The organism is Bradyrhizobium sp. CCBAU 51627 (assembly GCF_028128765.1).
Classification (GTDB): Bacteria; Pseudomonadota; Alphaproteobacteria; order Rhizobiales; family Xanthobacteraceae; genus Bradyrhizobium.
The window spans coordinates 1,313,476-1,370,604 of record NZ_LBJG01000024.1 but is presented as its reverse complement, the minus strand read 5'-3'; the positions used below and the strand labels follow the sequence as shown (position 1 = coordinate 1,370,604).

Here is a 57,129-nt window from a genome sequence, read left to right as displayed (position 1 = left end):
TGCAGACGATCCGCTGTCGCTGCCGGCGCCTGCGACCTCATTCCTGTCGGCGGCGCAATCGGGCAAGAAGCCGAAGAGCATCGCTTATTCGCCCGATCTCGGCATCACGCCTGTTGACCCCGAGGTGAAGGCGATCACGCGCAGGACCGCCGACCGTTTTGCGGAGGCCGGAGTGATCGTCGAGGAGGCGCATCCGGACTGGCGCCAGGCCCATGAATGCTTCCATGTGCTGCGCGCCTTCGACTTCGCGATCACCAAGGCCAATCTGCTGCGCACCAAGCGCGATCTGCTCAAGCCGGAAGTGATCTGGAACATCGAGGAAGGCCTCAAGCTCACCGTCGAGCAGCTCGCGCGCGCCGAGGCGCAGCGGGTCGGCATGACCGCACGCGCGATCGAGTTCTTCAAGACCTACGATCTGCTGCTGACGCCGACCACGATCGTGCCGCCCTTCCCGATCGAGCACCGCTATGTCGCCGAATGCGCGGGCAAGCGCTTCGACAATTACATCGAGTGGCTCGGCATCGTCTACGCCATCACGCTCGCCTGCTGCCCGTCGCTGTCGCTGCCCTGTGGCTTCACGGCCTCGGGCCTGCCGGTTGGCGTGCAGTTGGTCGGCGCGCCGCGCGCCGATGCACAGGTGATCGCAGGCGCGAAAGTGCTGGAGGACATTCTGGGCCTGCGCGGCCAGACGCCGATCGATCCCAGGGTGAAGGGGTAACTTCTCTCGTGCCCCGGACGCGGCGCAGCGCTATTGCGCTGCCCCTTGTCCGGGACACGAGAGTCACCTCCTGCTCCTCGCCTCCAGGCTGCGGCTATAGCGCGACATCGCAAAGCAGAAGACGAAATAGATCGCGGCGACGAAGATGTAGACCTCGACCGAGAATTGCTGCCAGGCCGGATCGATGATCGCGGTCTTCGCCGTCGTGAGCAGGTCGAAGATGCCGATGATCAACACCAGGCTGGTGTCCTTGAAGAATGCGATGAAGGTATTGACCAGCGGCGGAATGACGTGACGGATCGCCTGCGGCAGAACCACCAGCCGCTGCTTACGCCAGTAGGACAGTCCGAGCGCGTCGGCCGCCTCATATTGCCCACGCGGCACCGCCTGAAGGCCGCCGCGGATCACCTCGGCAAGATAAGCGCCCGCGAACAGGATGATCGCGATCTGTGCGCGCAGCAGCTTGTCGATGTTGAATCCGCTGGGCATGAACAGCGGAAACATCACGCTCGCCATGAACAGGAGACTGACCAGCGGCACGCCGCGGATCAGCTCGACATAGAGCACCGAGAGTGAACGGATCGCCGGCAGCTTTGAGCGCCGGCCGAGCGCGACCAGAATGCCGAGCGGGAAGCCGAACGCCAATCCGAACGTCGCCAGGATCAGGGTCACCGGCAATCCGCCCCAGCGGTCCTGCGAGACGAAGGAAAGCCCGAACAAACCGCCCCACATCAGCACGCTGATCAGCGCGAGCACGCCGATCCAGATGAGGCCAAGCTCGCGCCGCCACAGCGCGCGGCGGGTGGAGAGATAGAATAGCGCGATGAACAGCACGACGGACAGCGCGGGCCGCCATTGCTCATCAAACGGGTAAGTACCGAACAGGATGAAGCGGTACTTTTCAGGGATGATCGCCCAGCAGGCGCCAAGGCCACGCGCCGCCTTGCAGGCGCTGGAATCATTGGCCGGCGTGAGCCACACCGCGTTGGCGACGCCCCATTGCACGAAGCCGATCACGCCTTTCGCCAGCACAGCCAGCAAGACAAGCGTGAGGATGCCGTTGGGAATCGACGAGAACAGATTGGCGCGCAGCCAGCGCAGCACCGGGTTGCCGATCTGACGACGGCGAGCGCGCGGCACGTCCGGCATGTCGGTGATCGCCGTCATGCTCAACGCTCCGCCAGCGCGATGCGCGCATTGTACCAGTTCATGAAGAAGCTGATGGAGAGGCTGATGGTGAGGAAGACCGCCATGATCAGCGAGATCGCCTCGATCGCCTGTCCGGTCTGGTTCAGCGTGGTGTTGGCGATCGAGACCACGTCCTGGTAGCCGATCGCGACCGCGAGCGAGGAGTTCTTGGTCAGATTCAGATACTGGCTCGTCATCGGCGGCACGATCACGCGCAGTGCCTGCGGCAGGATGATCTGTCGCAGCATGAAGCTGCGGCGCAGGCCGAGCGCGCTGGCGGCATCCCACTGCCCGCGAGGCACCGACTGGATGCCACTGCGCACGATCTCGGCGATGAAGGCCGAGGTGTAGGTGACGAGCGCGATCAGAAGCGCGAAATATTCCGGCGCCAGCGTCAGCCCGCCGACGAAGTTGAACCCGCGCAACTGCGGCCATTCGATCTTCCAGGACACTCCGAGCAACAGCGACACCGCCGCCGGCAGCACGACGATGAGGCCGAGCGCAAAGGGCCAGGCAGGCCGCGGCTTGCCGTCGCGCATCTGCTGGGCGACCAGCCATCGCCGAATGGCAAAGAATGCAATGCAGCCCAGCACGGCCGTGCCGAGCACCCAGAGTTGCGGCGAGCCAATCGGGATCGCCGGCAGGATCAGGCCGCGATTGGAGAGGAACACGCCCTCGACCGGCCGCCACGCCGCGCGCGCGGCGGGCAGCGCCTGCATCAGCACGTACCAGAACAGCAATTGCAGCAGCAGCGGGATGTCGCGCAGGACTTCGACATAAACTGCGGCCAGCTGCGACAGCAGCCAATTGGCCGACAGTCGCGAGATCCCGATCAGCGTCCCCAGAATGGTCGCAAGCACGATGCCGATCACTGCGACCCGCAGCGTATTGGCGACGCCGACGACGAACGCCCAGAGGTAGCTGTCTCTCGGATTATACGTCAGCAGGCTGTCGGCGATCGGCATCCCGGCCTCTCGGCCGAGGAAAGCAAAGCCCGTGGTGATGCGGCGGGCCGAGAGGTTGGTGACGGTGTTGGACCAGAGGAAGAGAACGACGGCGATGGCGATGCCCACCACCAGGACCTGCCAGAACAGGCCCTTCAACTGGTTTGGGCCGAGCGCTCCGAAAAAGCTGAGGCGCGGCGGCGGCCTGCGAACATCTGAGGTCACAGCACAAAAATCCTTCCTAAAGACAGCGATTTCCGGCGGCGCGCATCAAGTGTTGCACCAAATTTCCATTCATGCAACAAATGTTTCATGGCCGAGCCCGCGAAATCCTCTCCTTTGAGCGAACTCCGCATCGCACTGCCCTCGCTGCCCCTGCGCTTGCAGGAGGTCGGACGTTTCGTCGCGGCCAACGATTACGACGCCACCACCCGTTCGATGCGCGATCTCGCTGCGGAAGCGGGTGCCGATCCCGCCGCGTTCACGCGCCTCGCGAAGGCGATCGGCTATTCCGGCTGGGACGAGTTGCGCGCCGCGCTGACCGAGGCTCGGCGACCGTCGCAGGCCGCGCCCTTTTCGGCGCGCGCGAAGGGCCGCCGCCACGGCCCGAACGCGGACGTCACCCTCATCACCGACAAGCTCGAAGCCGAGGCCGCCGGCTTGCCGCGCATCTCGGCTCACGCGATCGCGAACGCGGCTCGCAGCCTCCACGATGCACAACGGATCTGGATCGCCGGCTATCGCAGCTGTCGCAGCGTCGCGGAATTGCTCAACTACGAGCTCCGGCTGTTCCGCCCCGAACAGGTGCAGATCGTCGGCGCCTCCGGCCCCGACGATCTCGATCTCGGCGCGTTCCGACCTGGCGAGGCCGTGATCGTCATCGGCTTCATGCCCTATACAAATGCCAGCGTCCGCGTCGCACAGGCTGCCTATCGCGCCGGCGCGACGCTGATCGCGATCGCAGATAGCCTCGCCGCGCCGATGGCCGAAGGCGCCGATCACGTGTTGCTGTTCGAAGCAGCCTCCTCGCCGGGCTTCTTCCCGAGCCTTACCGGCGCGCTCGCGATTGCGCAGTCGCTGGCCGCGGTGACGTTCTCGCTCGGCGGCGCCGCCGCCAGGAAGCGCCTTCAGGACACTGAGGCCCGGCTCGCTGCGGCTTCCACCTACGTTTCAGAGAAAGGTTGACCCATGAGCACCCGCACCAGCCGCGTGCTTCATCGCTCATTGCGTGAGACGCCGCCGAAGGCGATCGGCGGCGAGGGCGTTTATCTCTTCGCCGAGGACGGGCGCCGCATCATCGATGCGTCCGGCGGCGCGGCGGTCTCCTGCCTCGGCCATCAGCACCCGCGCGTGATCGCGGCAATGGCGAAGCAGGCTTCGACCCTCGCCTATGCCCACACCGCCTTCTTCTCGTCCGAGCCGGCCGAGGCACTCGCGGAGGCTCTGGTCGGCCACGAGCCGGGCGGTCTTGCCTACGCGTATTTCGTCAGCGGCGGATCGGAAGCGATCGAAGCCAGCATCAAGCTGGCTCGGCAATATTTCCTCGAGCGCGGCGAGCCACAGCGGGAGCATTTCATTGCGCGGCGACAGAGCTATCATGGCAACACGCTCGGCGCGCTCGCCGCCGGCGGCAATGCCTGGCGCCGCGCGCCCTATGCACCGCTGCTCTCGACCGCTTTCAGCCATGTGACGCCGGCCTTTGCCTACCACGAGAAGCACGAAGGCGAATCCGATGCGCAGTTCGTGGCACGCCTCGCCGCGGAGCTCGAAGCCGAATTTCAGCGACTTGGCCCGAACACCGTGGCCGCTTTTCTCGCCGAACCCGTGGTCGGCGCCACCGCCGGCGCGGTGACCGCGCCGGACGGTTACTTCAAGGCGGTCCGCGAGATCTGCGACCGGCATGGCGCACTGCTCATCCTCGATGAGGTCATGTGCGGCATGGGCCGCACCGGCACCACGCATGCCTGGCAGCAGGAGGGTATCGCGCCGGACATTCAGGCCATCGCAAAGGGTCTCGGCGGCGGCTACCAGCCGATCGGGGCGATGCTTGCGAGCGGCAAGATCATCGATACCATCCGCTCAGGCTCGGGCGCGTTCCAGCACGGCCATACCTATCTCGCGCATCCGCTCGCCTGCGCGGCGGCGCTCGCGGTGCAGACCGTGATCCGCGAGGATCGCCTCCTCGACCGCGTCAGGGAACGTGGCAAGCAGCTCGAACAGCGGCTCACCGAACGCTTCGGCAATCACCGCCATGTCGGCGACATCAGGGGCCGCGGCCTGTTCTGGGCGATCGAACTCGTCGCCGATCGCGCCAGCCGCGCCTCGTTCGATCCGGCGCTCAAGCTTCATCAGAAGATCAAAGCGGAAGCCTTCGCCAACGGTCTCGGCTGCTATCCCGGCGGCGGCACCGTGGACGGCGTCCGCGGCGATCACGTGCTGCTGGCGCCGCCCTATATCGCGTCCGCTGACGAGATCGATCAGATCGTCGACAAGCTCGGCACGGCCGTCGACAACGTGTTGCGTAGTGTCAATCACTGAGGGGAGAGTAGCATGATGAGGAAAGTGGTTATCGCCGCGGGCGTACTCGCGGCATCGACGGTAATCGCGTCGGCGGCGACGCTCGACACGGTCAAGAGCCGCGGCACGCTGGTGTGCGGTGTCAGCGCCGGCTTTGCCGGCTTTTCGGCGCCGGACTCGCAAGGCAACTACAAGGGCCTCGACGTCGATTATTGCCGCGCACTGGCGGCCGGCGTGTTGGGAGATCCCAACAAGGTGCGCTACGTGGCGCTGACCGCGCAGAACCGTTTCACTGCGCTGCAATCCGGCGAGATCGACGTGCTCTACCGCAACTCGACGCAGACCTATTTGCGCGGCGTCACGCTTGGCCTGCGCCAAGGTCCGATCAACTTCTACGACGGCCAGGGCTTCGTCGTGAAGAAGGATCTCGGCGTGAAGGAGCTGAAGGACCTCAAAGGTGCCACTGTCTGCGTTGCGCAGGGCACCACGCACGAAGTTACACTGGGCGATTACGGCCGCGCCAATGGCATCGACTGGAAGCCGCTGGTGTTCGACCGCGTCGACACCATGTACCAGACTTTCTTCGGCGGCCGCTGCGATGCCATGACCCAGGACGCTTCCGCGCTCGCCGGCGCCGTTACCACGGCGGCGCCGAACCCGGCCGACTACGTCGTGCTGCCGCAGACCATCAGCAAGGAGCCGCTCGGGCCCTTCACCCGCAACGGTGACGAAGTCTGGAGCGACATCATCACCTGGCTGCACTACGGCCTGATCGAAGCCGAGGAGCTCGGCGTGACGCAAGCCAATGTCGACGAGATGACGAAGTCGCAGACCCCGGCGATCCAGCGGCTGCTGGGCAGCTCCGGCGATCTCGGCTCGCGGCTCGGGCTCGACAACAAATGGCTGGCCGCGGCGATCAAGGCCGCCGGCAATTACGGCGAGATCTACGAGCGCAACGTCGGCAAGGCGAGCCCGCTCAAGCTCGAGCGCGGCCTCAACGGCCTCTGGAGCAAGGGCGGCTTGATGTACGCCCTGCCGTTCAAGTAAACAGGGCTCGTGTCCCGGACGCGGTGCGGCGTGCAACGCTGCTCCGCAGAGCCGGGGCTCAGGAAGCCACGGCTTCTGACGCTCTGAGAGAATGGCCCCCGGCTCAGCGGCGCACCACTTCGTGCTGCGCTGCGTCGGGGGCACAAGACCCGGGTAACCACGTTCAATGACGCACCCATGCGCATCGCGCTGATCCACGCTCTCAAACACTCCATCGCGCCGATCGAGGCGGCATTTGCCCAAGCGTGGCCGGAGGCGCGGCTGATGAACCTGCTCGACGACAGCCTGTCGGCGGACCTCGCGCGCGAAGGCAGGCTCAACGAAGCGATGACCGACCGCTTTCTCGCGCTCGGCGACTATGCGGCAGCGACCGGAGCCAGTGCGATCCTGTTCACCTGCTCGGCCTTCGGTCCCTGCATCGAGGCGGTCGCTCGGGCGCACGCGCCGATGCCGGTGCTGAAGCCGAACGAGGCGATGATCGAACGGGCGGTGACAATGGGCAAGCGCATTGGCCTGCTTTCGACCTTCCCGCCGACACTGGTGTCGATGCCGCCGGAGTTTCCGGCTTCCGTCCAGATCATGCCGAAACTTGCCGACGGAGCGCTTGCCGCACTCGATCGCGGCGACCGCGCCACACACGATCGGTTGATTGTCGAGGCCGCACGCGATTTGTGCGACTGCGACGTCATCGCGCTCGCGCAGTTCAGTATCGCGGCAACGGCACCGCTGGTCGCGGAGGCCACAGGCCGGCCCGTCGTGACGACGCCGGACAGCGCGGTCGGGAAGCTGAAGCGCCTCCTGACAGCGACGACTTAGGCGCCGGCCTTCTTTTGGCGCTGCGCATCCTTGATCGCAACGGCGAGCGCGGCCTTCGTCTCGGTCACGAAATCCTCGACCAATTCCTCGCGCGTGGCGTGCGCCGCCTCACCGGTGAACAGACCCTGCTCGGCCAGCATCACCACGCCGTGCAGCGCCGCCCAGATCTTCAGGGCTTGCCGCTCGCGCAAGAAGCCGACCGCAGGCGCATCCAACGCTTCGATCACGAGCGCAAAGGTCTCGCGCGTGGCCTCGTGCAACTCGCTGCCCTTGGCCGCGCATGACACGGTCCGCGAGGCGAACATCAAACGATAGATGCCGTTGCGGCGCAGGCCAAAATCCAGCGTTGTCTGCGCCAGGCGCGAGAGCTTTGATTGCCTGGATGGCTTCGCCATCGCTTCGCGCAACATCGCGCTGAACTGCCGGAACGCTTCCGCCGTCACCGCGGCAAGCAGCGCCTCGCGGTCGGCGAAATGACGATAGGGCGCCGGCTGCGAAACACCGAGCTGCTTTGCCAGCGCCTTGATGCTGATCGCTTCGGCCCCGCCCTGCTCCGCCTCGCGCAGCGCAGCCTTGATCAGGGCGTCGCGGAGATCGCCATGGTGGTAGGTGTTCCCGGGCTTACGAGCAACTTGTGAACGCATGTCGCCGCGGAGCCTATAAGTTTGCGCTTGACAGGGGAAGCCTGACCCGAATGTAATAGCATATAACTTCGCGGCAGATGCCGCGGATAAAATCATATGGGGAACGCGCCGCCTTTCAGGCCGCGCGCATACGACCGAGGGAGCCGCCATGACAGAGCGACTGAGGGTTCACGTCGATCCCGACAAGTGCCAGGGCCACGCGCGCTGTAAGGCGCTCGCCCCGGAGCTGTTCGAGCTTGACGAATACGGCAACGCTCATGAAGCGGGCGACGGCACGGTTCCGCCCGGCCTTGAAGACAAGGCCTGGCTTGCGAAGTCCAATTGCCCGGAAATCGCGATCGATGTGATCGAGGAGTAGCGGCCCCCGTGCGCCCTCCGCGCGCCTTCAGCGAACACGAGCCAAGGGATTTTGTTGAGATGTCCGACGTCAGCCCGCCTGCCGCTCATCCGCCTGTGACCGACTGGGTCAACGACTTCGACCACACCGATCCACAATGGACAGAAGATCCGTTTCCGATCTGGGAAGAGCTGCGCGCCGCGAGCCCGGTCGTGCACACCGAGCGCTTCCTCGGCTGCTACATGCCGACGACTTATGAAGCGGTGCGTGAGATCGCCAACGACACCGAGCATTTCTCCTCGCGTCGCATTATCGTGCGCGACGTCCGGCCGGAGATCACCAGCAGGAATGCCGCCCCGCCCATCACATCCGATCCGCCTGCGCACAAGCCGGCCAAGCAATTGCTGCTGCCGCCGTTCACGCCGGATGCGATGAAGAAGCTCGAACCGCGGATGCGCGCGATCTGCAACGAACTGATCGACGGGTTCATCGCGGACGGCAAGGTCGACGCCGCCGCGCGCTATAGCAAATACATCCCGGTTCGTGCGATCGCGCACATGCTCGGTATTCCCGAGAGCGACAGCGATCTCTTCATCAAATGGATCCACATGATCCTCGAGCTCGGCATCAAGGACGAGAGCAAGCTGCTCCAGGCCGTGCAGGAGATGAGCGCCTATTTCGGCGCTCATATCGAGGCCCGCAAGGACAAGCCGACGGACGATCTGATCTCCTACCTGATGAACGCCAGGGACAAGGCGGGCAAGCCTCTGGAGGAGTCGCACGTGCTGGGTTCTCTGCGGTTGCTTCTGATCGCCGGCATCGACACCACGTGGAGCGCGATCGGTTCCTCGCTCTGGCATCTCGCCAGGACGCCTGTAGACCGCGAGCGGCTGATCGCCGAACCCGAGATGATGCCGACCGCCGTGGAGGAGCTGCTTCGCGCCTTTTCGCCTGTGACCATGGCGCGCGAGGTGGTCAAGGAGACCACGATTTCGGGCTGCCCGGTCAAGGCGGGCAACATGGTGCTGCTGTCCTTCCCGGCCGCGAATCGCGACCCAAAGATGTTCCCGGATGCTGACAAGGTCGTGATCGACCGCAGGGAGAATCGCCATGCCGCTTTTGGCCTCGGCATCCACCGCTGCGTCGGTTCCAACCTGGCGCGCATGGAGATGCAGGTCGCCCTCGAGGAGTGGCTGAAGCGGATCCCGGACTTCCGGCTTGATCCGGCGGGCACGGTGACCTGGTCACAGGGCACCGTGAGAGGTCCCCGCCAGTTGCCATTTCTGCTCGGAAAGGCGATGTAGGCCTTCCCAACATCAACAAGGGGCCGGACGTGTCAGAGCAAGCAACGCAACCGGCCTCCGACCAGATCGATCTCGCTGACGCCAAGCGGCGGATCAAGGCGATCTTCATCGGCTCGATCGGCAATCTCGTCGAGTGGTACGACTTCTACGCCTATACGGCGTTCGCGCTCTATTTCGCGCCGGCCTTCTTCCCCGGCAACGACCCCGTCGTCCAGCAATTGAACGCTGCCGTGGTGTTCGCGGCGACCTTCCTGATGCGCCCGCTGGGCGGCTGGTTCTTCGGCTATCTCGCCGACCATTTCGGCCGCCGCATCTCGCTGACCCTGTCGGTCGTGTTCATGTGCTTCGGCTCGCTGATCATCGCGCTGACGCCGGCCTATGCCACGATCGGCTTTGCCGCGCCAGTGATCCTGGCGCTCGCCCGGGTGATCGAAGGCTTGAGCCTTGGCGGCGAATACGGTGCAAGCGCCACCTATCTCAGCGAAGTCGCCGATCCCCGGCATCGTGGCTTTTATTCCAGCTTTCAATACGTCACGCTGATCGGCGGCCAGCTCACCGCGATCATTGTGCTTTTGCTGCTGCAAAAAGTCTTCCTGACGCCCGACGAACTCAAGGCCTGGGGCTGGCGGATCCCGTTCGCGATCGGCGCTGCCCTTGCGATCTTTGCCGCCGTGATGCGACGGGACCTGCATGAAACGGAGGCGTTCGAGCAAGCCAAGAAGGTGGTGAAGCCGACCGGCTCGATAACCAATCTGCTGCGTTATCCGCGCGAACTGCTGCTGGTGGTCGGCCTCACCGCCGGCGGCACCGCGGCATTCTACACCTTCACCACTTATATGCAGACCTTCGTCAAGCTCTCTGTAGGCCTGACGGCGGACCAGTCCACATTGGTGATCTTTGGCACGCTGATATTCGCGACCATCCTCCAGCCGATCTATGGCGCGATCTCCGACAAGATTGGGCGCAAGCCACTGCTTATTTTCTTCGGCGTCGCAGGCACGCTCGCGACCGTACCGCTGCTGATGACGCTGAAGGAGACCAAGTCGCCTTTCATGGCCTTTCTGCTGATCTGCGCCGCCTGGCTGTTCGTCGCGGGTTACACCTCGATCAACGCGGTGGTGAAGGCCGAGCTGTTTCCGACCAATGTCCGCGCCCTCGGCGTCGGCCTGCCCTATGCGATCACGGTCTCGATCTTCGGCGGCACGGCACCGGCCATTGCGCTTTATTTCAAGACCATCGGGCACGAGGAATGGTTCTATTACTATCTTGCCGGAATCATCTGCCTGTCGCTGATCATCTATTCCAGCATGCGCGACACCAAGCATGCCTCGGCGATGCATCGCCACGAGTAGCCCATTTACGAGTAGACCATGGCCGACGAAACGCCATCCGACAGCAAGCTGACGCGCACCAAGGAGAAGTGGGCACGCGAAGGCCGGTTCCTCACCGGCAAGCTCACGCGCCCGGAGGATCAGCGCCTGCCACCGGGCCAGCATCTCACCAAGGACTGGCCGGTGCTCGATCTCGGCGTCATGCCGCCCGTCTCGCGCGAGCGCTGGCGGCTCGACGTCTACGGCGCGATCGAGAAGCCGGTGTTCTGGACCTTTGCCGAATTCGCCGCACAGAAGCAGGACCAGTTCACCTCCGATATCCATTGCGTCACGACCTGGTCGCGTTACGACAATGAATGGGAAGGGCTTGCGACGCGCGAGCTGCTCGCGGTCTGCCAGCCCCGGGAAGCTGCGCGCTTCGTCGTGCTGCATTCCTACGATGGCTACACCACCAACCTTGCGCTGGAAGACTTTGCCGCCGAAGACGCGCTGCTCGCCCATAGCTGGTCGGGCCAGCCCTTGTCGGATGAGCATGGCGGCCCGGTGCGGCTCGTCGTGCCACATCTGTATTTCTGGAAGAGCGCCAAATGGCTGCAGGCCATCGAGTTCCTGACCGAAGATGCGCCTGGCTTCTGGGAAGTCCGCGGCTATCATAACCGCGGTGATCCCTGGGCCGAGCAACGCTATTCAGGCGATTAGATCCAGCTAACAAAGGGGGACGCCCATGCCGACCGAACGCTTTCAATTCACCGGCGAGGGCGGCCATCAGCTCGCGGCTGCGTTGGAGCTGCCGGACGGTGAGCCCGCAGCTTACGCGCTGTTCGCGCACTGTTTCACCTGCGGCAAGGATACCCTGGCCGCGAAACGGATCGCGGTTGCGCTTGCTGCCAGGGGCATTGCTGTGCTGCGCTTCGACTTCACCGGACTGGGCTCGAGTGAAGGCGATTTCGCCAATTCGACGTTCTCCTCCAATGTCGCCGATCTCGTGCGCGCTGCCGACCATCTGCGCGCAACGCGCAAGGCACCGTCGGTCCTGATCGGCCATAGCCTCGGCGGCGCCGCGATTCTGGCGGCGGCCGGACAAGTTCCGGAGGCCAAGGCTGTTGCGACCATTGCGGCGCCTTCCGATCCCGCGCACGTCACCGGCCTCTTCAAGGAACATCTCGATGACATCCGCGCCCAGGGAGAGGTCGAGGTCTCGCTCGCGGGGCGGCCATTCCGGATCAGGCGCGAATTCCTCGAGGACGTCGCCGAGCACGAGCTGATGAAGGACATCGCAGGCCTGCATAAGGCGCTGCTGATCATGCACTCGCCGGTCGACGACACCGTCGGCATCGACAATGCAACGAAGATCTTCGTTGCGGCCAGACACCCCAAGAGCTTCGTCTCGCTCGACCACGCCGATCATCTGTTGACCAAACCAACCGACGCACTCTACGCGGCCGATCTGATCGCCGCCTGGGCAAGCCGTTACATCGATACGGCAAGTCCTGCGAGGGCGGTGGACCTTCCAGAGGAAGCGCGCAAAGTGGTGGTGCAGGAGACCCGCAAGAGCAAGTTCAATCAGACCATCACCGTCGGGCCGCATCATCTCGTGGCGGACGAGCCGAAGGCGGCCGGCGGCGATGATGCCGGTCCTGGTCCCTATGACTTCCTGCTGGCAGGTCTCGGCGCCTGCACTTCCATGACCATGCGCCTCTATGCCGACCGCAAGTCGCTGCCGCTCGATCGCGTCACGGTTACGCTGAAGCATTCGAAGATCTACGCCAAGGACTGCGCGGAGTGCGAGACGCGCGATGGTATGCTCGACCAGATCGAGCGCGATATCGCGATGGAAGGTAGCCTGGATGCCGAGCAGCGCAGGAAGCTGATGGAGATCGCGGACAAGTGCCCCGTGCACCGGACGCTGACTTCGGAGATCCGTATCGTGACCAAGGCCGCGGACTAGCGCGCTAGAAGCACGACGCCATCGTCCGTAGCGCCGCGCTGATCTCGTTCTCGCGCCAGGCTGCAAAGCCGAGCAACAGGCCGTGGTCGCGCGGCTTGCCGAGCGCCAGGCTGGACAGGGCTCGCGTTTCAACCCCTGCGTTAACCAACCGCTTCACGGCGGTCTGATCTGCGCGACCGCGCTTGAGGCGGGCGACGAGCTGGATGCCGCCCGAGGGCACCTCGACCGCGAGTACATCACTGAGATGGCGTTGCAGTCCCTCGACGAGATGATCACGCCTCGCGTGATAGAGCCGGCGGACCCGGCGCAGATGCGCGAGGAAATGCCCGTCGGCGATGAACTCGGCGAGCGCTTCCTGGATGTGGCTCGACGCGATCAGACCGATATGCCGCTGCGCGATCTCAAGCCTGCTGACCAGCGCCGGCGGCGCGACCAGATAGCCGAGCCGGATATCCGACGTCATCGCCTTCGAGAACGTGCCGACATAGAACACGCGGCCATGGGCATCCAGCCCCTGCAGGGCCGGCACCGGCCGGCTGTCGTAATGGAATTCACCGTCGTAATCGTCCTCCACGATCCAGGTCTTGCCGGGGCTGCTTGACCTCAAGAATTCACTCCGGCGCGCCAGAGACATCAGCCGCCCCGTCGGATGCTGGTGCGATGGCGTCATGAAGATGAGCTTGGGCGCAGCCAATCCCGGCATCCTCACCATACCCTGCTCGTCGAGCCGCATGCCTGTCACCTGCGCACCGGATGCACGGAAGGCCGCTGCGGCGCCGGGATAACCGGGATCCTCGACCCAGACCTCATCACCCGGCGTGATGAGAACAGCTGCGATCAGGGTCAGCGCGGCCTGCGCACTCGGCAGGATCATGATCTGGTCCGCCGTGGCGCGAACGCCCCTGCTGGTCGCCAGATAATGCGCCAGGGTTTCGCACAAGCGAATGCGGTTGATCGGACCAAGCTCACGCCTGGCGGCGCGCACGGCACTGCGGCGCAGGCAGCGCGCCCAGATCTCGTCCGGAAACTCCCTGAAATCTCCATGCCCCGGACGCAGCGGCTTCAGCGACGCCTGATAAGACATCGGCCAGTCCTTCTGCTTGAGCCTCGCAGCCCAAGGCGAGAGCCGCGGCTTGGCAGAACGGACATTCGAAGCGGCGGCGCCACCCCCTTCGACACGCTCACCGCCGTCGACCGTCACGACCGGACGACGTCCGTGCGACGCCTCGATATATCCCTCGGCAATGAGCTGCTCGAACGCGTAGGTGACGGTGTTGCGCGAGACGCCGAGATCGCGCGCAAGCCGTCGGCTCGACGGCAGCGCGCGGCCTCTTGCGAGGCGGCCGGCTGCGATCAGGCTCCGGAGCTGGCTCGTCAGTTGCGCGACCAGCCCCTCGTCGCCGGCCCGTTTCAAATTGATCAGCGCGGAGATCATCTCTTCCGAAACTGGCACCTTTTTCCTTTCACATCTGGCACTTTTTCAGGTGCCAAGTCGGATGCTATCCACCGGACCGGATTGCTTCAAGGACCTTGCGATGAACTCTTCCCTGTCTCCCCGCACCGCCGTCGGCCTGTTTCTCATCGTCGTATTGGCCTGGGGCGTGAACTGGTCGGTGACCAAGCAGCTCGTCCAGTTCCTCCCGCCGCTGTGGACCTCGGCGATCCGGAGCTGGATCGCGCTGGCCGGATTGCTCGTGATTCTCGGACTGAGCAACAATCTGGTGATCCCGGAGCGGCGCGACATTCCTGTGGTCTTGAGCGTGGCGCTGCTGCACATGACGGTGTTCTCGGTGCTGGTTGCGGCCGGTGTGCGTTTCCTGCCTGCGGGCAAGGCCATCGTGCTCGGCTACACCACACCGCTCTGGGTCGCGATATCAGCGCCTCTGCTCGGAAAGGATACGCTGACGGCGCCGAAGCTCGCCGGCGCCCTGCTCGGGCTGGTCGGCCTTGCCGTGATCCTGAACCCGGCGTCCATCGACTGGACCAATGCGAACGTCCTGCTCGGCGCCGGAATGGTCATCCTGGCCGCGATCTCCTGGGCCGCGAACATCATCTATATCCGCGCCCACCGGTGGATCGCATCTCCGCTCCAGCTCCTGATCTGGCAGGTGCTGGTCGCGACCATCGTGCTGACGGGATCGGCGCTGGTCGCGGATGGGCTCCCGCGCGCGGAATGGTCGTGGCGGCTCGTGCTGCTGTTCCTGTACTCGGGCTTGATCGGGACTGCGCTGGCCTATTGGGCGATGTCGATGGTCAACAAGAGCATCTCGGCGCTCACGACCTCGCTCGGCACCACCGGAACGCCGCTCGTCGGCATTGCCAGTGCGGCGATCCTGCTGGGTGAACCAATCGACATCAGCCTTGCGATCGCGGCCGCGCTGATCGTCACCGGCATTGGCCTTGCGACATTGGGTGACCGGCTGTTGCGCCGTCAGGCGATCGCGAGCGGCTGAACCCGCAATGCGCCGCGCAGGCCTGCCGTCGTGCCAAGCAGAATGCCGGCGACCGCAATGAACGAACCCACCGCAAGCGTCGACATCCCGGTGAGCCCCTGCCCGATCGAGCAGCCGAACGCCATCACGCCGCCGATCCCCATCAGGGCGGCGCCGCCAGCCGAGCGCAGCATGTGGCGCGGCGAGGAATAGCCTTCGAGTTGGAAGCGGCCCGTGGCAACCGCGGTCGCCAGACTGCCGGCAAAGACGCCACCGACGGTCGCGATGCCGAAATTCAACGTCAGGCCAGTCGAGAGCATGGCGTATTGCAGGCTATCGGCGATCGGCGCGATGAAGGTGAGCGAGGTCACCGGCACCGGATTGAAGTCGTCAGCACCAAGATAACCGGTGACGTACCAACCGCCGGCGACGAGCAGACCGACAACGACGCCCGCCGCGATCTGGCCCGGCGAGCGGCGGAACCCCGGTTGCGCGAAAGCGAACAGGATCAATGCGAGGACGATCACGGCCGCGGCCAGCACGCGCGAAAGCGCTTCCGTGAGACCGAGCGTCGCCAGCAAGGACGGTAGCGTGTTCGTACCGACGGTGGTTTGCGAGGCCTGCACCAGCGCAATGCGTGCCGGCGCGATCAGGCCCTTGAGTGTCATCTGCGCGGCAATCGCAAGGACGATCACGACGACGAACGAGCGGAGATTGCCCCGGCCAAGCAGCACCAGCGCGCGCGAGCCGCAACCGTTCGACAGCACCATCCCGTAACCGAACAGGAGTCCGCCGAGGAACAGCACCGGCACCGAGAAGGTCGGCTGCAAGTAGACCGACTTGCCGAGATCGACCACGCCGTTGCCGGCCAGGAACTGGCTGGCCGCGATCGCAACAGCAATCGCCAGCGCGTAGGTTCGCACCAGCCGTCCATCTCCCTCCGCCAGCCATCCGCGCATGCTGCTCATCAGGCAGAAGCCGCTGAGCAAGCCGACGGAACCATAGACTAGGCCAATGACGAGGCCGGCGAGGATGACGGGTTGGGTCGAGTCCATGATTATGGCTTCAGGATCACGCGGTCCCGCGAGGAGCCCGCGACCGCAACGTAGGCCTCCTTCGCTCGCTCGAGCGGATAGACCGCGTTCGTCTTGATTGGGAATGGCCTCAGGTGCCCGCTCGCAAAGCCTGGCCCGAGATCGCACAGCACCGCGCCGGTCGCGGCCGACGACAGACCGAGCGTGTCGATGCCGACATAGGTGTGCTGCCCCCGATAGAATTCGAGGATGTTGAACTGCACGATACGGTCAATCGCGGCGATCAGGATCTGGCGGCCGCGCAACGCAAGCGACTTGTGCGCGGCCTGGAAATAGGGATCACCGACCGTATTGAAGACGATGTCGGCGCCCTTGCCGCCGGTCAGTTCACGCACGCGCGTGGCGACATCGGTGGCAGAGGCGTCGATCACCTCGATCGGCGCGTTGGCATGCCCTTCATAGGCTTCCGCCTTGCGCACCACGCCGATGACGCGCGCACCCTGCCAGGTTGCGATCTGCACCGCAGCCTGGCCGACCTTGCCGTTGACGCCGAACACCAGAACGGTTTCGCCGGGCTTTGGAATCCCGGCGCGACGAAAGCCTTCCATGGCCGTCACGAACGGCACGCCGATCCCGGCGGCCTCTTCCCAAGACAACCCCTTCGGCTTCTCCACCACCGCCTCGGCCTCGACAATGAGATGGCTGGCATGGGTGCCGTCGCGACGGATGCCGAGATCGCCGGACGAACCGAACACTTCCTGGCCGATCGTGCCGGCGGGCCCGTCGACCACCACGCCGGCATAGTCGCGGCCAGGCGTGCGGGGGAACACTGCGTAAGGCATCAGCCCGGTCGCGGCCTTGACGTCGGAGGGGTTGACGGCTGCGGCCTTCACCTCGATCAGCAAATCGTTCGGACCCTGCGTCAGCGTATGACGCTCGACGCTAGGTGCAACCGCAGCGGCGTTTTCGGCTTTGGCATTGAGGCGGACGCAACGCGCCTCGACTGCTCTGGTATCGGCTGGCGACATAGGAAAGACCCGCGATTGCTCGCGGGCCTTGTCGCCTCTGGGGGCGGTCAAGTCAATCCGTCAAGTCAGTCCTTGGGCCGCTTGTCGTAGAGGCGCTTGGCCTTGCCGAGCGAGCGCTCCAGCGTAGCCGGCGCGACCACCTGAACCCTGGAGCTGATGCCGATGGTGTTCTTGATATGGGTCGAGATCCGGTTGGCATGGTCGATCAGCCCTCGCCCGTCCCAGCTTTCGGTCCGCGCTTCGGCGATGATGGTCAATTCATCCATGCGGCCTGCGCGGGTCAGCTCGAGGATGAAATGCCCGCCGCACCAGTCGGTCGCGAGCAGGATCTCCTCGATCTGCGTCGGGAACAAATTGACTCCGCGCAGGATGATCATGTCGTCCGAGCGGCCCGTCACCTTTTCCATCCGCCGCATGCCCGGTCGCGCCGTGCCTGCCAGCAGCCGCGTCAGGTCGCGGGTGCGATAGCGGATCACCGGGAAGGCTTCCTTGGTGAGGGAGGTGAAAACGAGTTCGCCCTTCTCGCCATCGGGCAGCACTGCGCCGGTCTCGGGGTCGATCACCTCCGGATAGAAATGGTCCTCCCAGATATGCAGGCCATCCTTGGTCTCGATGCATTCCTGCGCAACGCCGGGACCGATCACCTCGGAGAGACCATAGATGTCGGTCGCGTCCATGTCGAAAGCGTCCTCGATCTCGGCGCGCATGGCGTTGGTCCACGGTTCGGCACCGAAGATGCCGATCTTGAGCGAGCATTGGCGCGGGTCGAGCTTCTGGCGCTTGAACTCGTCGAGGATCGCCAGCATGTAGCTCGGCGTCACCGTGATGATATCGGGCCGAAAATCGTTGATCAGCTGGACCTGCCGCTCGGTCATGCCGCCCGAGATCGGCACCACGGTGCAGCCGAGCTTTTCGGCGCCGTAGTGCACGCCAAGACCGCCCGTGAACAGGCCGTAGCCATAGGCATTGTGGATGATCATGCCGGTGCGGCCGCCGGCGGCGCGGATCGAGCGTGCCATCACCTCCGACCAGGTGTCGATGTCGCGTTGCGTATAACCGACCACGATCGGCTTGCCCGTCGTGCCCGAGGAGGCATGCACGCGCACCAGTTTTTCGCGCGGCACGGCAAACATGTTGAACGGATAGTTGTCGCGCAGATCCGTCTTCACCGTAAACGGAAACTTCGCGAGATCGGAGGGCTCGCGGAAGTCGGACGGATGCATGCCGGCCTTGTCGAAGGCCTGGCGATAATGCGCGACATTGTCGTAGGCGTGCTTCAGTGACCAGGCCAGCCGCTGCTTTTGCAGCGCCATGATCTCGTCGCGTGAGGCGCGCTCCTGCGCGTCCATCTCGGCCCTATAGGTGCGGCCGCCTTCCTTCAGCTTCGTCGAAGCCATACTCGTTTCCCCACATCTGTGTTCTTCTCTTTATTGATCTTGCGCCGGCAGCCACGTGCCCGGAATGACACGCGAATGCCCACGGAATTCAGCAATGACGGTATCACCTGATGTGACACGCACATCATAGATGCCGGAACGGCCACCGCGACTGACCTCGCGCGCCGTCGCAACGAGGCGGTCGCCGAGCTTGCCCGGCTTGAGGAAGGTGATCTGCCCCTGCGCCGCGACGACCCGCTCATTGTGCGAGTTGCAGGCAAAGGCGAAGGCGGAATCGGCGAGCGTGAAGATGAAGCCGCCATGGGCAATGCGCTGGCCGTTGACCATGTCCGGCCGCACCGCCATGGCCAGCGTCGCGAAGCCCGGGCCGATCTCGACGATCTCCATGCCGAGACCTTTGGACGCATCGTCCTCGGCCCACATCGCCTCGGCGCAGGCACGGGCGATATCCTCGGGCGACAAGGCGGCTTTGACGTTCACGCGCTTCTCCCGGCCAGATGTTCGCACATGATGTTCCGCTGGTTGGTCCAAGCTGTCAACCAATGCGATGCATTTGCAACGATGAGGTCCGATGCGGCCGATCAGACACGATTTCAGACATGATCGTAATCGACCACGACGCGGTCCGACGATGGCTTGGCCTGGCAGGTGAGCACAAAGCCGGCCTTCAGTTCCCAGGGCTCGAGCGAATAATTGATGTCCATCGGCGCTTCGCCCTCCACCAGCTTGGCGCGGCAGGTCGAGCACATCCCGCCCTTGCAGGCAAAGGGCAGATCGACGCCGGCGCGCAGCGCAGCATCGAGGATCGCCTCGTCCACGGCGACAGGCACGTCGCGGCGCTTGCCGTCAATGATGAGGGACGCGATCGCCTTCGGCGACGCGTCAGGCGCGACGGCTTTCTTCGGCCGCGGCTTGCCGCCGTATTCGGAGACGAAGCGCTCCACGTGAATGCGCTCGTCCCCGATGCCGAGATCGCGGCACGTCGCCTCGATCTCCTCGCTCATGCCAAGAGGGCCGCAGATGAAGACGTGATCGACGCTAGCCGCCGGAACCAGCGAGCGCAGCAGGACCCTCACCTTCTCGCCATCGAGCCGGCCATGCAGGATCGGGATATCCTGCTCCTCTCCGGAGATGACGTGGAAGATCGAGAGACGATCGATGAAGCAATCCTTCAGTTCCTCGAGCGTCTCGCGGAACATGATGTTGTCGGTGGTGCGGTTGCCGTAGAACAGGAAAAAACGGCTGTCCGGCTCGCGTGCCAGCACGCCTTTGACGATCGACAGGATCGGCGTGATACCGGAGCCGGCGGCAAATCCGACATGGATGCGTCCGACGTCGGCGGCCGGAATAGCGCCGAAGCGTCCGGTCGGCGTCATCACGTCGAGTTCGTCGCCGCGCTTCAGCTCGTCCGCCGCCCAGCTCGAAAACGCGCCGCCATCGACCTTCTTCACGGCAATGCGGATCTCGCCGTCATCAGGGCCGGAGCAGATCGAATAGGAGCGGCGCACTTCTTCGCCGTCCAGCATGGTGCGCAGTGTGAGATACTGGCCCGGGCTGAAAGCATAGTCGTCGGCAAGTTCGCCGGGAATGGCGAACGTCATCGAGACGGCGTCCGACGCCTCACGGCGGAGGTCGTTGACGGCCAGGCGATGGAAGCGCGGTGCGGCTGCGGACATCGGGATTGCCTAGATCTGGGACGTCGTCATTGCGAGCGCAGCGAAGCAATCCAGAATCCCTCCACGGATACATTCCGGATTGCTTCGTCGCTTCGCTCCTCGCAATGACGATGAGGTTGCCATGACGCGCCTCTTAGTGACACTTGAAATAATCGAAGGGTTCGCGGCAGGCCGTGCAGCGCCACAGCGCCTTGCAGGAGGTCGAGCCGAATTCGGACAGCAGCTCGGTCTTGTCGGAGCCGCATTGCGGGCACGCGACGGCCTGCTCGCCGAACAGCGCGCGGCGTGAGCTCGCCGCTTGCGGCGGTACGATGCCATAGGCACGCAGCTTGCGGCGGCCCTCCTCGCTCATCCAGTCCGTGGTCCAGGCCGGCGACAACACTGTGCGGACTTTCGCATGGCGGAAGCCGGCGCGCTCCAGCGCGACCTCGATTTCGAGCGCGATCATGTTCATGGCCGGGCAGCCGGAATAGGTCGGCGTGATCACAACCTCGACGCGGTCTTCCTCCACAACGACATCCCGAAGCACACCGAGATCAGCAATGGTCAGAACCGGAATTTCGGGATCGATCACGCTCGCCGCCGCGTCCCAGGCGCGCCGACGCAATTCGCTGTTGCGATCGAGCACCGTCACCATGCCAGCCCCGGAAACGTCCGTTGCATCGACTGCAGCTCGGACAGGAGATGGCCGAGATGCTCGCTGTGGCGACCGGAACGACCGCCCTGCTGCATCCAATCGTTTTGCGGGAGCTGAAGCGTTGCTTCGCCGATGATCTCGGAGAGCGTCGTCAGCCAGCGGCCGCGCAAGGTGCCGGGATCGATCGCGATACCGGCATGGATCAGAGCGCGCTCGCCATCGTCGACGGCGAACATCTCGCCGGTGAACGCCCAGAGGTGCTCGATCGCATTCTGCGCACGGGCGTGGCTCTCATCCGTACCGTCGCCGAGCCGGATGATCCATTCGGAGGCATGGCGCAGATGATAGGCGCTCTCCTTCTCCGACCTCGCTGCGATCGCCGCGAGCGTCGTGTCGCCCGAATTCACCATCGCGCGCCAATAGAGGTCGGCAAAGGCGGAATAGAAGAGCTGCCGCACCATGGTCTGGGCGAAGTCGCCGTTCGGCTGCTCGACGAGCAGCACGTTGCGATACTGCCTGACGTCGCGCAAGTAAGCCAGCTTGTCCTCGTCGTTATCCTTGCCCTCGGTCCTGGCGGCAAAGGTGTAGAGCTCTCGTGCCTGGCCGATCAGGTCGAGCGCAATATTGGAGAGCGCCATGTCCTCTTCGAGCATCGGCGCATGCCCGCACCATTCCGACAACCGGTGACCGAGGATCAGCGCATCATCGGCGCGCCGCAGGGCGTAGAGCACCAGCGGCGTTTCAGAGACCTGGATGTTGGCGGTCGCCATCACATGTGCCCCACTTCGTCCGGAACTTCATAAAAGGTCGGATGCCGATAAATCTTCGATTCCGCCGGCTCGAACATCATGCCCTTCTCGGCAGGATCGCTTGCGGTGATCGCGGTGGATGGCACCACCCAGATCGACAGGCCTTCACCGCGGCGGGTATAGATGTCGCGGGCAGCTTGCAGCGCCATGGTGGCATCGCTGGCGTGCAGCGAACCGACGTGCTTGTGCGCGAGCCCGTTGCGGCTGCGAATGAAAACTTCCCACAGCGGCGTATTCGGCGTGGCCATCTTGATCTCCCTATTCCGCCGCTTGCGCGGTCTGACGCCGTGCGCGCTTGGCTGCATAAGCGGCTGCTGCCTCGCGGACCCAGGCGCCCTCGCCATGCGCCTTGCGGCGCGCGGCCATGCGGTCGCGGTTGCAGGGACCATTGCCGGCGAGCACCTGCTTGAACTCGGTCCAATCGATCTCGCTGTAACGCCAGTGCCCGTCCGCATCCTGTGTCATGCCGGGATCGGGAATGGTGAGGCCAAGATATTGCGCCTGCGGCACGGTGGCATCGACGAACTTCTGGCGCAGCTCGTCATTGGAGAAGCGCTTGATCTTCCACTTCGTCGAGGCGTCGCTGTGCTGGCTCGCCGCATCCGGCGGACCGAACATCATCAGCACCGGCCACCACCAGCGATTCAGTGCATCCTGCGCCATCGCCTTCTGCTCGTCCGAGCCGCGGCACAGCGTCACCATGATCTCGTAGCCCTGGCGCTGGTGGAATGACTCCTCCTTGCAGACCCGGATCATCGCGCGGGCATAGGGACCATACGAGCAACGGCACAGCGGGATCTGGTTCATGATCGCCGCGCCATCGACCAGCCAGCCGATCGTACCGATGTCGGCCCAGGTCAGCGTGGGATAGTTGAAGATCGAGGAGTACTTCGCCTTGCCCGCGAGCATCGCGTCGACCAGCTCTTCACGCGAGGCACCGAGCGTCTCGGCGGCGGCATAGAGATAAAGCCCATGCCCGCACTCGTCCTGCACCTTGGCGAGCAGCGCGGCCTTGCGGCGCAGTGTCGGCGCGCGCGTGATCCAGTTACCTTCGGGCAGCATGCCGACGATTTCGGAATGGGCGTGCTGGGAGATCTGGCGAGTGAGCGTCTTGCGATAGGCCGCCGGCATCCAGTCGTTCGGCTCGATGCGCTCCTCGGCATCGATGCGGGCCTGGAATTGCGCAGCCTTGGCGACGTCCTCAAGACCGCGATCGTCGGTCTCCGCCGTATTCAGCGCCTGGGTGTACATGCGCATTCCTCCCAATGTATTGGGAGGAATATATAACAATATTCACGTCATGCAAGATATTTCTGTAACATAAAATCAGGCACCGAACCTCCGTTCCAGGAGCTTTCGCGCCGGCGGCAGCGGGCCTTTCTCATTGGTCCCATGGCCATCAAGCCATTGTTCCGACGGAGCAAGCAGCGCGCGATAGATTTCGCCGCAAAGCTCTCGGGCGACCCTGCCCGGCCAATCCGCCGGCAACAGGCTCTCGGGCAGCAGGGGATCGCGCAGCACGACGCGGCGGTAATAGTGGATCAGCAGGATACGCGCGGTGAAGGCGTCGGCCTCGGACAGGTCCGTGCCGCGCGCGAGGGCGGCGCGCAGCGGCTCGAACGTCTTCATGAATTTCACATAAGCGTCGGCGGTGCGCTCCAGCGGCCAACTGGCACTGAGCAGGCGGCGGCCGCTGTCATCCTCGGCAGAGACTTCGAGACGGATGGCACCTGTGGCCTCCTCCGGCACCGGCACGCCCGACGGCGCAACCCAGACGCCGGGCAGCGGGCTGCCGAAGCCGGCATTGCGCAACGCTTCGCGCGAGGCGTCGCGGTCTTCACCGTTGCCGATCAGAAGCAACTCGAAGCGACCGGTCCAGTTCGACGGCGGCGGATCGTAGATATGGCGCGTCGCCGCCTCGAACGTTTCGCGCCCCTTCTCGGCGAGGCGATAAAAGCTGTTGCGGCCGACCTTCTCGCGCGTCAGCCAGCCGTCGGCAGCGAGCCGCGACATCGCGGTGCGCACCACGCCGGCATCGATGTCGAGCCCTTCGAAGAATTCCAGCAATGTGCCGAGCCACACCACACCGCCGCGCGGGACGATGGCATCGCCGAACATGGTTATGACGATGGAGCCGGTGCGTGACGGCTCACGCTTGAGCTGATCGATGATGCGAGAGAGCGGATGCGCCATGCGGCAGGCTTAGCGCGTTTGGTGCGGGCGCGACAAGGAACGGGAACGGTCTCTTCTCCTTCTCCCCGCTTGCGGGACGAGACGAGCAGAGCCCGCTCTGAGAAGGTCGGGATGAGGGGAAGTCTCCGCGCGTTCGGTGAGTTGGACTCGTGGAGAGTCCCCCTCACGCGCCACGCCCGGACGATGCTTCGCATCGCTCGGCGCGTGTCGGCCTCTCCCCGCAAACGGGGGGGAGGCGTAGATTACCGATGCGGATCGGGATAGGCGAGGCTGCGCCAGCCGCTGCGATCGAACGGCCGCCACTGGCCCTCCTTCTGTGCAAGGCGGTCGGCGACGGCATAAACCACGGCGGGATGGTGGCCCATGCCGCAATGGCTGCTCTCGACCTCGATGCTCTCGGTCTGCGCGCCTGACTTCTCCATGCAACCCTGCCAGGCGCAGACACCGTCGGTGCGGCTGAAGATTGCGGTGGTCGGCACCGGCGGCGGGACAGCGAGCTCGCCGCCGAACTCCGGATCGACCTCGTCGGACTTCCGCCCACTCGCCCATTCGTAGACGCGCCAGGCATTGGTGGAACGGGGATTGCCGGCGAATGGGCTGCCGAGCGTAATCACCTGGCGCACGCGGTCGGGCATCATCTTGGCGAGCTGGCGCGCATAGAGGCCGCCGAGGCTCCAGCCAACCAGACTGATCTTGCGCTCATGCTTGTCGTTGAGCTCCTCGACCAGATCGACCATGGCGCGCTGCACGCCGTCGCGCAGGCCATAGTTGCGGCCTTGGCGCCAGCCGCTCACGGCATAGCCTTTGCTCGCCAGAAACGCGCGCAACGCACGGGTAGACGCATCGGAGGCCACCAGACCCGGCAGCACCAGCACCGGATGACCGTCGCCACGCGGCGCGAGGCTCAGCAGCGGCAGCGCGCCGAGAAATGCACCGAACTCGTGGATCGCGCGCCCTTCCAGAAACATCAGGGTACGGGACGGCGGACGCAGCGTCTGGGCAGGAGCGGTCATCAATGGATCCCCTTGGGAAGAATTCCTGAAGAGCCCGCCGGCGCGATGCCGGCAATGGGCATGAATTCCAATACGCCGGCTTCTTGATCGTTCCGCAGCGCAACATGAATCAGCTAGGCGGCCGGTTCGACGCATTCAAGCGGGAGAGACGCGAGGCGACAATAGGCCCGCGCGTTAATGCTGTTGGGCGTGACGCAAAAGTCACAACAATCGAAGCAGGAATTCTACGGAGTAGAGCGCCAATCCCGCGAGGCCGCCAATCAGCGAACCGTTGAAGCGGATGTATTGCAGGTCGCGGCCGATGTTGATTTCGATCAGCGAGATCAGCTGCGCCATGTTCCACGCCTTGACCTGATCGGAGATGAACGTCGAGACGCCGCTCTTCTGGTCGGCGACGAAACTGCGCAGCACCGTCACCAGGCCCTTGTTGATTTCACCGCGCAGCTCGGCATCGCCGGCGAGGGCTTCGCCCGCCGAAACAAACATGCCGGCGAGATGATGCTGCAGCACTTGGGTCTCGCCGGACGCACTGCGCTCGATGAACGAGCGCGTGTTGGCCCAGACGGTGCGGGCGAGATCGGCAAGCTCGGGGCGCGCCAGGAGATCTCGCTTCAGGCCATCGATGCGGTCGATATAGGCCTGGTCGGTGCCAAGCCGGTCGACGAAGCTCAGCACCATGCGATCGAACTCGCCGCGGAACGGATGTTTGGGATCGCTGCGCACCTCGTTGAAGAAGGCGGTGGCCGACGACACGATCTTGTTCACCAGGAATTTGTCGGCGCGATAGAGCTTGAGCAGTGTCGGCAATTCCGCGCGCACCTTCTCGCGGATCATCGACATGGTCTCTTTCTGGGTCAACGTCTCGTGCATCACGCGCAGGAGATCGTCGAACAGGATCTGGTGCCGGCCCTCCGCCACGAAACCGCGCAGTGTGCCGGCCGCGAGCGGCGCGAGATCGACCGCCTGAATCTGCGAGGACATGCGGCGGATGATGAAATTCATGAGGCCGGAGCTTTCCGTCGCGGAGACCGCCTCCGGCAGCAGGCGGAGCGCGAAGCGCGCAAGGTCATTGCTGCGCTTGCGATCGCGCAGCCAGTCGGCGACGAAGGAGCCGAAATCGATCTCTTTCAGCTTGGCCTCGACCGGGCCGGCCTCGAGGAAATGCACCTGGATGAACTCGCCGAGCTTGTCGGCGATGCGGGCCTGATTGCTCTGGATGATCGCAGTGTGCGGGATCGGCAGGCCGAGCGGCCGTTTGAACAGCGCGACCACAGCATACCAGTCGGCGAGCCCGCCGATGGTTGCGGCCTCCGCGAAGGCGGCGATGAACCCGAACATGGGATGCACGGGCAGCAGCCATTTTGCGACGATAAAGAGCGCCAGCGTCGAGGCCAGCACCAGCGCCGCCAGCGCTTTCACGCGACGCAGCTCCGCCGCGCGTTCGGCATCGCCGGGGGAATCGAAGGAGAAGGTGGCGGGGCGAGTCATCACCCCATCACCCTACTCGTCATTGCGAGCGAAGCGAAGCAATCCAGAATCCCTCAGCGGTGACATTCTGGATTGCTTCGTCGCAAGGGCTCCTCGCAATGACGGCAGCGCAACAACAAAAGGCCCGCCGAAGCGGGCCTCAAAACACAGTTTCAACTCAACGCAACCAAACTCAACCACACAATCAGGCGGTCTTGTTGTAGACCTTGGCAAAGTTGTCCTGAGCGGACTTGGCACCGTTGGCGGCGAGCTTGCCGAGATAGTCGGCGGTCGCCTTGGCGCGCGAGACGAACACTTCGCCGCGAGCGCGGAGCAGGCTCGACTGGATCTCGACGGCTTCGCTAAACGACTTGGCGGACGCCAGCTTGTCGATGCTCGAGAAGAACGCCTCGGCGTCCTCATGGATCGCCTGCTGGATGTTGCGGCTGATCTTGCCGGCTTCAGCAACGGACTCGGTCACCGCGTTCTCGACGGCGGCGGTCACGCGCTCGGAGCCAGCGAACACCTCGGCAGCACGGTCTTTGGCGGTGTTGGCGGTCTTCTTGACGAATTCGCGGGCGGCCTCGGGAACTTCCAGATTCTGGATGTTCTTGAAAGCGTCTTTGAAGCCCTCGAAGGTGGTGTTGGTTTCGGTGGTCATGGGGTTCTCTCCATCCTCATTGGTCTGAGCTATGGGCTCACCCCGTCCTCGATGGCCCGGGGCAGGTCTTATATCCCATAGTTGATTGTGCGATGCAATATTCTTGTTGCATTGCGATATCACGAAATCGTGAACAGCCTACAAGAGAGGCATCCTGATGCCTCCCTGGCCCCGCGGGCCTACTGTGCATGGGGTTGATTTCCGGTTTTTGGCCGCCGGATGACGGCTCGGTGCTGGAACTGCGCTTTTAGTGCTGGACAGCGCCTTTTAGTGCTGGACAGCGCCTGGCAACCCGTAAGCCTCCATCTGGGCCTGGACCTGCGCGATGTTGTGGCCGAGCACGACGATGTCGTGGGTCTTGCCGTCGACGTCCCGGACATGATCCCGCAACAGCGCCTCAGCCTTGAAGCCGAGGCTCTCGAACAGCGCGATCGCGGCCTGCTGGTCGACCGTCATCTGCACCGAGAGCTTCTCCAGGCCTGCCCCGAGCGCGAGCGCAAAGGTCTCCTGCGACAGCGCCTTCCCCACTCCCTTCCCGCGCACCTCGGACGAAACCACCATCCGGATCTCGCCGACATGAGGCGACCAGGAATGCGGATCGCGCACCAAGGTGCCGCAGCCGACGACCTTGCCGTCTTTCACCGCGAGCAGGCTCTGGATCGCGCCGCGCTCGATCTCCTTGACCCAGGCGGACAGCACCTTCGGCTCGCTGATGTTGCGCGGCAGGAACAGCAGGTCATGGGTCGGGAGCGCCTTGCCGAAGGCCAGCACGGCGGCCTCGTCGGACGGCGACATCAGGCGGATCTCGATATCGCCGGCATCCGTCTTGACGTGACGCGGGTAGGAACGCTGCTCGCTCATGTCGATCTCTTCCCCAACCAGGAATCCAGTTTCGGCCATAGCCGCTTCACCGCGTTGGCGCCGGCGACGAGGGAGACGTGCCCGCCCTTCAGCACCACCTCTTCCTTGTCCGCGGAGCCGATCTTTGCGATCAGATGTTTTGCCGCATCATAGGGCACGATGTGATCGTGCTCGGCGACCGCATGCAGGATCGGCACCTTGATATTCTCGAGCTTCGCTGGCCTGCCGCCAACCGACATGGTGTCGTTGTAGAGCTTGTTGTCCCACATCAGGTCCTTGGTGATGGTGCGAAAATATTCGCCCGCCAGCGGCAGCGTGTCGGTCGCCCAGCGGTCGAACATCCGGTACGACTTCACGAACTCGTCGTTCCAGATGTTTTCCCAGAGCTGGATCTGGCTCACCGTGCGCGAGGCCGGACGCAGCATCTCGAACGACGACAAAATCATCTCCGGCGGCACGTTGCCGACGCTGTCGACGAGGCGGTCGACATCGAAATAGCGGCGGTCGGAGAAATTCGAGAACAGCTTCATCTCGCGAAAGTCGATCGGCGTGGTGAAGCAGATCAGGTTCTTCATCGGCCCGTCCGGAAAGATCGAGCCGTAGAGCAGCGACAGCACGCCGCCGAAGCAATAGCCGATGATGGAGACGTCCTGCTCGCCGGAATCCGCCTGCACCCGTCGGACGCAGTCCGGGATGAAGTCGAGGACATAATCCTCCATCCGCAGGCTCCTCTCCTCCGGCCGCGGCGCGCTCCAGTCGAGCATATAGACGTCGTAGCCGCGCCTCAGCAGGAACTCGATAAAACTCTGGCCGGGCACCAGATCGAGGATGTAGCCGCGATTCGTGGTCGCCATCACGATCAGCACCGGTACCCGGTAGATCTCGTCCGACATCGGCCGATAGTGATAGAGGCTCATCGTGCCGCGCGAGTGCAGCACGTCTTTCGGGGTCGATCCGAGCGTCGGGCCGGAGGTCGCGAAATATTCGACACCCTTGATGCTGCGCATGATGGCGCGCTGCACCTCGGCCTGGATGCGGTCCGGGATCGCCGCGAAATCAAGGCCTCCCGGCGCGTTCATTTTGGCCCTCCGCCTTCCGATGGCGGGCGTTTCGTGCGCGGCGGCCGCGGCGCCGCACCGATCGGAGACCCCGCAGAATTGGTCGACATCTGACTCAGCATCATCTTGATCTCGCCGAGTTGCCCCTCGATCGACTGCAGCCGCTCGGCGATGCCTGTCATTTGTTCGCGGCTCGGCAGATTCATCGAGAGCAGATACTTCTCCATGAGATCGCCGAACTGCTTCTGAGCGCCCGCAGCGGCGCCGCCGGCCCGGTTCATGGCCTGCGAGAACTCGGGCGTCTCCATCGCTTTGGTGGCAAACGAGTTGAAGCCCTTCTCCATCTCCCCAACCATCTTCTGCCACAGGGCGACAGGGTCGGTGATCTTGTCGGTCATCGGCGTCCTCCAGGTCACGAGGGCTTCTTGTGCCCTTCTTTTGTCGCCATACCACACCGTTGCGACGGGCCGGTCAACGGCTAAGCGACGGGGCGATGTCGCACGCGCGGCTTCTTTGCGGCGGCAAACCATGCGATACAATTCCGACCTGCCAGCAAGGGAACACGCCGGTGAATGCCTCCGCCCATCAACCGCCACAGACCGTCCGCGCCAACGGCATCGACATCTGTTACGAGATTTTTGGCAATGACCACGCCGAGCCGCTGCTGCTGATCATGGGACTCGGGGCGCAGATGATCCATTGGGACGATACATTCTGCGAGCAGCTCGCCGCGCGCGGCTTTCGCGTGATCCGTTTCGACAATCGCGATATCGGCAAGTCGAGCCATCTCACCGGCGGCAAACGGCTGACCCCGCTCGAACTGATGAAACTGCGCTTCCTCAGAATTCCCGTGGCCGCAACCTACAAGCTGATCGACATGGCCAAGGACACGGTCGGCCTGATGGATGCGCTCGGAATCAAGTCGGCCCATCTGGTCGGCGCCTCAATGGGCGGCATGATCGCGCAGGAGGTGGCGCTGTCGTTTCCGCAGCGCGTGCGCTCGCTGACCTCGATCATGTCGACCACGGGCAATCCGCGCGTGCCGCCCCCCACGCGTGAGGCCGCCGCCATGCTGATGGCACCGCCGCCACGCAGCAAGGAGGAGTTCATCACCCGCTTCGGCCAGACCTGGAAGACCTTGCGCGTCGGCTCCTTCCCGGAGGAAGAAGCGCTCGATCTGGGCCGAGCCGAACGCGTCTTCGCCCGCGGGCTCAATCCGGCCGGCGTCGGCCGTCAGCTCCGCGCCGTGCTCGCCTCCGGCAGCCGCAAGGACCGCCTACACGCCATCAAGACGCCAACGCTCGTGATCCACGGCACGGTCGACCCGCTGGTCCATCCCGAGGGTGGCAAGGATACTGCCGCCTCAATTCCGGGCGCGAAGCTGGTGATGATCGAAGGCATGGGCCATGCGCTGCCGATGCGGTTCTGGCCGGAGATCATCGGCGCCATCGACAAGCATGCGCATGGCGCGGCGGCGCGAGCGGCTTAAGCTTTCTTTGCGATCCAGATCACGTGACGCGCGCCGCCGCCTCTACCGGTGGCGCGGACATTGACCTCGTTGACGTCGAAGCCGGCGCGGCCGAGACGCTTTGTGAATGCGGGATTGGGGCCAGACGACCAAACAGCGAGCACGCCACTCGGCCGTAGCGCGGCCTTGGCTGCCGTCAAGCCGCTCGCACTGTAGAGCGCATCATTACCCTTCCGGGTCAGCCCTTCCGGGCCGTTGTCAACGTCGAGCAGAATGGCGTCGAAGGCCGCACTCTTCGTCCGGATGATTTCGCCGACATCGATTTCGCGGATGCTCACCCTGGCATCATCGAGGCTGTCGCCGAAGACCTCCGCCATCGGGCCGCGCGCCCAGGTCACGACGGCCGGGACGAGCTCGGAGACCACGATCTTCGCTTCGCTTCCGAGCACGGCAAGTGCCGCACGCAGCGTAAAGCCCATACCGAGGCCACCGATCAGGACGACGGGCTTGGCGACCGTCTCGATCTGCTTCGCCGCGAGCGTTGCGAGCGCGGCTTCCGAGCCCGACAAGCGGTTGTTCATCAGCTCGTTGGTGCCGAGCTTGATGGAAAACTCCTTGCCGCGCCGCATCAGGCGAAGCTCTTCGTCGGAGCCGGGGATCTTGGCGGTGTCGAGCTTTTCCCAGGGAATCATGCGAGACGTTTAGCACGATTGGGCGGCGGCTACCCTCCCGCCCAGACGTCCAGCACGTAGCGGTTATTCGTGCCCATCTCCTCGATCCAGCGCGCGGTAGCAGCCGCATCGCTGCCGCTCTTTTCGCGGTAGATCGCGACCAGCGCGGCCTTCACGTCGGGCTCCATCCTGCTGCCGTCGCCGCAGACGTAAATAATTGCGCCCTGCTCGACCAGGGGCCAGACCTTGTCCTTCTGCGCAGCGAGGACGTGCTGGACATAGGTCTTCGGGCTATCCGCGCGCGAGAACGCGGTGAAGAGCTCGGTAATGCCGCTTGCTGCCAGTGCCTTCAGTTCATCCGCATAGAGAAAATCCTGCTCGGGATGGCGGCAGCCGAAAAACAGCATGGACGGTCCGAGGCTGGCGCCCTTCGCCTTGCGCGCGGCACGCTCCTGGAGAAAGCCGCGAAACGGCGCGAGGCCTGTGCCCGGGCCGATCATGATGATCGGCACCGATGGATCATCCGGCAGGCGGAAGCCGGCCTTGGTTTCGCGGACGCTGGCATAGACCGTATCGCCCGCGCGCCGATTGGCGAGATAATTCGAGCAGATACCTCTGTAGATACCGCGTCCAGAGGCAGCCGGCCCTTCGACCACGCCGACCGTGACGCTGCAGCGCATTGGATCCACCGACGGCGAGGACGAGATCGAGTAGTAGCGCGGCGCCAGCAGCGAGAGCATTTCCAGATAGACGTGGAATGGTAATTCGCAGGCGGGATATTCGAGCAGCAGGTCGAACACCGATTTGCGCCTGCCCAGGATTTCGTTGCGATAGCGCTCCAGCGGCTCTGCCTCCTCGCCGACAAAGGCCAAGAGCTTCGGCTTCGTAACCGAACAGCGGGTATGCTCCGCCATGATTTGGATCTGCTTGCGCGTTGCGACCTGCTGCAGCTCTACGAACTCGCTGAGCAGGCGTCCGACGGATACGGCCTCGCCGACCGGCAATTGCGCGCGGCGGCCTTCGGCAACTTGCAGCCTGATTTGGTCAGCCGGTAGGAAGCCGAAGCGGCGCGCAACGGAGTCCACCAGCGTCGGATCGTTCCGGGGAACGACGCTGAGGTGATCGCCGACGCGATAGCTGACGTTGGTCGGCAGTTGCACCTCGATATGGCGCGTCGAGCGCTCCGATGGATCGGCGCCTGATTTGTTCTGAAGCTCGTCATTGACCAGCACCTTCATCGCCACCGCGCCGCCCTGGGCCACGATAGCGTTGACTGCAGTCACCGCGACCGGCTCGATTACATAGAGCGGATCGTCCTCCGCGGTGCGAGTGAAATTCCAGTCGATGCCAAATTCCTTGGTCGCGACCTGCGCGGCCGCCGGGAACCACTTCTGGAACTGGCCGTCGAGATCGCTTCGCGCATCACCCTCGCCACGCGGATAGACCGCGCGTGCGCCGTGCTTGGACAATTGCTCGTCGATGAAGCGCGGCACCGATTGATAGGTCGCGGCCCAATCGCTGTTGCCGCAGCCGAAAACAGCATATCGCACATTGGCGAAGGCATCCTTGGGCAGATCGTCGCCGAGCCATTTGACGAATTGCGTCGCATTGTCGGGCGGTGCGCCGTTGTAGGAGGCGCAAATGATGAGCACGCCGCCTTCCTGCGGCAGCTTGCCGACATAGTCGTCGAGCGGCCCGAGATGCACGGCGAAGCCGTTGATCTCGGCAAGATCCGCCATGCGCGTCGCGAGTTCCTCGGCGGTACCGAGATTGGAGCCGTAGAGCACCAACATCGGCGTGTTGTGACCGGGACGGGTGGTCGGCTGACGCGGCGCCTTCGGCGCCGAAACCGCAGCCGCAATCGGCCCGCCATAGGCACCGCGCTCGCGGTCGGTGCGCGGACGCACCTTGATCTTGAAGCCTTCCGGCTTCATCGTCAGCGTTTCCTTCAGGTGCATCTGGTAGCGCTGATGGTCGATCAGCTTGAAGCGCTGCAGGATCATGCCAAGCGCGAGTGCAGCTTCGTGCATGGCGAAGCCGCGGCCGATGCAGGCGCGCTGGCCATTCCCGAACGGCTTCCAGGCATTGATCGGACGCTTCGCCTCGGCCTCACGGCTGAAATTCTCGGGATCGAAAGTATCGGGGTTGGGCCCCCAAACGCTGGGATCGCGATGCAGCGCGGTCACCAGGATCGTGGTGAAGGTGCCCTTCCGGAGCTTGTACTTGCCGCCACCGATGGTCTCGTCGTTGAGCGGCGAGATGCCATAAGCGGGCGCCGGCGGCCACAGCCGCAGCGCCTCCTTCAGGATCTGCGTGATGTAGGCGAGTTGCGTCACCTGCTGGTAGGTCGGCTTCGCATTGAGGTCGGGACCGAAGACGCGATCGACCTCATCATACGCCTTCTTGAGGATGTCCGGATGCTTCAGCAGCGCATAGAGCGCGTAGGACAATAGGCCGCTGGTGGTCTCGTGGCCCGCAATCAGGAAGGTGTTGATCTGGTAGCGAATGTTGACGTCATCGAGTTGCTCGCCGGTCGCGCGGTCGACGCCGGTCATCATCGCTGCCAGCATGTCCTTCTTGTCGTCGATTCCTTCGGCGCTCTTGCGGCGCTCGGCAATGATCTCGTCGACCATCTTGTTCATGAAGGCGACGTCCTCGCTCAGCGTCTTCCGACGCTTCTGCATCCAGAGCTGCTCGAACGGCAGGCCACGCGTCATCATGATGGTTTCGAGCGAGCGCACCAGCGATTCGACGAACGGATGGTAATCGCGCCGGTAGAACGAATTGAAGCGGTAGTCGAAGCCGCACAGGCCGATCGTGTCCAGGGTCAGCGCGGTCATGTCGTGGACGACGTCAATCTCGTCGTCGGCGTTCAGGCGCCCCCATTTGTGGACGAGCTGCTCGGCGATATCGACCATGCTCGGATGATAGGATTGCATCGCGCGGTTGCCGAACGGCTGGAGCAAGATGTTGTGCGCCTTGCTCCAGTTCGGCTCCCTGGTGTCAGCCGTAAACAGCCCATCCCCGCCAACCGCGCGCACGCGCCGCAACGCGCCGCGGACGGTCTTGTCGAAGCGTTTTTCGTCGGAGAGCTCATCGACCAGATCGTGACCGGAGACGACGACGATCGGCGAGCCCATCATGTCGAGCCAGAAGATCGGGCCCAGCTCCCTCGCGAGCCGTGTCAGGTGTTGCACCGGTGCAGCCGAGTCCAGCGACAGCATGTTGCCGACTACCGGCTTGGTCGGCGGATGCGGAATCGGGTCCAGACGGTTCTTGGATGACATTTGAAGCGCTTCCCCCCTGCCTCGGTCTTCAACGTCGTCATTGCGAGAAGCGAAGCGACGAAGCAATCCAGACCGTCTCCGCGGATACATTTCTGGATTGCTTCGTCGCTTCGCTCGCAATGACGGATTACCCAAACCGCCTTCTACGCCATTCGATCAAGATGGCGCTGACCTCTTCCGGCTTCTCCTGCTGCGTCCAATGGCCGCTGTCTTTCACCAGGTACTTCTCGAGGTCGGCCACCAGTCTCTCCATGCCGTCGGCCGCCGATGGCGGCAGCACGGCATCGTTCTCGGCCATGATCATCAGCGACGGCACGTAGATGTGGTGGTCGAGCCCCTTCGAGCGCTCCCAGTTGCGGGTGAAATTGCGATACCAGTTGATGCCGCCTGTGAAGCCGGTCTTCGTGAAGGTATCGACGAACACCTTCTTCTCGTCTGCCGACAGGATCGGCGTGCGCGGATCGACCTTGGCATCATAGGCCGCGATCATCTGCGGGAATGCCAGATTTGTCTTGGACGAGGCGCCGACACCCACGATTGGCGGCTCCCCTGATTTCTCCGTCGGCCGCGGCAGCGGCTTGCGCATGAAGGCATCAAAGGTCTGCTCGACGCGGCCGCCAAAAATCCTGTCCGGCTCGCGCGCGGGATCCTGAAACTGGACGATGTACATCTGGTCGCCGAAGCGCTGCCGAAACAGCGCGATCGGATCCAGCGGCGCACGGTCCCAATGCGGGGTGTTGACGCCCACGACACCAGCGACGCGCGAGGGATGTCGCGGCGGCATCTGCCAGACGACGAAGCCGCCCCAATCGTGGCCGACGAAGATTGCCTTCTCGATGTTGAGATGGTCGAGCAGCCCGACCAGATCTCCGGTCAAATGCTCCATGTCATAGGCCTCGACCGGCTCGGGCCGGTCGGTCGCGCCATAGCCGCGCTGGTCCGGCGCGATCACCCTGATACCGGCTTCGCTCAACGCCTTGATCTGGTGGCGCCAGGAGAAAGCGAGTTCGGGCCAGCCGTGGCAGAGCACGACCGGCGGCTTGTCACCGGCCGGACCAGCCTCGTAATAGCCCATGCGGATTCCGTTCGTCGTCGCGAACTGGAGCGGCGGCATTTCAATCATCACAAAATTCCTATTCGGCGGCGCCCTTGAGGTCGGCCGCGGGCAACCCATAGGCTGCTTCGAGCGCAGCAAACTCCTCCGGCAGCATGTCGCACATCACCTGCACGTGCGGAATGATGTTGGCACCGACGATGAAGCCGAAATCGAGCTGGTCGCGATAGCTCTGCACCGTGATGTTGAGCGCCTGCCCATGTGTCGAGATCGACACCGGGAAGATGTGCAGCAGCTCGGCACCGGCAGCATACAGCGTCTGCCGCGGTCCCGGCACGTTGGATACCGTGATGTTGGCCGCCGGCGGCAGCACGTCGGACAGGTTCGAGCGGCTGTAGAGCAGCGCCAGGATCTGCACCATGATCGGCGCGCCCAGCATGGAGATGTTGGAGACCTGAGGCATCAGGGCGCGAAGCGGATGCGACATCTCCTTGGATTTGGTCGACTGCGCGATGATGGCTTCCAGCCGCGCCTCGGGATCGTCGACGTTGGTCGCGATCGAGCAGATCATGCCGAACACCTGGTTGTTGGCCTCGGTATTGCCCTCCTCGCGCAGCGAGATCGGCACGGCGGCAGTCAGGGATTTGGCCGGCAGCGTGCCGTATTGCTGAAGATATCGGCGGACCACGCCAGAGGCGAGCGCCAGCACCACGTCGTTGAGCTTGCCGCCGGCCTGCTTGGCCAGCGCCTTGGCCCGCGACAGCGAGATCGACACGCCGGCAAAGCTCCGCTCCGACGAAATCGTTTTGTTGAGCATGGTCGGCGGCGATACCATGCTGGCGAGGCTCTCGCGCGACTTCGGATCGGCGATCTTGCCGAGCACATCGGAGACGCTCTTGAGTACGGTCGGGATGTTGCCGGCAAAGCGCACCGCGCTCTCGATCTGGTACATCGCGTTGTCGAACAGGATCGAGCCGATGTCGCTCTTGCCGGTGCGCGGCAGCTGCAGGTTCTTGGCGGCCGCCGACGCATCGAGCGGCTGGCTGAAAAGCTGCTGATAGGAATCGAGCAGGTTCGCGGCGATGTCGCGCGGCTCCTGTCCGGGCTTGGCTCCCGCCACCGGCGGCTCGACCCTCCGCGGGATGGGCGAGATGTCGTAGATCATGTTGGTCAGCGCCGCACCGGCGCCGCCGTCGATGGCGGCGTGGTGCATCTTGGAATAGAGCCCGACCTCGTTGTCCTTCATGCCCTCGAACACGTAGAACTCCCACAGCGGGCGGGCGCGGTTCAGAAGCTTTGCGTGCATCCAGCCGACGATGCGCTCGAGCGTGGCGCGGTCGCGCGGCTGCGGCAGGCTGGCGCGGAAGATGTGGCGGTCGATGTCGAACTGGTCGTCCTCCACCCAGGTCGGATGATCGATATCGAGCGGCGCCTTCTCGAGGCGGGCCTTGAGGATCGGTGCGATATGCAGCCGCGAGACGATCATCGCCTTGAAGTCTTCGAAGAAGTCGCCCTTGTAATCGTCGGGCAGGCGAAAGATCGCCATGCTGCCGACATGCATCGGCATCTCAGGCGTCTCCAGATACAAAAACGATGCGTCCAGCGACGACAGCTTCTTACCGTCAGCCATTGTTCCCTCCCGAAGAATTTAACGGGCGCCTTGGTCGGCGCTTCTCGTCAGACCGATACTGCCCGCTCTGGCGGGGCATATGCAATGGCAAACGGCCCTGCCCGGTCAAACGGCCAGAACTCCGCCTCCGGCTGCGCGAGGCGATCCGCCACGGCCCACAAAGCTGCGGGGTTGACGCCGAGCCCGACATGGCTAGCCAAATACACCTCGATGTTCTCGGCCCGGTCCGACGGGTGCAGCAGGCAGGTCCGCCAGTTCACGACACCGTCGGCGCGCGAATAGATCGAGGTCGCAGGCACCGGAAGATTGCCGGCGATCGCTTCGCGCGCTTCCGCGAAATCCGCGACGCGTTCGCCGGAGAGCGCCTCGTAGAGCGCTGTCGCATTGGTCGCACGCACGTCGTTGGCAAAAGGACTGCCAAGCGTGATGACATAGCGGACCATGTCGGGCGCCTGGAGCGCAAGATCGCGGGCATAGACCCCGCCGAGACTCCATCCGATCAGGCTGACCTTTCGTCCGCTTGCGCCGTGGATTTCGGCGAGGCGGGCGCGCAGGCCTTCGCGCACCCGCGCCAGTCCGCCGAGATTGCGACCCATCCGCCAGGCATGGGTCTCATAGCCGAGATCACCGAGATAGCGACGCATCGGCGCCATCGAGAGATCGCTGGCGAGAAATCCGGGCAGCGCCAGCACCGGATGCCCGTCGCCCCTGGGCGCACGCATCAGCAGCGGCGTCAGCAGGAGGCTGGCGTTGAATTCGAACAGAGCGCGTGCTTCCGCGAGCAACAGGCCGAGAGGCGGCGGACGAAGCCGACCCGAGCCCGGCACCCCGTCGCACCCCTCCGGCATTATTTTTTCTTGTCACCGCCGCGCGGGCTGCCGAGACCGGCCATGGTCACGAACATGTCCTGAAACCGCTCGGCGATCTTGGGATCGAAGGTGAACCAACTCTGGATCAGCGATTCCGGCGAGACCTTCTCGATGTTGCTGAGGACCTGCTGCTGGAGCTTGTCCATAACCGCTGTCTGCATCGGTGCCACATCGGGCAACCCGAAGAACTGGCGCGCTTCGAGGGGGGTGCAGTCGATTTCGATATTAACTTTCATGTCCCCTCCGGACGAGATTCGAGCAGCCTGCCGGCAGTATCGCCGCGAGTTGTGGTGCGACGCAAGCGACCTGATGCGGGCGTGCCATCCCCACCCGACAATCGGCCGATATGGTCAACCAAAGTCCAAAATGGCGGTCCTCCATGCCAGGGCACACAGTCAGCATTGCTGCATAGCGGTGCAACTTGGCGCGTTCCTTGCTGGAATGGCGCTTGCACGGGTCGAGAACTCTGGGCAACATGGATCGATGAGCCCCGCCAAACAATCAAAAATCACGGTACGGGCGAGTTAAGAGGGTCAAGAATGTCAATCGGACGAAGTTTGTATGCGGCGACGCTCGCCGGTGTGCTTGCGTTGGCGGTCTCGCCGGCGTCGAGCCAGACGCTGCGCTATGCCAACCAGGGTGAGTTGAAATCGCTCGACCCCTACACGCTGAACGAATCGACCACCAGTGCGCATCTCGGCCACGTCTATGAAGGCCTGGTTGCCCGCGGCAAGGACCTGAAGGTCATCCCGGCGCTCGCCGAAAGCTGGGAGACCCCGGAGCCGACGCGCTGGCGCTTTCACCTGCGCAAAGGCGTGAAATTCCACAACGGCGACCCCTTCACCGCTGACGACGTGGTGTTCTCGGCCGAGCGCGTGCGGGCAAAAGGCTCGAATTTCCAGAGCCGCATCCCCGCCGATGCCAAGGTCGTCAAGGTCGACGACTACACCGTCGATTTCATCCTGACCTCGCCCAATCCCATCCTGACGGCGTTGTGGGCGACCTGGTACATCATGGACAAGAAATGGGCAGAGGCGAACGATGCGGTGGCACCGACGCCGGCGGCCGCCACGACCCCGAGCTACGCCTCGCTCCATGAAAACGGCACTGGCCCGTTCATGATCGAGAGCCATCAGCCGGGCGTGAAGACCGTCTTCAAGGTCAACCCGAACTGGTGGCGCAAGCCAGAACACAATCTGAAGGAGATCATCTTTACGCCGATCGCCAACCCTGCCACGCGTGTCGCGGCCCTGCTCTCGGGCGAGGTCGACGTGATCGAGCCGGTTCCGGTCCAGGACATCGAGCGCGTCAAAGCAAGCCCCAATGCCACCGTGCTGACGGGACCCGAGCTCCGCACCATCTTCGTCGGCATGGATCAGGCGCGCGACGAGCTTTTGTACTCCAATGTCAAAGGCAAGAACCCGTTCAAGGACGTTCGCGTCCGTGAAGCCGTCTACCGGGCCATCGATGTCGACCTGATCAAGAATCGCGTGATGCGCGGCCTGTCCACGCCGTCCGCATTGATGGTCGCACCGGAGATCTTTGCGCTCTCGAAAGACTTCACCCGGCCGAAATTCGATCCCGACGCCGCCAAGAAGCTCCTCGCCGACGCCGGCTATGCCGACGGCTTCGAGGTCACGATGGACTGCCCGAACGATCGCTACGTCAACGACGCGGCGATCTGCCAGGCCATCGTCGGCATGCTCGCCCGCATCAACATCAAGGTGGATCTGCTGGCGCAGCCGAAGGCCCAGTATTTCGCCAAGGTGCTGAAGCCCGGCGGCTACAAGACTTCGCTGTTCATGCTGGGCTGGACCCCGGATACGCTCGACTCCCATAACGTACTGCACGACATCATGGGTTGCCGTGACGATCCCAAGGATCCCAACCGCGGCGAGGCCAATCTCGCCGGCTATTGCAACAAGCAGTTCGACGAGATTGCCGACAAGGTTCTGGTGGAATCGGATACGGCCAAACGCGATCAGCTGATCAAGCAGGCCTTCGAGATCTCGATGAAGGACTGGGCCTATATCCCGCTGCACCAGCAGGCGCTCGCCTGGGGCGTGTCGAAGAAGGTGAAGCTGACCCAGCGTGCGGACAACATGGTCATGCTCTACTGGGCGACCAAGCAGGACGAATAGGTGTCGACATCTTGTGAAGTCCCGGAAGCCATCGCTTTCAAGATCTGGCTTCCGGGACTTGCCGTTTCGGGCTAACGCGATGATGCGTGCTACTGAAGAGATGTGAAAGGAACAGATGCTCGCTTTCACACTGCGCCGAGCCATCCAGGCCATCGGCGTCATGATCGCCGTCGGGATTATCGCGTTCTCGATGTTCCGCTTTGCCGGCGATCCCGTGAACCAGATGGTCGGAATGGACACGTCCGGCGCCGAACGCGCCGCGATCCGCAAGTCGCTCGGCCTCGACGATCCCGTGATCGTGCAGTTCGGCCGCTATGTCGGCGACGCCGCACGGTTCAAGTTCGGCGTGTCCTACCAGTTCCGCCTGCCGGTCACCAACCTGCTGATGGAGCGAATGCCCGCGACGCTGGAACTCGCAATCTGCGCCACGATCTTTGCAATGATCAGCGGCATCCTGATGGGAGTCTATTCGGCGCTGCACCGGGATAGCTGGCTGGCGCATATATTTCAGGCGGTCTCGCTGATCGGCATCTCGCTGCCGACCTTCCTGATCGGCATTCTCATGATCTACCTGTTCTCGGTGACACTCGGCTGGCTGCCCTCGTTCGGTCGCGGCGACGTCGTGCACATCGGCTGGTGGACGACGGGCCTCCTGACATTGTCAGGCTTGAAAGCGCTGATCATGCCTTCGATCACGCTGGGGCTATTTCAGATGACGTTGATCATGCGGCTGGTTCGCGCCGAGATGCTGGAAGTGCTGCGCACCGACTACATCCGCTTCGCCCGCGCCCGAGGGCTCACCACACGGGCGATCCATTTCGGGCACGCGCTACGCAACACGCTGGTTCCCGTAATCACCGTGGCGGGCCTGCAGTTTGGCTCGGTCATTGCTTTTGCAATCATCACCGAGACTGTGTTTCAGTGGCCGGGCATGGGCCTCCTGTTCGTGCAGGCCGTTCAGAACGTCGATATTCCGATCATGGCGGCCTATCTGATGATGGTGTCCCTGATCTTCGTCACCATCAATCTCGTGGTTGATATCCTCTACACCATCGTCGACCCGCGACTGCGCTCGACGGTCGGCCGGGCACACTGACATGAGCGAAGCCGTCGTTCCACACACGACTGAGAAGCGCGCTGCGGCCGCGCCCGGCTGGTTCAGGCGCGCGCTCGACAGCGACCTGTTCTATTCGTTCCGCCGCTCCAAGATCACCATGATCGCGGCGGGCGTGACGCTGCTGTTCTTTCTTCTCGCGATCTTCGCCTCGGTGCTGTCGGTGCAAAATCCATTCGACCCGGCGCAGCTCCAGTTGATGAATTCGCGCATCTCGCCGATCTGGACCGCCGACGGCCAGAGCCCATTCCTGCTCGGCACCGATGAGCAGGGCCGTGACGTGCTATCCGCGATCCTTTACGGCTTGCGCATCTCGCTTCTCGTCGGCGTGCTCGGCGTCGTGCTTTCCGGCGCGATCGGCATCCTGCTCGGGCTGACGGCCGGCTATTTCGGCGGCGCCGTGGATGGATTGATCATGCGCATCGCCGACGTGCAGCTTTCCTTCCCGGCGATCCTGATCGCGCTCTTGATCAACGGTATCGCCAAATCGGTCTTTGGCAACAAGCTCGACGAGATGAGCATGTTGGCGGTCCTGGTCTTCGCGATCGGCCTGAGCTTTTGGGTTCAGTACGCGCGCACCGTGCGCGGCTCGGTCCTGGTCGAGAAGAACAAGGATTATGTCGCCGCCGCCCAATTGATTGGCTTGCCCGCCCCCGTGATCATGCTGCGCCACGTGCTGCCGAACACCACGGGGCCGATCCTCGTGATCGCCACCATCAACCTCGCGCTCGCCATCATCACCGAGGCAACATTGTCGTTCCTCGGCTCGGGCATGCCCGACACCATGCCATCGCTCGGCACGCTGATCCGCATCGGCAACGGCTATCTATTCGCAGGCGAATGGTGGATCGTCGCGTTCCCGGGCATCGCGCTCGCGGCGCTTATCCTGTCGATCAACCTGCTCGGCGACTGGCTGCGCGACGCCCTCAACCCCAAACTCCGATGAGCATGCAGCGTTTATGACCGAACCCGTCCTCTCCGTGCGCAATCTCCAGGTCGAGTTCGCCTCTCGCCGCGGTACGCTGCGCGCCGTCAACGGCGTCTCCTTCGATATCGCCAAGGGCGAAGTCCTTGGTGTGGTCGGCGAATCCGGCGCCGGCAAATCCGTCACCGGGCTCTCGGTGATCGGCCTGATCGATGCGCCCGGCCGCATCGCGGGCGGAGAGATCCATCTCGCGGGCCTGCGCATCGACAATCTGCCGCCGGAGGAAATGCGCCGCGTCCGCGGAAAACGCATCGGCATGATCTTCCAGGATCCCCTCACCTCGCTCAATCCGCTATACAAGGTCGGCGACCAGATCGTGGAGACGATCCGGACCCACCTCAATCTATCCGAACGGGCGGCGCGCCGCCGCGCCATCGACCTGCTCGCCGAAGTCGGCATCCCTGCCCCGGAGAAGCGCATTGACGGCTATCCGCATGAATTCTCCGGCGGCATGCGCCAGCGTGTCGTGATTGCGCTCGCGATCTGCGCCGAGCCGGAGCTTATCATCGCCGACGAACCGACCACCGCGCTCGACGTCTCGGTGCAGGCGCAGATCATCTCGCTGATCAAGCGGCTTGGACGCGATCACGGCACCGCCGTGATGCTGGTGACGCACGACATGGGCGTGATCGCAGAAACCTCCGATCGCGTCGCGGTGATGTATGCCGGCCGCGTCGCCGAGATCGGCCCGGTGCAGGACGTCGTGCGTAACCCGCTGCATCCCTATGCCAAGGGCCTGATGGGCGCGATCCCGACGCTAGCGGGTGACGACAAGCGCCTGGTGCAGATCCCAGGCTCCATGCCGCGCCTCTCGGCGATCCCACGCGGCTGCTCGTTCAATCCACGCTGCGCCTTCGCTTTTGATCGTTGCCGTGTTGAACGGCCGGAGCCCATGGAGCACGGCGCGCAATCGGTCGCCTGCCATCTCCACGATACTGCGCCGGCGGAGACCGCGGCATGAGCGCGCCCTTCGTCCAGGCCACCAATCTTCGCCGCGTCTTCGACGTTTCGAAGCCCTGGCTCAATCGCGTGCTTGAGGGCGGGCAGCTCGAATATCTCAAGGCTGTCGATCACGTCACCTTCGACATCAAGAGGGGCGAGACGTTTGCGCTGGTCGGCGAGTCCGGCTCGGGCAAAACCACAGTGGCGCGGATGGTGGTCGGCCTGTTGCCGCCGAGTTCCGGCGACGTCCTGATCGACGGCGTTTCGATGACTGATCCGCGGCAAAGCCAGGCGCGCCGGAAGCTGCGCCGCCGCATCCAGATGATCTTCCAGGATCCCTATGCGAGCCTGAACCCGCGCTTCCGGGTCGATGCCATCGTTTCGGAGCCGATCCGCGCTTTCGACCTGATCCAGGGCGAGCGCGACATCCAGGCCCGCGTCGGCGAGTTGCTCAGCCTCGTCGGCCTGCATCCCGACGACCGGCTTAAATTCCCGCATGAATTCTCCGGCGGTCAGCGCCAGCGCATCGCGATCGCGCGGGCACTCGCCTCCGAGGCCGAGCTCATCGTCTGCGACGAGCCGACCTCGGCGCTCGACGTGTCCGTGCAGGCGCAGATCCTGAACCTGATGCGCGATCTCCAGGACAAGTTCGGCCTGACCTATATGTTCATCAGCCACAACCTCGCCGTAGTCCGCCACATGGCGAGCCGCGTTGGCGTGATGTATCTCGGCCGGATCGTGGAGATCGCAGAGGGACGGGAGCTGTTCGCCCGTCCACGCATGCCCTATACCAAGATGCTGCTGGGCGCCGTGCCCGATCTCGCGATGAGCGGCCGCCAGCGCATTCCGGTGAAGGGTGAGATCCCGAATCCGATCAACCCGCCCTCCGGCTGCGCCTTCAATCCGCGCTGTCCGCTGGCGTTCGACCTCTGCCGCAAGGCAACCCCGGAGCTGATCGACGGTGTCGCCTGCCATGCGGTCAACACCGCGCCGGTCCCGGCATAACGCGCGCGTGCCATGCAGCCGATGCATTTGGCATCCCAGCGCCTGATGTGATCAATTGCGCGCGCCGCAAACGAGGTAGCCATGGCCAGCAAAATCAATCCCGATCCCTTCACGACGCGCCCCGAGATCGAGGGCACGTTCGGGGTCGTCGCCACCACGCACTGGATCGCGACCGCCGTCGGCATGGCCATTTTGGAAAAGGGCGGCAACGCCTTCGATGCCGGCGTCGCCACCGCGTTCACGCTTCAGGTGGTCGAGCCGCATTTGAACGGCCCGGGCGGCGATGTGCCTGTCATCGTGCACGACGTGAAGCGCGGACGTACCGAGGTGATCTGCGGCCAGGGCCCGGCGCCGGCACGCGCCACCATCGCGCATTATAAGAGCGAGGGCCTCGACATGGTGCCCGGTACCGGCCTGCTTGCCGCCTGCGTGCCCGGCACGTTCGAATCCTGGATGATGCTGCTGCGCGACTACGGCACCATGCGCGTGCGCGACGTGCTGGAGCCTGCGATTTCCTACGCCCGCGACGGCTATCCGCTGGTCGAGCGCGCCTGCGCCACGATCCAGACAGTCGAGCAGTTGTTCCGCAAGCACTGGCCGACTTCGGCGGCGGTCTACCTGCCGAATGGCGAGGTGCCGAAGCCCGGCACGATCTTCACCAACAAGACGCTGGCCGCGACCTACGCCCGCATCCTCAGCGAGGCCGAGACCGGCGGTGGCGGTCGCGACGCCGAGATCGAGCGCGCGCGCAAGGCCTGGTCGCAAGGCTTCGTTGCAGAAGCCATCGACAAGTTCTGCCGGACGCAGGAGGTGATGGACGTCAGCGGCTCCCCGCATCGCGGCGTACTTTCCGCCGACGACATGGCGCGCTGGCAGCCGACGGTCGAAGCACCGCTCACCTACGACTACGGCCGCTACACCGTCTGCAAAGCCGGCGTCTGGAGTCAGGGTCCGGTAACGCTGCAGCAGCTCGCACTGTTGAAGGGTTTTTCACTGGACGGGCTCGACCCGACCGGACCGGAATTCATCCATCTCCAGATCGAATGCGCAAAACTCGCTTTCGCCGACCGCGAAAAATTCTACGGCGATCCCAAGTTCTCCGACATCCCGATCGCGACACTGTTGTCAGATGCCTACAACGACCAGCGCCGCAAGCTGGTCACCGACAAGGCGTCGCTCGACTTCGTGCCCGGCGCTGTCGAAGGCTTTGGCGGTGTGGTCAAGCTGCGCCGCGCGGAAGGCCAGCGCGAGGCAGTCGGCGCGCTCGGCGCCGGAGAGCCGACGGTGGGCCGTTTCGGCGAAGTGCGCGGTGACACCGTGCATTTCGACATCATCGACAAGGCCGGCAACATGGTGTCCTCGACCCCGTCGGGCGGCTGGCTGCAATCCTCGCCGATCATTCCGGAACTCGGCTTCTGCCTCGGCAGCCGTGCCCAGATGTTCTGGCTGGAGGAAGGCCATCCCGCTGCGCTCGCGCCGGGCAAGCGGCCGCGCACGACGCTGTCACCCACCATGGCGCTGCGCGACGGCGAGCCATACCTCGCCTGGGGATCGCCCGGCGGCGATCAGCAGGACCAGTGGATCACGCAGTTCTTCCTGCGCCACGTCCACTGCAACCTCAATCTCCAGGAAGCGATCGATGCGCCGGCCTGGCATTCCGAGCATTTCCCAATCTCGTTCTGGCCGCGCACCGCGCGTCCCGGCGTGCTCGTGGTCGAAAACCGTGTGCCCAAGGCGACGATCGAGAATCTTCGCGAGCGCGGACACATCGTCGAGATTGGCCCCGACTGGTCGGAGGGCCGCCTCACCGCGGCCTCGCGCGTCGGGGTGCGCCGGCGCGCCGCCGCGAATCCGCGAGGCATGCAGGGCTACGCCGCGGGACGCTGAAGGCAGCACATGACCTGGTCGATCATCGCGCAAGATCCTGCCACCGGCGAGTTTGGCATTGCGGTAGCGACCCGCTTCTTCGCCGTCGGCGCCCGCGTGCCCTATATCGCCGCGGGCCTCGGCGCGATCGCAACCCAGGCTTTCGTCAATCCCTATTACGGTATCGACGGCGTCAAATTGCTGCGCGAAGGCCTGAACGCGCATGACGTGCTTGCTACCCTGCTCGCGAGCGACGACGGTCGCGAGAGCCGCCAGATCCACATCATGGATGCGAGCGGCGAGATCGCCGCGCATACCGGCCGTGACTGTGTCGACTGGTGTGGCCATATCGCCGGCAGCGGCTTTTCGATCGCCGGCAACATGCTCGCAAATGCCGATGTCCTCGCCGACACCGCGAAGACCTACATCGCCAATGACAGCCTGCCCTTTCCGCGCCGCCTGCTCACGGCCATGCGCGCGGGCGAAGCCGCGGGCGGCGACAAGCGGGGCAAGCAATCTGCGGCACTGCTGATCCACAATGAGGAGGAATGGCCGGCGCTGGACATCCGCGCCGACGATCATCCCGATCCGCTCGGCGAGCTCGAACGGCTCGAACGCGTCAGCCATGAGCTCTGGGTCCACTTCCGCCCGTCCATGCCGACGCGGCAGAACCCGTCCGGCAATACCGACCGCAGCATCATCGACGCCAAAATCGCCGCGGCGCAGGCAAGGCAGGCATGAGCGCCGGTCCTCTCATCGAGATCAAGGACTTGCGCATCCGCTTTCACGGTGACGACGGCCGCATCACTCACGCGGTCGACAGCGTCGATCTCAGCGTCGCCAACGGCGCGACGCTCGGCCTCGTCGGCGAATCCGGCTGCGGCAAGAGCGTGACGTCGCTCGCGATCATGGGGCTGCTGCCGAAACAAAGCTCGGAAATATCAGGCGCGATCCGCTTCGACGGTTTCGACCTGCTGAAGACGGCGGACCAGACCCTGCGGGACCTGCGCGGCAACCGGCTCGCGATGATTTTTCAGGAGCCGATGACCTCGCTCAACCCGAGTTTTACGATCGGCGACCAGATCATCGAGACCATCTTGCGCCACCGTGGCGGTTCGCGGAAAGGCGCGCGCGACCGCGCAATTGCACTGCTGCGTCGCGTTCACATCCCCTCGCCCGAACGGCGGATCGACGACTATCCGCACAAGCTGTCCGGCGGCATGCGCCAGCGCGTGATGATCGCGATGGCGCTCGCCTGCGATCCACAGCTCCTGATCGCCGACGAGCCGACCACAGCACTCGACGTCACGCTACAAGCCCAGATCCTGGAGCTAATGCGTGAATTGAAAGCCGCGAGCGGCGCCGCGATCATCCTGATCACCCATGATCTCGGCGTCGTCGCCGAGGTTTGCGACGAGGTCGCGGTGATGTATGCCGGAGAAATCGTCGAGCGCGCGCCGGTCGACGAGCTGTTCTCCGCGCCACAGCATCCCTACACTGTCGGCCTGCTCGGCTCGATCCCGCGCCTCGATCGTCGCGCCGAGCAGCTTGCGACCATCGAAGGCATGGTCCCGAACATGGCCCAGCCACCCGCGGGCTGCCGCTTCGCCGCGCGCTGCCCGTTCGTGCTGGAGGCCTGCACCAAGGCGCCGCCACCGCTGGTGGAGGTCAGCCCCGGTCATGTCTCGCGCTGCATCCGCGCGCCCCTCGAACTTGTGGTGTCATAATGGCCCTGCTCGAGGTCGAAGGCCTGGTCAAGCACTTCGTCGCCGAACGCTCGCTGCTTGGCCGGGCGCGGTCGCATGTCAAAGCCGTCGATGGCGTGTCCTTTTCGCTCGAGGCCGGCAAGACGCTTGCCTTGGTCGGCGAATCCGGCTGCGGCAAATCGACGGTCAGCCGCCTGGTACTGCGGCTGATCGAGCCCGATGCAGGCAGCGTGCGGTTCAACGGCCGCAACCTGCTCTCGCTCGATGCTGACGCGCTCCGAAAATTCCGCCGCGAAGCACAGATCGTCTTTCAGGACCCATACGCCTCGCTCAACCCACGCATGACGGTGGGCCAAATCCTCACCGAACCGCTGGCGCTGCACAATCTCATCCCATCGGCAAAACGGCGCGAACGGGTCGCAGAACTGCTGCGGCTGGTTGGGCTGGAGCCGCGGCTGGCCCGGCGCTATCCGCACGAGTTCTCCGGCGGTCAACGCCAGCGCATTGCCATCGCCCGCGCGCTGGCGGTCGAGCCGAAGCTGATCGTCTGCGACGAGCCGGTCTCGGCGCTCGACGTCTCAATCCGCTCGCAGATATTGAACCTGCTGCGCGAGCTTCAGGACAGGCTTGGCCTCGCTTATATATTCGTATCGCACGACCTCGCGGTGGTGAAGCACATCGCCGACCGCGTTGCGGTGATGAATCTCGGCTGCATCGTCGAGGAGGCCGATGCCGACGCGCTGTTTGCTCAACCACGTCACCCCTATAGCCGCGCGCTGCTGTCCGCGATCCCGCTGCCGCAGCCTCACGCCAAGCGCGCGAAGGTCGTGCTGCAAGGCGAGATTCCGAGCGCGCTCAATCCTCCGGCCGGCTGTCGCTTCCACACGCGCTGCCCTTTCGTGATCGATCGCTGCCGCACCGAGGTGCCCGCGCTGTCGGCCGATCGCGCCGGCCACGCCACCGCCTGTCACCGCGTCAATGAGCTGCCTCCGGCCGACACCATCCTTGCCGTAACTGACGGATTTTCGCCAACATTGGCAAAATTGATCGCGGCCTTCAGCCGAAAGACGGAAGGCGCGAACCCGACCGGTGTTGGTATACAGAGTGCAAGGCCTACAACGACGTAGCCGGAGCCATAGGGACTGTCCGATGAAGATGCTTCGCTTGGCCGCAACGGCCGCCGCCTTCCTGCTGTCGCTTGGCGCCGCCCAGGCTCAGACCACACTGCGCATCGGCCTCGCCGAGGACCCAGACATCCTCGATCCCTCCATGGCGCGCACTTATGTCGGCCGCATTGTGTTCGCCGCGTTCTGCGACAAGCTGTTCGACATCGACGAGAAGCTCAACATCGTGCCGCAGCTTGCACTGTCGAGCGAGACAGTCGATGACGGCAAGGGCCTCGTCATCAAGCTCCGGCCCGGCGTGAAATTCCACGACGGCGAGCCATTCGATGCGGAAGCCGCCAAATTCTCGCTGGAACGCCACCTGACTCTCCCCGGCTCGTTCCGCAAGCCGGAGCTCGCCTCCGTCGATCACATCGAAATCGTCGATCCCTTGACCATCAAGCTGGTGCTGAAGTCGCCATTCTCGCCGCTGCTCGCCCAGCTCACCGACCGCGCGGGCATGATGGTATCGCCGAAAGCGGCCAAGGAAGCCGGCGACAAGTTCGGCCTGCACCCGGTGTGCGCCGGCCCCTACAAATTCGTCGAGCGCGTGCAGCAAGATCGCATCGTGTTCGAGAAGTTTGCGGATTACTGGAACAAGGGCAACGTCTTCATCGACCGCATTGTGTTCCAGCCGATCGTCGACGCCACCGTGCGGCTGGCAAACCTGAAATCGGGCGGCCTCGATCTGATCGAACGCGTGCTCGCGACGGATCTGAAGGAGGTACGCGCGGATTCACGGCTGAAGGTCGCCACCGCCATCGAGCTCGGCTATCAGGGCATCACCCTCAATATCGGCAAGGACAAGGCCAAGGGGCCGCTCAGCCAATCCGCCAAGGTCCGGCAGGCGCTCGACCTTGCAATCGACCGCGAGGCGATCAACCAGGTCGTGTTCAACGGCGAGTTTCAGGTCGGCAATCAATGGGTCAATCCTGATCATCCCTACTATCAGAAATCCCTGCCCGTCCGTGCTCGCGACGTAGAGAAAGCCAAGGCGCTGCTGAAGGAAGCCGGGGTGAAGCCGCCGATCAGCGTCGACTTCCTGGTGCCGAAGGGGGCGGAGACGGAGACGCCGGCACAGGTAATCCAGTCGATGGCCGCGGAGGCCGGCTTCGACATGAAGATCCGTTTGACCGAATTCGCGACAGGGCTGAAGCAGGCCGAGGCCGGCGACTACCAGGCCTACATGCTCGCCTGGAGCGGCCGCGTCGATCCCGACGGCAACACCTTCATCTTCCTGCATAGCGGCGCGCCACAGAACTATGGCGACTGGAATAATCAACAGGCCGACAAGGCACTGGAAGACGCGCGGCTCGCGACGGACTTCGCCAAGCGCAAGGCCAGCTACGAAACGCTCGCGAAGCTGGTCCAGGATGAGGAGCCCATCCTTTACCTCTACCACCGCCGCATCATCATCGCGCATACGACAAGGCTGGAGGGCTATAGGCAGATGCCGGACGGACTCGTGCGCGTCGTTGGCCTCAAGTTGAAGTGATGCCGCTGGGATGCTGAACTTCCTCGCCCGCCGGCTTGCGCAGATCGTGCCGACGCTGTTCTTCGTGTCGGTACTGATCTTCTCGCTACAGCAATTGCTGCCGGGCGATCCCGCGCTGGTGATGGCCGGGGAGGAGCGCGATCCGGCCGTGATCGAGCAGATCCGGCACCAGTACCGGCTGGATCAGCCGGTCCCCGTGCAGTACGCGTACTGGATCAAGGGCGTGCTATCAGGCGATTTCGGCGAGTCGCTGCGCAACAAGATGCCGGTACGCGAGCTGATCGCGCAGAAGCTCCCGGTGACGCTGCAGCTCGGTTCGATGGCTATCATCATCGCATTCCTGATCGGCATTCCCGCCGGAGTCGTCGCGGCCGTGAAGAGGGGAACGGCCTGGGACTACGGCGCCAATTTCTTCGCGCTGTGGGGCATCTCCACGCCGAACTTCTGGCTCGGCATCATGCTGATCTTCCTGTTTTCGATCGAGCTCGGCTGGCTGCCGGCCTCCGGCTATGTGCCGCCGACCGAGAACTGGCGCGCGAGCCTTGCCGCCACCATCATGCCGGCCTTCGTGCTCGGCAACGCCATTGCCGCGGTCCTGATGCGCCATACCCGCAGCGCCATGCTCCAGGTCCTGGAAAGCGATTATGTGCGCACCGCGCGCGCGAAAGGCCTGTCCGAGCGGACGGTCATCCTCAAGCATGCCATGCGCAATGCGTTGACGCCGATCATTACACTCGGCGCGCTCGAGCTCGGCACGCTGCTATCGGGCGCTGTGCTGACCGAGCAGATCTTCTCGATTCCCGGCTTCGGCAAGCTGATCGTGGATGCCGTATTCAATCGCGACTACGCCGTCGTGCAGGGCGTGGTGCTGGTGACCGCCACGATCTACATCACGCTCAATCTGGTTGCCGACGTCGCCTACATCCTCGTCAATCCAAGGCTGCGGGGCTAATGCGATGACTGACGCCGCCTTGTCTGGCCCGCATGTGCAAGCCGACGAGCTGGACAGCCCGGCACGCCGCGCGCGGCGGCGACTGTTCAGGCGCAAGGCCGCGGTATTTGGGCTCATTGTGCTCACGATGTTCATCGTTGTTGCAGTCCTGGCACCGCTCATCGTGCCCTACGATCCCATCGCGACGAGCTGGAGCCTGGTGCGCAAGCCGCCCACGGCCGCGCACTGGTTCGGCACTGACGAGCTCGGCCGTGACGTCCTGAGCCGCATCGTCTACGGCGCTCGCGCCTCGCTGCTTGCCGGCCTGATTTCGGTCGCGATCGCGCTTGGCATCGGCGTGCCACTCGGCCTGCTCGCCGGCTATCGGGGCGGCTTCGTCGATGCGCTGATCAGCCGGATGACCGATGCGATGCTGGCCTGCCCGTTTCTGATCCTGGCGATTGCTCTGGCGGCGTTCCTCGGACCGAGCCTTGGCAATGCCATGATCGCAATCGGCGTTTCGGCGACCCCGATCTTCATCCGCCTGACCCGCGGACAGGTCTTGAACGTCAAGGCCGAAGACTATGTCGAAGCGGCACGCGCACTCGGCAATCCCGGTTGGCGGATCGCCTTCTCCCACATCCTGCCGAACATCCTGCCCGCGCTGCTGGTCCAGGCGACCCTGTCGATCGCCGCCGCCATCATTGCCGAGGCAGCGCTCTCGTTTCTCGGCCTCGGGCAGCAGCCACCGGCGCCATCCTGGGGCAGCATGCTCAACGCGGCGCAACGCTTCCTGACCCAGGCGCCCTGGATGGCTATCTGGCCGGGGCTCGCGATTTTTCTGGTGGTGCTGTCGCTGAACCTGCTCGGCGACGGCCTGCGCGACGCCCTGGATCCGCGGCAGCGTTAGATGACGATCTCGCGCACCACGCGGCGGCAATCCATCTCGTATTCGAGGTCGACCACCGGCGGTCGCGCGAAGTGCCAGGTCAGACCGGAGCGCAACGCGCCGCGACGAACCAGCTCGTCGGCCAAAGCGTGGTGGAAGTCACGGATCGAATAGGCCTGCACGCCCGTCGTGTCCCTCCAGCCAAAGCCGAACGCCGCCATGCGGCTTTCCATCTGCGAGGTCGTGAACCGAACCTTCTCGCGAAGTCCGTCCGGACTGAGATCGCGATAGCGCACGGTACCTTCCACATAGCTGCCGCTGCCCTCGCGCGCTTCGGCGCCGCCGGCGATCACGAAGGTCGGTGTTGTCGCACGCGTCGGGCGGGTGAAGCAGAATGCATAAAACGACGGTTCCGACGGCGGATCGATCTCGGGGCAGACATTGCTGCGCGCCACCGGGTTGGTGGTGCCGTCGAAGATGCCCCATTCGGACAGCGTCTTCACATAATGCAGATTGAAGGCACGAAAGCCTTCCTCGCTGAAGGCCGCGGGCGAGCGCAGCTCGCAGGCGCAGAAGGCCGTTAGCGGACGCCCCGCCTCCTGCATGAATTTCGCTGCGAGCGCAAACCCCTCCGCGAGTGGCACGAGACGGTCGAACCGGACACGCTCGATCTCGTAATCGTCGTCCGCGACCGCACCAGCCGAATACTGGAACACGGATGGGATGAAGCGATAGTTGCCGGCCGGAAATTCGCGCGTCATGTGAACCTCTATTCCAATTGCATGCGGATGCCCTTGCCGCCGTTGAGCAGGCGCTTCAGATGAAATCCGGCGAGAGGATCATCGGCGTGCATGCCGACCAGCGCGGCGAAGGCCGGCATGGCCGCGGCATCGCCCGACGCCATTTTGGCAAAGGCTTCCGAATATTGCGCCGTCGCGGTGGCGTCGAATCGGTCCTGCGCCAGTGGCTCGAACGCGCGCAGCGGCTCGCTGCGTCCGCGCAGCACCAGTTCGCCGACGGGGCGGCCCTGAAAATTCTCGGCCCGCTCCGCAACGGCAGCGCTGAGACAGATGCGGGTGCCGAGATGCTTGTTGGCGGCCTCCAGCCGCGCCGCGGTATTGATGGTGTCGCCATAGGCGGTGTAGTCGAAGAAACGGTTGCCGCCGAAATTGCCAACCAGGGCCGGGCCGGCGTGAATGCCGATCCGGGTGGTGCCGAAGTTCACGCCCTTGGCTTTCTGGCGCACGCAAAAGTCCTGCGCCCAGCGATCGAGCTCATGCGCGCAGGCGACCGCACGCGTCGCGTAGTCCGGCTGATCACCCGGTGCGTTGAACAGCACCTGGATTGCATCGCCGATGATCTTGGCGACCGTCCCCTCATGCGCAAACACCACTTCGGTCATGCCGCCGACATATTCGTTGAGGAGCTCTCCCAGCGTTTCGGGCGCAGCGCTCTCGACCAGCGACGTGAAGCCAGTAATGTCGGTGAAAATGGTCGCAACATCGCGCCATTGGACCGCGATCCCCTCGCCTCCCGCCACCAGACGCCTGGCGAGTTCGGGCGAGAAGTGACGCGAAAGCGCGGCATGCGCACGCTCGGCTTCCATCTGGCGCCGCCGCACCTCGCGTAGCATCTGGACGTGCCGGACCGTCTTCTGGATCGTGGTTTCCAGGTCGATAAAGTCGATCGGCTTGGTCAGAAAGTCGAACGCGCCGCGATTCATGGCGGTGCGGATGTTGCTCATGTCTCCATAGGCGGAGACGATGATGGTCGACTTCTTGTCCTCGAATTCCTGGAGCTTCGCGAGCAGCGACAACCCGTCCATCCGCGGCATGTTGATGTCGGAGACAACCAGGTCGACGAGCGGATTCTGCTCGATTGACTCCAAGGCTTCGATGCCATCGCGCGCGAAGATGAAGTTGACCAACCCGTCCCGAATCTGCCTGCGAAATTTTTGCAGGATCAGCGCCTCCAGATCCGGCTCGTCGTCAACGAAGAGAATGGTCGGGATCATGCCGCCTGCTCGAGCCTCGTATCGATCTCCTGACGCAACTGCGCGAAGTCGATCGGCTTGGTGAGGAGGCCCGTAGCGCCCCCTTCGATCGCCTTCCGGCGCGTCTCGACGTCGCCATAGGCCGTGATCATGATGACCGGGACATGCGGATGGTCGGCGCGCACCTTGGGCAGCATGTCGAGCCCGCTCATGCCGGGCATGTTGATATCTGACAGAATCAGAATCAGCGAGGGATCCCGCACCTCGGCGGCGCGCTTGATCGCGTCTGGCGCCGAGAGCGCGAATTCCATATGGAAGCGACCGGCGCGCAGATCGCGCCGGAATTGCTGCCGGAACAGCGCCTCGACATCGGGCTCGTCATCGACGACCAGGATGTAAACGTTCAAACCTTGCCTCCAGAAGGACCGCCTGACGCCATTGCGCGCGGCAGTGTGATGATGAACTCGGTGAAAACCCCGGGCTCGGTATTCACGTCGATCGTGCCACCGTGCTGTTTCACGACGATGTCGTGGCTCATGGACAGGCCAAGCCCGGTGCCCTCGCCGGCCGGCTTGGTGGTGAAGAACGGGTTGAACATCTTCTCCCTCACGTCCCGCGGAATCCCCGTGCCGTTGTCGCGGATCCGGATCTCCACCCTGCTGCCGAGGTTCTTCGTCGTAGCCCTCAAGGTCGGCTCGAAGCCGTCGGCAGCGCTCTCCTTGCGCTTGGCCGCCGCATAGAACCCGTTCGAGATCAGATTGAGAAAGACGCGGGTAATTTCCTGCGGGTAAACATCGACCATGCCTGCCGCGGGGTCGAAATCGCGCTTGAGCGTCACGTTGAAGTTAGGCTTTTCGGCGCGCGCACCGTGATAGGCCAGATTGAGGCTCTCCTCCACGATCGTGTTGATGTCGGCGGTGCGATGCTCGCCGGAACCCTCGCGCGAATGCAGCAGCATGTTCCTGACGATGGAATCGGCGCGCTTGCCGTGCTGCACAACCTTCTCCAGATTGCCCTTGAGCATGCCGGTCAGTTCGTCGACCTCTTGTTTCGTCTTGCCGTCGAGAGAAGCCGTTTGCAGAACCTCTTTGAGCTCGTCGATTAGCTCGGTCGACACTGAAGAGAAGTTGTTGACGAAGTTGAGCGGGTTCTTGATCTCATGCGCGATGCCGGCGGTGAGCTGGCCGAGGGACGCGAGCTTTTCGGTCTGGATCAGGCGCCCCTGAGCTGCGCGTAGATCGTTGAGGGATTGTGAAAGCTCCGTCGTGCGCTTGCGCAACTCGTCCAGCAGCCGCGCGTTCTCGATCGCGATGACGCCCTGGCTGGCGAAACTGGTCACCAGACCAATTTGCTTCTCGGTGAACAAGCGGACGTCTTGCCGGAATATTGCGATCACACCGACTAAATCGCTTTCTCTGAGCATCGGCACAAGCAGGATCGTCCGGGCACCGCCAAGCTCGGCGAGCTCCACGATTGGTGGAAAGCCTGCCAGATAATCCGGCTCGCGTCTGACATCCTCAACGTGAACAAACCGCCGTGTCGCTACAACACGGCCCAGCGGGTCGGACGGAGGCGGAAAGATGACGGGTGTGCGCGCGAAGGTTTCCGCGAAGGCAGGAGGCAGATCGGACACCGATACGCAACGGAAGCCACCATCCTCGAACAGGAACAAATTGCCGAATTTGGCGCCGCAGATGAAGGTCGCGCGCTCAATAATCGTCTGGAACACGGGGGCGAGATCACCAGGCGAACGACTGATAACCTGTAGTACGTCGGATGTAGCAGTCTGGTGCAACAGCGATTCGCGCAGCTCTATGGTCCGCTGCTCGACCTTGTTCTCCAGGTCGGCGTAGGATTCCTGCAAGCGCGAGCCCATGTCGTTGAACTGGTCCGCGAGCCCTTCCAGCTCGTCGCCGGTCTTGATCGAGATGCGTTGGGAGAAATCGCCGCCGCCGATCCGCTCGGCGCCGCTGCGCAGCGCCTGGATTGGGCCGACCATACGGCGCGCCAGGAAAATTCCCGCCAATACCGCGAAGATCGATGCGGCGAGCAGCACGATCGCGAGCCGCTGCAACGAGGCGTAGAGCGAGGCATAGGCCTCCTCGACCGGCAGCTCGACGAACATGGTCCAGTGCAGCGGCTCGATCGGGGCCGAGGCGGTCAGAACCTTCTGGCCCTGGATGTTGACCGCCTCCTGAAGCGCATCGGGCATGACACCGCCGCCGGCCTGCGCTGCGTGCACTTGCGGAAGTCCCGACATGTCGGTGTTGCGCAGCACCAGGCTGATGTCGGGATGCGCAATCAGCCGCCCTTCGGGGCCGACCACATAGGCGTGCCCGTGCTGGCCGACCTTGATCTGGGACACGACATCCCAGATGAGCTTCAGATTGACTTCCGCGATGCTGACCCCGGCATCCTTCCTCGCCCCGGCCAGCGCCAGCGTCATATAGGGCTCGGACTCGCGGCGAAAATAGACCGGTCCGTAATAGACCTTGTGCGCGACGGCTTCGGTGAACTTCGGATCGCCCGATAAATCGATCCCGCTGTCGATCGCGTCCATCGCCAGCCGCGAGACGCGCAGGCGCTCTTTGCCGGTCGAATCCACCTGGGCGAGCTCGGTGATCGCAGGAACCTGGCGCAGCAGCCGCAGCGCGTCGAATCGGCGCGGCTCGATCGAACCCGCCGACCAGGGCAGCTGTGTCGTCCAGCCGAGCTGGCTCTCGATCTCCTTAATGAACTGGCTGATCTTGGCGGCCGCCGCCTCGGCCTGCTCATGCTGGACCCGGATCAGGGCGGCCTTGTGCTCGCGATAGTAGAAGAAGACCTCGAACAGGCCATTGGCCAGCAGGGCAACTGCGAC

Annotated in this window: 54 protein-coding genes (2 of these 54 cut by a window edge); 24 read left to right on the top strand and 30 right to left on the bottom strand. The window is 64.0% G+C overall.

The features are described from left to right. A protein-coding gene (locus XH88_RS21260) for an amidase (protein WP_271670191.1) crosses the window boundary here: on the top strand, nt 1–718 show its 3' portion. It extends 701 nt beyond the left edge of the window; only the last 718 of its 1,419 coding nucleotides appear in the window; its start codon lies off the left edge, out of view; it ends in the stop codon at nt 716–718. A 63-nt stretch (nt 719–781) separates the two neighbouring features. Here XH88_RS21260 and XH88_RS21255 read toward each other — a convergent pair whose 3' ends face one another. Both XH88_RS21255 and XH88_RS21250 read right to left on the bottom strand, forming a co-directional pair. Next, on the bottom strand, nt 782–1,885 hold the full coding sequence (locus XH88_RS21255) for an amino acid ABC transporter permease (protein WP_271670190.1): 1,104 nt from the start codon (nt 1,883–1,885) through the stop codon (nt 782–784). A gap of 2 nt (nt 1,886–1,887) precedes the next feature. Beyond that, nucleotides 1,888–3,075, bottom strand: coding sequence for an amino acid ABC transporter permease (locus tag XH88_RS21250; RefSeq protein WP_271670189.1), 1,188 nt, complete (start codon nt 3,073–3,075; stop codon nt 1,888–1,890). 87 nt (nt 3,076–3,162) lie between these two features. Between XH88_RS21250 and XH88_RS21245 the strand changes: the two genes are divergently transcribed. The 4 genes from XH88_RS21245 (at nt 3,163) to XH88_RS21230 (ending at nt 7,230) form a co-directional block, all read left to right on the top strand. Then, nucleotides 3,163–4,035 (top strand): MurR/RpiR family transcriptional regulator, encoded by an 873-nt coding sequence (locus tag XH88_RS21245; protein ID WP_271670188.1) that lies wholly within the window; start codon nt 3,163–3,165, stop codon nt 4,033–4,035. A gap of 3 nt (nt 4,036–4,038) precedes the next feature. After that, on the top strand, nt 4,039–5,388 hold the full coding sequence (locus tag XH88_RS21240; protein WP_271670187.1) for an aspartate aminotransferase family protein: 1,350 nt from the start codon (nt 4,039–4,041) through the stop codon (nt 5,386–5,388). A gap of 12 nt (nt 5,389–5,400) precedes the next feature. Continuing rightward, nucleotides 5,401–6,414 carry an amino acid ABC transporter substrate-binding protein gene (locus XH88_RS21235; RefSeq protein WP_271670186.1) on the top strand — a complete coding sequence of 338 codons (1,014 nt, stop codon included), beginning with the start codon at nt 5,401–5,403 and terminating at the stop codon, nt 6,412–6,414. A 177-nt stretch (nt 6,415–6,591) separates the two neighbouring features. Then, the gene (locus XH88_RS21230) at nt 6,592–7,230 is read left to right on the top strand and encodes an aspartate/glutamate racemase family protein (protein WP_271670185.1); all 639 of its coding nucleotides are present in this window, start codon (nt 6,592–6,594) and stop codon (nt 7,228–7,230) included. On the opposite strand, the gene XH88_RS21225 is transcribed toward XH88_RS21230, so the two are convergent. Further along, nucleotides 7,227–7,874 (bottom strand): TetR/AcrR family transcriptional regulator, encoded by a 648-nt coding sequence (locus tag XH88_RS21225; protein WP_271670184.1) that lies wholly within the window; start codon nt 7,872–7,874, stop codon nt 7,227–7,229. The two genes, XH88_RS21230 and XH88_RS21225, sit on opposite strands and share 4 nt — an antisense overlap. A 148-nt stretch (nt 7,875–8,022) precedes the next feature. Here XH88_RS21225 and XH88_RS21220 point away from each other — a divergent pair, with 148 nt between their 5' ends. The 5 genes from XH88_RS21220 to XH88_RS21200 are packed head-to-tail and all read left to right on the top strand — an operon-like array spanning nt 8,023 to nt 12,794. Continuing rightward, complete coding sequence (locus tag XH88_RS21220) at nt 8,023–8,232, top strand: ferredoxin (protein WP_007607931.1); 210 nt, start codon at nt 8,023–8,025, stop codon at nt 8,230–8,232. Between the two features lie 59 nt (nt 8,233–8,291). Further along, nucleotides 8,292–9,515: a cytochrome P450 gene (locus XH88_RS21215; RefSeq protein WP_271670183.1), complete on the top strand. Its 1,224-nt coding sequence runs from the start codon at nt 8,292–8,294 to the stop codon at nt 9,513–9,515. A gap of 29 nt (nt 9,516–9,544) precedes the next feature. Next, nucleotides 9,545–10,867 carry an MFS transporter gene (locus XH88_RS21210; protein WP_271670182.1) on the top strand — a complete coding sequence of 441 codons (1,323 nt, stop codon included), beginning with the start codon at nt 9,545–9,547 and terminating at the stop codon, nt 10,865–10,867. 18 nt (nt 10,868–10,885) lie between these two features. Beyond that, nucleotides 10,886–11,545, top strand: coding sequence for a sulfite oxidase-like oxidoreductase (locus tag XH88_RS21205; protein WP_271670181.1), 660 nt, complete (start codon nt 10,886–10,888; stop codon nt 11,543–11,545). 25 nt (nt 11,546–11,570) lie between these two features. Continuing rightward, nucleotides 11,571–12,794: a bifunctional alpha/beta hydrolase/OsmC family protein gene (locus XH88_RS21200; RefSeq protein WP_271670180.1), complete on the top strand. Its 1,224-nt coding sequence runs from the start codon at nt 11,571–11,573 to the stop codon at nt 12,792–12,794. Between the two features lie 4 nt (nt 12,795–12,798). Here XH88_RS21200 and pdxR read toward each other — a convergent pair whose 3' ends face one another. Then, the gene (gene pdxR, locus XH88_RS21195; protein WP_271670408.1) at nt 12,799–14,229 is read right to left on the bottom strand and encodes a MocR-like pyridoxine biosynthesis transcription factor PdxR; all 1,431 of its coding nucleotides are present in this window, start codon (nt 14,227–14,229) and stop codon (nt 12,799–12,801) included. Nucleotides 14,230–14,329: 100 nt separating this feature from the next. Here pdxR and XH88_RS21190 point away from each other — a divergent pair, with 100 nt between their 5' ends. Then, nucleotides 14,330–15,247: a DMT family transporter gene (locus tag XH88_RS21190; protein WP_271670179.1), complete on the top strand. Its 918-nt coding sequence runs from the start codon at nt 14,330–14,332 to the stop codon at nt 15,245–15,247. On the opposite strand, the gene XH88_RS21185 is transcribed toward XH88_RS21190, so the two are convergent. The 16 genes from XH88_RS21185 to XH88_RS21110 all read right to left on the bottom strand — a co-directional run bounded on the left by XH88_RS21185 (nt 15,226) and on the right by XH88_RS21110 (nt 29,458). Beyond that, the gene (locus XH88_RS21185; RefSeq protein WP_271670178.1) at nt 15,226–16,281 is read right to left on the bottom strand and encodes a YeeE/YedE family protein; all 1,056 of its coding nucleotides are present in this window, start codon (nt 16,279–16,281) and stop codon (nt 15,226–15,228) included. The genes XH88_RS21190 and XH88_RS21185 overlap by 22 nt on opposite strands. 2 nt (nt 16,282–16,283) lie before the next feature. Then, entirely contained in the window at nt 16,284–17,288 is a 1,005-nt protein-coding gene (locus XH88_RS21180) for a quinone oxidoreductase family protein (protein WP_271670177.1), read from the bottom strand. Nucleotides 17,289–17,353: 65 nt separating this feature from the next. After that, the gene (gene paaK, locus XH88_RS21175; protein WP_271670176.1) at nt 17,354–18,685 is read right to left on the bottom strand and encodes a phenylacetate--CoA ligase PaaK; all 1,332 of its coding nucleotides are present in this window, start codon (nt 18,683–18,685) and stop codon (nt 17,354–17,356) included. A gap of 30 nt (nt 18,686–18,715) precedes the next feature. Beyond that, nucleotides 18,716–19,165, bottom strand: coding sequence for a hydroxyphenylacetyl-CoA thioesterase PaaI (gene paaI, locus XH88_RS21170; protein WP_271670175.1), 450 nt, complete (start codon nt 19,163–19,165; stop codon nt 18,716–18,718). Nucleotides 19,166–19,278: 113 nt separating this feature from the next. Then, nucleotides 19,279–20,361 carry a 1,2-phenylacetyl-CoA epoxidase subunit PaaE gene (gene paaE / locus XH88_RS21165; protein WP_271670174.1) on the bottom strand — a complete coding sequence of 361 codons (1,083 nt, stop codon included), beginning with the start codon at nt 20,359–20,361 and terminating at the stop codon, nt 19,279–19,281. 133 nt (nt 20,362–20,494) lie between these two features. Continuing rightward, nucleotides 20,495–20,998 (bottom strand): 1,2-phenylacetyl-CoA epoxidase subunit PaaD, encoded by a 504-nt coding sequence (gene paaD, locus XH88_RS21160; protein WP_271670173.1) that lies wholly within the window; start codon nt 20,996–20,998, stop codon nt 20,495–20,497. Further along, nucleotides 20,992–21,768: a 1,2-phenylacetyl-CoA epoxidase subunit PaaC gene (gene paaC, locus XH88_RS21155; RefSeq protein ID WP_271670172.1), complete on the bottom strand. Its 777-nt coding sequence runs from the start codon at nt 21,766–21,768 to the stop codon at nt 20,992–20,994. Before paaC ends, paaD begins: the two co-directional genes overlap by 7 nt. Then, nucleotides 21,768–22,055: a 1,2-phenylacetyl-CoA epoxidase subunit PaaB gene (gene paaB / locus XH88_RS21150; RefSeq protein WP_080136639.1), complete on the bottom strand. Its 288-nt coding sequence runs from the start codon at nt 22,053–22,055 to the stop codon at nt 21,768–21,770. Before paaB ends, paaC begins: the two co-directional genes overlap by 1 nt. Nucleotides 22,056–22,065: 10 nt before the next feature. Next, entirely contained in the window at nt 22,066–23,058 is a 993-nt protein-coding gene (gene paaA / locus XH88_RS21145) for a 1,2-phenylacetyl-CoA epoxidase subunit PaaA (RefSeq protein WP_271670171.1), read from the bottom strand. A gap of 75 nt (nt 23,059–23,133) precedes the next feature. Beyond that, nucleotides 23,134–24,000 (bottom strand): phenylacetic acid degradation operon negative regulatory protein PaaX, encoded by an 867-nt coding sequence (gene paaX / locus XH88_RS21140; RefSeq protein WP_271670170.1) that lies wholly within the window; start codon nt 23,998–24,000, stop codon nt 23,134–23,136. A 242-nt stretch (nt 24,001–24,242) separates the two neighbouring features. After that, the gene (locus tag XH88_RS21135; RefSeq protein ID WP_271670169.1) at nt 24,243–25,013 is read right to left on the bottom strand and encodes an esterase/lipase family protein; all 771 of its coding nucleotides are present in this window, start codon (nt 25,011–25,013) and stop codon (nt 24,243–24,245) included. 201 nt (nt 25,014–25,214) lie between these two features. Next, entirely contained in the window at nt 25,215–26,501 is a 1,287-nt protein-coding gene (locus XH88_RS21130) for a DUF445 domain-containing protein (protein WP_271670168.1), read from the bottom strand. Between the two features lie 184 nt (nt 26,502–26,685). Next, nucleotides 26,686–27,141, bottom strand: a complete 456-nt coding sequence (locus XH88_RS21125; RefSeq protein WP_271670167.1) for a phasin — start codon at nt 27,139–27,141, stop codon at nt 26,686–26,688. 267 nt (nt 27,142–27,408) lie between these two features. Continuing rightward, nucleotides 27,409–28,002 carry a GNAT family N-acetyltransferase gene (locus XH88_RS21120; RefSeq protein WP_271670166.1) on the bottom strand — a complete coding sequence of 198 codons (594 nt, stop codon included), beginning with the start codon at nt 28,000–28,002 and terminating at the stop codon, nt 27,409–27,411. Then, a complete protein-coding gene (locus XH88_RS21115; protein ID WP_271670165.1) occupies nt 27,999–29,081 on the bottom strand; it encodes a PHA/PHB synthase family protein in 1,083 nt (360 codons plus the stop codon). The genes XH88_RS21120 and XH88_RS21115 overlap by 4 nt, the downstream gene beginning before the upstream one ends. Beyond that, entirely contained in the window at nt 29,078–29,458 is a 381-nt protein-coding gene (locus XH88_RS21110) for a hypothetical protein (protein WP_271670164.1), read from the bottom strand. Before XH88_RS21110 ends, XH88_RS21115 begins: the two co-directional genes overlap by 4 nt. Before the next feature lie 170 nt (nt 29,459–29,628). Here XH88_RS21110 and XH88_RS21105 point away from each other — a divergent pair, with 170 nt between their 5' ends. After that, on the top strand, nt 29,629–30,549 hold the full coding sequence (locus XH88_RS21105) for an alpha/beta fold hydrolase (protein ID WP_271670163.1): 921 nt from the start codon (nt 29,629–29,631) through the stop codon (nt 30,547–30,549). On the opposite strand, the gene XH88_RS21100 is transcribed toward XH88_RS21105, so the two are convergent. From XH88_RS21100 to XH88_RS21075, 6 genes are all read right to left on the bottom strand, one after another. Beyond that, nucleotides 30,546–31,220, bottom strand: a complete 675-nt coding sequence (locus XH88_RS21100) for a spermidine synthase (RefSeq protein ID WP_271670162.1) — start codon at nt 31,218–31,220, stop codon at nt 30,546–30,548. The genes XH88_RS21105 and XH88_RS21100 overlap by 4 nt on opposite strands. A 29-nt stretch (nt 31,221–31,249) precedes the next feature. Beyond that, a complete protein-coding gene (locus tag XH88_RS21095; protein ID WP_271670161.1) occupies nt 31,250–34,486 on the bottom strand; it encodes a bifunctional cytochrome P450/NADPH--P450 reductase in 3,237 nt (1,078 codons plus the stop codon). A 127-nt stretch (nt 34,487–34,613) separates the two neighbouring features. Continuing rightward, the gene (locus XH88_RS21090; protein ID WP_271670160.1) at nt 34,614–35,609 is read right to left on the bottom strand and encodes an alpha/beta fold hydrolase; all 996 of its coding nucleotides are present in this window, start codon (nt 35,607–35,609) and stop codon (nt 34,614–34,616) included. A gap of 10 nt (nt 35,610–35,619) precedes the next feature. After that, nucleotides 35,620–37,170, bottom strand: a complete 1,551-nt coding sequence (locus tag XH88_RS21085) for a wax ester/triacylglycerol synthase family O-acyltransferase (RefSeq protein ID WP_271670159.1) — start codon at nt 37,168–37,170, stop codon at nt 35,620–35,622. 47 nt (nt 37,171–37,217) lie between these two features. Further along, the gene (locus tag XH88_RS21080) at nt 37,218–38,018 is read right to left on the bottom strand and encodes an esterase/lipase family protein (protein ID WP_271670158.1); all 801 of its coding nucleotides are present in this window, start codon (nt 38,016–38,018) and stop codon (nt 37,218–37,220) included. Next, nucleotides 38,018–38,275: a DUF6489 family protein gene (locus XH88_RS21075; protein WP_092295962.1), complete on the bottom strand. Its 258-nt coding sequence runs from the start codon at nt 38,273–38,275 to the stop codon at nt 38,018–38,020. The genes XH88_RS21080 and XH88_RS21075 overlap by 1 nt, the downstream gene beginning before the upstream one ends. Nucleotides 38,276–38,578: 303 nt before the next feature. Between XH88_RS21075 and XH88_RS21070 the strand changes: the two genes are divergently transcribed. The 12 genes from XH88_RS21070 (at nt 38,579) to XH88_RS21015 (ending at nt 52,297) form a co-directional block, all read left to right on the top strand. Next, complete coding sequence (locus XH88_RS21070) at nt 38,579–40,180, top strand: ABC transporter substrate-binding protein (RefSeq protein WP_271670157.1); 1,602 nt, start codon at nt 38,579–38,581, stop codon at nt 40,178–40,180. A gap of 115 nt (nt 40,181–40,295) precedes the next feature. Continuing rightward, the gene (locus XH88_RS21065; RefSeq protein WP_271670156.1) at nt 40,296–41,276 is read left to right on the top strand and encodes an ABC transporter permease; all 981 of its coding nucleotides are present in this window, start codon (nt 40,296–40,298) and stop codon (nt 41,274–41,276) included. A gap of 1 nt (nt 41,277) precedes the next feature. Beyond that, nucleotides 41,278–42,240, top strand: coding sequence for an ABC transporter permease (locus XH88_RS21060; RefSeq protein WP_271670155.1), 963 nt, complete (start codon nt 41,278–41,280; stop codon nt 42,238–42,240). A gap of 13 nt (nt 42,241–42,253) precedes the next feature. Continuing rightward, nucleotides 42,254–43,240, top strand: a complete 987-nt coding sequence (locus tag XH88_RS21055) for an ABC transporter ATP-binding protein (protein WP_271670154.1) — start codon at nt 42,254–42,256, stop codon at nt 43,238–43,240. After that, nucleotides 43,237–44,226, top strand: coding sequence for an ABC transporter ATP-binding protein (locus tag XH88_RS21050; protein WP_271670153.1), 990 nt, complete (start codon nt 43,237–43,239; stop codon nt 44,224–44,226). Before XH88_RS21055 ends, XH88_RS21050 begins: the two co-directional genes overlap by 4 nt. An 81-nt stretch (nt 44,227–44,307) precedes the next feature. Continuing rightward, nucleotides 44,308–46,113, top strand: coding sequence for a gamma-glutamyltransferase family protein (locus tag XH88_RS21045; protein WP_271670152.1), 1,806 nt, complete (start codon nt 44,308–44,310; stop codon nt 46,111–46,113). A gap of 9 nt (nt 46,114–46,122) precedes the next feature. After that, complete coding sequence (locus XH88_RS21040) at nt 46,123–46,833, top strand: DUF1028 domain-containing protein (protein WP_271670151.1); 711 nt, start codon at nt 46,123–46,125, stop codon at nt 46,831–46,833. Next, nucleotides 46,830–47,819: an ABC transporter ATP-binding protein gene (locus XH88_RS21035; protein ID WP_271670150.1), complete on the top strand. Its 990-nt coding sequence runs from the start codon at nt 46,830–46,832 to the stop codon at nt 47,817–47,819. Before XH88_RS21040 ends, XH88_RS21035 begins: the two co-directional genes overlap by 4 nt. Beyond that, a complete protein-coding gene (locus XH88_RS21030) occupies nt 47,819–48,925 on the top strand; it encodes an ABC transporter ATP-binding protein (protein WP_271670149.1) in 1,107 nt (368 codons plus the stop codon). Before XH88_RS21035 ends, XH88_RS21030 begins: the two co-directional genes overlap by 1 nt. A 22-nt stretch (nt 48,926–48,947) precedes the next feature. Continuing rightward, nucleotides 48,948–50,456: an ABC transporter substrate-binding protein gene (locus XH88_RS21025; RefSeq protein WP_271670148.1), complete on the top strand. Its 1,509-nt coding sequence runs from the start codon at nt 48,948–48,950 to the stop codon at nt 50,454–50,456. Nucleotides 50,457–50,466: 10 nt separating this feature from the next. After that, nucleotides 50,467–51,408, top strand: coding sequence for an ABC transporter permease (locus XH88_RS21020; RefSeq protein WP_271670147.1), 942 nt, complete (start codon nt 50,467–50,469; stop codon nt 51,406–51,408). Between the two features lie 4 nt (nt 51,409–51,412). Then, nucleotides 51,413–52,297: an ABC transporter permease gene (locus tag XH88_RS21015; protein WP_271670146.1), complete on the top strand. Its 885-nt coding sequence runs from the start codon at nt 51,413–51,415 to the stop codon at nt 52,295–52,297. On the opposite strand, the gene cnbZ is transcribed toward XH88_RS21015, so the two are convergent. The 4 genes in view from cnbZ to XH88_RS20995 are tightly spaced (at most 8 nt apart) and all read right to left on the bottom strand, a layout consistent with a single transcriptional unit that may run on beyond the window. Further along, nucleotides 52,294–53,037, bottom strand: a complete 744-nt coding sequence (gene cnbZ, locus XH88_RS21010; protein ID WP_271670145.1) for a 2-amino-5-chloromuconate deaminase CnbZ — start codon at nt 53,035–53,037, stop codon at nt 52,294–52,296. The genes XH88_RS21015 and cnbZ overlap by 4 nt on opposite strands. 8 nt (nt 53,038–53,045) lie before the next feature. Further along, the gene (locus tag XH88_RS21005) at nt 53,046–54,290 is read right to left on the bottom strand and encodes an adenylate/guanylate cyclase domain-containing protein (RefSeq protein WP_271670144.1); all 1,245 of its coding nucleotides are present in this window, start codon (nt 54,288–54,290) and stop codon (nt 53,046–53,048) included. Beyond that, nucleotides 54,287–54,676 (bottom strand): response regulator, encoded by a 390-nt coding sequence (locus tag XH88_RS21000; protein WP_128967508.1) that lies wholly within the window; start codon nt 54,674–54,676, stop codon nt 54,287–54,289. The genes XH88_RS21005 and XH88_RS21000 overlap by 4 nt, the downstream gene beginning before the upstream one ends. Then, nucleotides 54,673–57,129, bottom strand: partial view of a sensor histidine kinase gene (locus XH88_RS20995; protein ID WP_271670143.1) — the 3' portion only. It continues 141 nt past the right edge of the window; 2,457 of the gene's 2,598 nt are visible here — the last part of the coding sequence; the start codon falls outside the window, past its right edge; it ends in the stop codon at nt 54,673–54,675. Before XH88_RS20995 ends, XH88_RS21000 begins: the two co-directional genes overlap by 4 nt.

Coding starts and splice junctions, on each gene's coding strand:
- XH88_RS21020 (WP_271670147.1), top strand. CDS start 50,467: ATGCTGAACTTCCTCGCCCGCCGGCTTGCGCAGATCGTGCCGACGCTG.
- XH88_RS21200 (WP_271670180.1), top strand. CDS start 11,571: ATGCCGACCGAACGCTTTCAATTCACCGGCGAGGGCGGCCATCAGCTC.
- XH88_RS21025 (WP_271670148.1), top strand. CDS start 48,948: ATGAAGATGCTTCGCTTGGCCGCAACGGCCGCCGCCTTCCTGCTGTCG.
- XH88_RS21230 (WP_271670185.1), top strand. CDS start 6,592: ATGCGCATCGCGCTGATCCACGCTCTCAAACACTCCATCGCGCCGATC.
- XH88_RS21235 (WP_271670186.1), top strand. CDS start 5,401: ATGATGAGGAAAGTGGTTATCGCCGCGGGCGTACTCGCGGCATCGACG.
- XH88_RS21125 (WP_271670167.1), bottom strand. CDS start 27,141: ATGACCACCGAAACCAACACCACCTTCGAGGGCTTCAAAGACGCTTTC.
- XH88_RS21080 (WP_271670158.1), bottom strand. CDS start 38,018: ATGCCGGAGGGGTGCGACGGGGTGCCGGGCTCGGGTCGGCTTCGTCCG.
- XH88_RS21255 (WP_271670190.1), bottom strand. CDS start 1,885: ATGACGGCGATCACCGACATGCCGGACGTGCCGCGCGCTCGCCGTCGT.
- cnbZ (WP_271670145.1), bottom strand. CDS start 53,037: ATGACGCGCGAATTTCCGGCCGGCAACTATCGCTTCATCCCATCCGTG.
- XH88_RS21215 (WP_271670183.1), top strand. CDS start 8,292: ATGTCCGACGTCAGCCCGCCTGCCGCTCATCCGCCTGTGACCGACTGG.
- paaC (WP_271670172.1), bottom strand. CDS start 21,768: ATGGCGACCGCCAACATCCAGGTCTCTGAAACGCCGCTGGTGCTCTAC.
- XH88_RS21045 (WP_271670152.1), top strand. CDS start 44,308: ATGGCCAGCAAAATCAATCCCGATCCCTTCACGACGCGCCCCGAGATC.
- XH88_RS21225 (WP_271670184.1), bottom strand. CDS start 7,874: ATGCGTTCACAAGTTGCTCGTAAGCCCGGGAACACCTACCACCATGGC.
- XH88_RS21030 (WP_271670149.1), top strand. CDS start 47,819: ATGGCCCTGCTCGAGGTCGAAGGCCTGGTCAAGCACTTCGTCGCCGAA.
- XH88_RS21085 (WP_271670159.1), bottom strand. CDS start 37,170: ATGGCTGACGGTAAGAAGCTGTCGTCGCTGGACGCATCGTTTTTGTAT.
- XH88_RS21190 (WP_271670179.1), top strand. CDS start 14,330: ATGAACTCTTCCCTGTCTCCCCGCACCGCCGTCGGCCTGTTTCTCATC.
- XH88_RS21090 (WP_271670160.1), bottom strand. CDS start 35,609: ATGATTGAAATGCCGCCGCTCCAGTTCGCGACGACGAACGGAATCCGC.
- XH88_RS21070 (WP_271670157.1), top strand. CDS start 38,579: ATGTCAATCGGACGAAGTTTGTATGCGGCGACGCTCGCCGGTGTGCTT.
- XH88_RS21120 (WP_271670166.1), bottom strand. CDS start 28,002: ATGAGCGAGCAGCGTTCCTACCCGCGTCACGTCAAGACGGATGCCGGC.
- paaD (WP_271670173.1), bottom strand. CDS start 20,998: ATGGTGACGGTGCTCGATCGCAACAGCGAATTGCGTCGGCGCGCCTGG.
- XH88_RS21185 (WP_271670178.1), bottom strand. CDS start 16,281: ATGGACTCGACCCAACCCGTCATCCTCGCCGGCCTCGTCATTGGCCTA.
- XH88_RS21095 (WP_271670161.1), bottom strand. CDS start 34,486: ATGTCATCCAAGAACCGTCTGGACCCGATTCCGCATCCGCCGACCAAG.
- XH88_RS21035 (WP_271670150.1), top strand. CDS start 46,830: ATGAGCGCCGGTCCTCTCATCGAGATCAAGGACTTGCGCATCCGCTTT.
- XH88_RS21130 (WP_271670168.1), bottom strand. CDS start 26,501: ATGACTCGCCCCGCCACCTTCTCCTTCGATTCCCCCGGCGATGCCGAA.
- pdxR (WP_271670408.1), bottom strand. CDS start 14,229: ATGATCTCCGCGCTGATCAATTTGAAACGGGCCGGCGACGAGGGGCTG.
- XH88_RS21055 (WP_271670154.1), top strand. CDS start 42,254: ATGACCGAACCCGTCCTCTCCGTGCGCAATCTCCAGGTCGAGTTCGCC.
- XH88_RS21220 (WP_007607931.1), top strand. CDS start 8,023: ATGACAGAGCGACTGAGGGTTCACGTCGATCCCGACAAGTGCCAGGGC.
- paaK (WP_271670176.1), bottom strand. CDS start 18,685: ATGGCTTCGACGAAGCTGAAGGAAGGCGGCCGCACCTATAGGGCCGAG.
- XH88_RS21015 (WP_271670146.1), top strand. CDS start 51,413: ATGACTGACGCCGCCTTGTCTGGCCCGCATGTGCAAGCCGACGAGCTG.
- XH88_RS21240 (WP_271670187.1), top strand. CDS start 4,039: ATGAGCACCCGCACCAGCCGCGTGCTTCATCGCTCATTGCGTGAGACG.
- XH88_RS21050 (WP_271670153.1), top strand. CDS start 43,237: ATGAGCGCGCCCTTCGTCCAGGCCACCAATCTTCGCCGCGTCTTCGAC.
- paaA (WP_271670171.1), bottom strand. CDS start 23,058: ATGTACACCCAGGCGCTGAATACGGCGGAGACCGACGATCGCGGTCTT.
- XH88_RS21135 (WP_271670169.1), bottom strand. CDS start 25,013: ATGACCGCTCCTGCCCAGACGCTGCGTCCGCCGTCCCGTACCCTGATG.
- XH88_RS21065 (WP_271670156.1), top strand. CDS start 40,296: ATGCTCGCTTTCACACTGCGCCGAGCCATCCAGGCCATCGGCGTCATG.
- XH88_RS21075 (WP_092295962.1), bottom strand. CDS start 38,275: ATGAAAGTTAATATCGAAATCGACTGCACCCCCCTCGAAGCGCGCCAG.
- XH88_RS21110 (WP_271670164.1), bottom strand. CDS start 29,458: ATGACCGACAAGATCACCGACCCTGTCGCCCTGTGGCAGAAGATGGTT.
- XH88_RS21040 (WP_271670151.1), top strand. CDS start 46,123: ATGACCTGGTCGATCATCGCGCAAGATCCTGCCACCGGCGAGTTTGGC.
- XH88_RS21180 (WP_271670177.1), bottom strand. CDS start 17,288: ATGTCGCCAGCCGATACCAGAGCAGTCGAGGCGCGTTGCGTCCGCCTC.
- XH88_RS21245 (WP_271670188.1), top strand. CDS start 3,163: ATGGCCGAGCCCGCGAAATCCTCTCCTTTGAGCGAACTCCGCATCGCA.
- XH88_RS21060 (WP_271670155.1), top strand. CDS start 41,278: ATGAGCGAAGCCGTCGTTCCACACACGACTGAGAAGCGCGCTGCGGCC.
- paaB (WP_080136639.1), bottom strand. CDS start 22,055: ATGGCCACGCCGAATACGCCGCTGTGGGAAGTTTTCATTCGCAGCCGC.
- XH88_RS21115 (WP_271670165.1), bottom strand. CDS start 29,081: ATGAACGCGCCGGGAGGCCTTGATTTCGCGGCGATCCCGGACCGCATC.
- paaX (WP_271670170.1), bottom strand. CDS start 24,000: ATGGCGCATCCGCTCTCTCGCATCATCGATCAGCTCAAGCGTGAGCCG.
- XH88_RS21100 (WP_271670162.1), bottom strand. CDS start 31,220: ATGATTCCCTGGGAAAAGCTCGACACCGCCAAGATCCCCGGCTCCGAC.
- XH88_RS21205 (WP_271670181.1), top strand. CDS start 10,886: ATGGCCGACGAAACGCCATCCGACAGCAAGCTGACGCGCACCAAGGAG.
- XH88_RS21005 (WP_271670144.1), bottom strand. CDS start 54,290: ATGATCCCGACCATTCTCTTCGTTGACGACGAGCCGGATCTGGAGGCG.
- paaE (WP_271670174.1), bottom strand. CDS start 20,361: ATGTCCGCAGCCGCACCGCGCTTCCATCGCCTGGCCGTCAACGACCTC.